General features: G+C 67.5%; 51 protein-coding genes, 1 tRNA gene and 4 pseudogenes (2 of these 56 only partly in view). 27 read left to right on the top strand and 29 right to left on the bottom strand.

The window, feature by feature from the left end:
* The 3 genes from sfnG to RVF83_RS13295 all read right to left on the bottom strand — a co-directional run.
* A protein-coding gene (sfnG, locus tag RVF83_RS13305) for a dimethylsulfone monooxygenase SfnG (RefSeq protein ID WP_005195597.1) crosses the window boundary here: on the bottom strand, positions 1-912 show its 5' portion. It extends 201 nt beyond the left edge of the window; 912 of the gene's 1,113 nt are visible here — the first part of the coding sequence; it begins with the start codon at positions 910-912; the stop codon falls past the left edge of the window.
* A 58-nt stretch (positions 913-970) separates the two neighbouring features.
* Positions 971-2,149 (bottom strand): LLM class flavin-dependent oxidoreductase, encoded by a 1,179-nt coding sequence (locus tag RVF83_RS13300; RefSeq protein WP_005195595.1) that lies wholly within the window; start codon positions 2,147-2,149, stop codon positions 971-973.
* Positions 2,150-2,482: 333 nt separating this feature from the next.
* On the bottom strand, positions 2,483-3,142 hold the full coding sequence (locus tag RVF83_RS13295) for a TetR family transcriptional regulator (RefSeq protein WP_039880079.1): 660 nt from the start codon (positions 3,140-3,142) through the stop codon (positions 2,483-2,485).
* A gap of 159 nt (positions 3,143-3,301) precedes the next feature.
* On the opposite strand from RVF83_RS13295, the gene RVF83_RS13290 reads away from it, so the two are divergent.
* The 4 genes from RVF83_RS13290 to RVF83_RS13275 all read left to right on the top strand — a co-directional run bounded on the left by RVF83_RS13290 (position 3,302) and on the right by RVF83_RS13275 (position 6,932).
* Positions 3,302-4,426: a ferredoxin reductase gene (locus tag RVF83_RS13290; protein ID WP_005195592.1), complete on the top strand. Its 1,125-nt coding sequence runs from the start codon at positions 3,302-3,304 to the stop codon at positions 4,424-4,426.
* Positions 4,427-4,484: 58 nt separating this feature from the next.
* Positions 4,485-5,699, top strand: a complete 1,215-nt coding sequence (locus RVF83_RS13285) for a fatty acid desaturase family protein (protein ID WP_005195591.1) — start codon at positions 4,485-4,487, stop codon at positions 5,697-5,699.
* Positions 5,700-5,828: 129 nt separating this feature from the next.
* A complete protein-coding gene (locus RVF83_RS13280) occupies positions 5,829-6,329 on the top strand; it encodes a hypothetical protein (protein WP_005195590.1) in 501 nt (166 codons plus the stop codon).
* A 105-nt stretch (positions 6,330-6,434) separates the two neighbouring features.
* Positions 6,435-6,932, top strand: a complete 498-nt coding sequence (locus RVF83_RS13275) for a DUF4395 domain-containing protein (protein WP_005195589.1) — start codon at positions 6,435-6,437, stop codon at positions 6,930-6,932.
* 82 nt (positions 6,933-7,014) lie between these two features.
* Here the strand turns inward: RVF83_RS13275 and RVF83_RS13270 are convergent, their stop codons facing one another.
* The 11 genes from RVF83_RS13270 to RVF83_RS13220 form a co-directional block, all read right to left on the bottom strand.
* Positions 7,015-7,185, bottom strand: a complete 171-nt coding sequence (locus RVF83_RS13270) for a hypothetical protein (protein WP_005195588.1) — start codon at positions 7,183-7,185, stop codon at positions 7,015-7,017.
* A 27-nt stretch (positions 7,186-7,212) separates the two neighbouring features.
* Positions 7,213-8,160, bottom strand: coding sequence for a Ppx/GppA phosphatase family protein (locus RVF83_RS13265; protein WP_005195587.1), 948 nt, complete (start codon positions 8,158-8,160; stop codon positions 7,213-7,215).
* Positions 8,157-8,687 (bottom strand): DUF501 domain-containing protein, encoded by a 531-nt coding sequence (locus tag RVF83_RS13260; protein ID WP_005195586.1) that lies wholly within the window; start codon positions 8,685-8,687, stop codon positions 8,157-8,159. Before RVF83_RS13260 ends, RVF83_RS13265 begins: the two co-directional genes overlap by 4 nt.
* A gap of 11 nt (positions 8,688-8,698) precedes the next feature.
* Complete coding sequence (locus RVF83_RS13255; protein ID WP_005195585.1) at positions 8,699-9,397, bottom strand: septum formation initiator family protein; 699 nt, start codon at positions 9,395-9,397, stop codon at positions 8,699-8,701.
* 12 nt (positions 9,398-9,409) lie between these two features.
* Complete coding sequence (eno, locus tag RVF83_RS13250; RefSeq protein WP_005195584.1) at positions 9,410-10,693, bottom strand: phosphopyruvate hydratase; 1,284 nt, start codon at positions 10,691-10,693, stop codon at positions 9,410-9,412.
* 126 nt (positions 10,694-10,819) lie between these two features.
* Positions 10,820-11,590 (bottom strand): lytic transglycosylase domain-containing protein, encoded by a 771-nt coding sequence (locus RVF83_RS13245; RefSeq protein ID WP_005195582.1) that lies wholly within the window; start codon positions 11,588-11,590, stop codon positions 10,820-10,822.
* Positions 11,591-11,746: 156 nt separating this feature from the next.
* Positions 11,747-12,550 (bottom strand): SUMF1/EgtB/PvdO family nonheme iron enzyme, encoded by an 804-nt coding sequence (locus RVF83_RS13240; RefSeq protein WP_039880041.1) that lies wholly within the window; start codon positions 12,548-12,550, stop codon positions 11,747-11,749.
* A gap of 122 nt (positions 12,551-12,672) precedes the next feature.
* Positions 12,673-14,607, bottom strand: coding sequence for an adenylyl-sulfate kinase (gene cysC / locus RVF83_RS13235; protein ID WP_005195578.1), 1,935 nt, complete (start codon positions 14,605-14,607; stop codon positions 12,673-12,675).
* The gene (cysD, locus tag RVF83_RS13230) at positions 14,607-15,569 is read right to left on the bottom strand and encodes a sulfate adenylyltransferase subunit CysD (RefSeq protein WP_005195576.1); all 963 of its coding nucleotides are present in this window, start codon (positions 15,567-15,569) and stop codon (positions 14,607-14,609) included. The genes cysC and cysD overlap by 1 nt, the downstream gene beginning before the upstream one ends.
* A complete protein-coding gene (gene stf0, locus RVF83_RS13225) occupies positions 15,566-16,375 on the bottom strand; it encodes a trehalose 2-sulfotransferase (RefSeq protein WP_005195574.1) in 810 nt (269 codons plus the stop codon). Before stf0 ends, cysD begins: the two co-directional genes overlap by 4 nt.
* A 121-nt stretch (positions 16,376-16,496) precedes the next feature.
* Positions 16,497-17,885, bottom strand: coding sequence for a sulfatase family protein (locus RVF83_RS13220; protein WP_174351873.1), 1,389 nt, complete (start codon positions 17,883-17,885; stop codon positions 16,497-16,499).
* 256 nt (positions 17,886-18,141) lie between these two features.
* Between RVF83_RS13220 and efeU the strand changes: the two genes are divergently transcribed.
* The 3 genes from efeU to efeB are packed head-to-tail and all read left to right on the top strand — an operon-like array spanning position 18,142 to position 21,625.
* On the top strand, positions 18,142-19,098 hold the full coding sequence (gene efeU, locus RVF83_RS13215) for an iron uptake transporter permease EfeU (RefSeq protein ID WP_039880039.1): 957 nt from the start codon (positions 18,142-18,144) through the stop codon (positions 19,096-19,098).
* The gene (efeO, locus tag RVF83_RS13210; RefSeq protein ID WP_005195570.1) at positions 19,095-20,303 is read left to right on the top strand and encodes an iron uptake system protein EfeO; all 1,209 of its coding nucleotides are present in this window, start codon (positions 19,095-19,097) and stop codon (positions 20,301-20,303) included. Before efeU ends, efeO begins: the two co-directional genes overlap by 4 nt.
* On the top strand, positions 20,300-21,625 hold the full coding sequence (gene efeB / locus RVF83_RS13205) for an iron uptake transporter deferrochelatase/peroxidase subunit (RefSeq protein WP_005195569.1): 1,326 nt from the start codon (positions 20,300-20,302) through the stop codon (positions 21,623-21,625). Before efeO ends, efeB begins: the two co-directional genes overlap by 4 nt.
* Before the next feature lie 79 nt (positions 21,626-21,704).
* Here the strand turns inward: efeB and RVF83_RS13200 are convergent.
* The 5 genes and pseudogenes from RVF83_RS13200 to RVF83_RS13180 all read right to left on the bottom strand — a co-directional run bounded on the left by RVF83_RS13200 (position 21,705) and on the right by RVF83_RS13180 (position 28,725).
* A pseudogene (locus RVF83_RS13200) lies at positions 21,705-22,611 on the bottom strand (MazG family protein).
* A gap of 84 nt (positions 22,612-22,695) precedes the next feature.
* Positions 22,696-26,271, bottom strand: coding sequence for a transcription-repair coupling factor (mfd, locus tag RVF83_RS13195; protein ID WP_005195567.1), 3,576 nt, complete (start codon positions 26,269-26,271; stop codon positions 22,696-22,698).
* A gap of 47 nt (positions 26,272-26,318) precedes the next feature.
* Positions 26,319-27,569, bottom strand: a complete 1,251-nt coding sequence (locus RVF83_RS13190; protein WP_005195565.1) for a Dyp-type peroxidase — start codon at positions 27,567-27,569, stop codon at positions 26,319-26,321.
* Entirely contained in the window at positions 27,562-28,107 is a 546-nt protein-coding gene (locus tag RVF83_RS13185; RefSeq protein WP_005195564.1) for a copper chaperone PCu(A)C, read from the bottom strand. The genes RVF83_RS13190 and RVF83_RS13185 overlap by 8 nt, the downstream gene beginning before the upstream one ends.
* Before the next feature lie 78 nt (positions 28,108-28,185).
* Positions 28,186-28,725, bottom strand: coding sequence for a hypothetical protein (locus tag RVF83_RS13180; RefSeq protein WP_005195562.1), 540 nt, complete (start codon positions 28,723-28,725; stop codon positions 28,186-28,188).
* A 73-nt stretch (positions 28,726-28,798) separates the two neighbouring features.
* Between RVF83_RS13180 and RVF83_RS13175 the strand changes: the two genes are divergently transcribed.
* Positions 28,799-29,347 carry a GNAT family N-acetyltransferase gene (locus RVF83_RS13175; RefSeq protein WP_005195560.1) on the top strand — a complete coding sequence of 183 codons (549 nt, stop codon included), beginning with the start codon at positions 28,799-28,801 and terminating at the stop codon, positions 29,345-29,347.
* A gap of 7 nt (positions 29,348-29,354) precedes the next feature.
* Here RVF83_RS13175 and RVF83_RS13170 read toward each other — a convergent pair whose 3' ends face one another.
* Positions 29,355-30,938, bottom strand: coding sequence for a cation:proton antiporter family protein (locus RVF83_RS13170; RefSeq protein ID WP_005195559.1), 1,584 nt, complete (start codon positions 30,936-30,938; stop codon positions 29,355-29,357).
* 165 nt (positions 30,939-31,103) lie between these two features.
* On the opposite strand from RVF83_RS13170, the gene RVF83_RS13165 reads away from it, so the two are divergent.
* The gene (locus RVF83_RS13165; protein WP_119031713.1) at positions 31,104-31,898 is read left to right on the top strand and encodes a dioxygenase; all 795 of its coding nucleotides are present in this window, start codon (positions 31,104-31,106) and stop codon (positions 31,896-31,898) included.
* Here RVF83_RS13165 and RVF83_RS13160 read toward each other — a convergent pair.
* Both RVF83_RS13160 and RVF83_RS13155 read right to left on the bottom strand, forming a co-directional pair.
* Positions 31,895-32,596 carry a TetR/AcrR family transcriptional regulator gene (locus RVF83_RS13160; RefSeq protein WP_005200943.1) on the bottom strand — a complete coding sequence of 234 codons (702 nt, stop codon included), beginning with the start codon at positions 32,594-32,596 and terminating at the stop codon, positions 31,895-31,897. The two genes, RVF83_RS13165 and RVF83_RS13160, sit on opposite strands and share 4 nt — an antisense overlap.
* Before the next feature lie 96 nt (positions 32,597-32,692).
* Entirely contained in the window at positions 32,693-33,352 is a 660-nt protein-coding gene (locus RVF83_RS13155) for a vitamin K epoxide reductase family protein (protein WP_005200944.1), read from the bottom strand.
* 194 nt (positions 33,353-33,546) lie between these two features.
* On the opposite strand from RVF83_RS13155, the gene RVF83_RS13150 reads away from it, so the two are divergent.
* The 4 genes from RVF83_RS13150 to RVF83_RS13135 are packed head-to-tail and all read left to right on the top strand — an operon-like array spanning position 33,547 to position 37,290.
* Positions 33,547-34,191: an ABC transporter permease gene (locus RVF83_RS13150; protein ID WP_005200945.1), complete on the top strand. Its 645-nt coding sequence runs from the start codon at positions 33,547-33,549 to the stop codon at positions 34,189-34,191.
* Positions 34,188-35,513, top strand: a complete 1,326-nt coding sequence (locus RVF83_RS13145; RefSeq protein WP_005200947.1) for an ATP-binding cassette domain-containing protein — start codon at positions 34,188-34,190, stop codon at positions 35,511-35,513. Before RVF83_RS13150 ends, RVF83_RS13145 begins: the two co-directional genes overlap by 4 nt.
* Positions 35,510-36,325, top strand: coding sequence for an ABC transporter permease (locus tag RVF83_RS13140; protein WP_005200948.1), 816 nt, complete (start codon positions 35,510-35,512; stop codon positions 36,323-36,325). Before RVF83_RS13145 ends, RVF83_RS13140 begins: the two co-directional genes overlap by 4 nt.
* A complete protein-coding gene (locus RVF83_RS13135; protein ID WP_005200951.1) occupies positions 36,322-37,290 on the top strand; it encodes a glycine betaine ABC transporter substrate-binding protein in 969 nt (322 codons plus the stop codon). Before RVF83_RS13140 ends, RVF83_RS13135 begins: the two co-directional genes overlap by 4 nt.
* 15 nt (positions 37,291-37,305) lie before the next feature.
* Here RVF83_RS13135 and RVF83_RS13130 read toward each other — a convergent pair whose 3' ends face one another.
* The 3 genes from RVF83_RS13130 to RVF83_RS13120 all read right to left on the bottom strand — a co-directional run bounded on the left by RVF83_RS13130 (position 37,306) and on the right by RVF83_RS13120 (position 38,777).
* Positions 37,306-37,668 carry a hypothetical protein gene (locus RVF83_RS13130; protein WP_005200954.1) on the bottom strand — a complete coding sequence of 121 codons (363 nt, stop codon included), beginning with the start codon at positions 37,666-37,668 and terminating at the stop codon, positions 37,306-37,308.
* Positions 37,669-37,828: 160 nt separating this feature from the next.
* Positions 37,829-37,900, bottom strand: a tRNA-Gln gene (locus tag RVF83_RS13125).
* Positions 37,901-38,021: 121 nt separating this feature from the next.
* Positions 38,022-38,777, bottom strand: coding sequence for an SDR family oxidoreductase (locus RVF83_RS13120; protein ID WP_005200957.1), 756 nt, complete (start codon positions 38,775-38,777; stop codon positions 38,022-38,024).
* A 278-nt stretch (positions 38,778-39,055) separates the two neighbouring features.
* Here RVF83_RS13120 and glmU point away from each other — a divergent pair, with 278 nt between their 5' ends.
* A complete protein-coding gene (gene glmU / locus RVF83_RS13115) occupies positions 39,056-40,519 on the top strand; it encodes a bifunctional UDP-N-acetylglucosamine diphosphorylase/glucosamine-1-phosphate N-acetyltransferase GlmU (RefSeq protein ID WP_005200958.1) in 1,464 nt (487 codons plus the stop codon).
* Positions 40,520-40,591: 72 nt separating this feature from the next.
* Positions 40,592-41,569, top strand: a complete 978-nt coding sequence (locus RVF83_RS13110) for a ribose-phosphate diphosphokinase (RefSeq protein ID WP_005200959.1) — start codon at positions 40,592-40,594, stop codon at positions 41,567-41,569.
* A 233-nt stretch (positions 41,570-41,802) separates the two neighbouring features.
* On the opposite strand, the gene RVF83_RS13105 is transcribed toward RVF83_RS13110, so the two are convergent.
* Positions 41,803-42,792 carry an AraC family transcriptional regulator gene (locus RVF83_RS13105; RefSeq protein ID WP_051989352.1) on the bottom strand — a complete coding sequence of 330 codons (990 nt, stop codon included), beginning with the start codon at positions 42,790-42,792 and terminating at the stop codon, positions 41,803-41,805.
* Positions 42,793-42,995: 203 nt separating this feature from the next.
* Between RVF83_RS13105 and RVF83_RS13100 the strand changes: the two genes are divergently transcribed.
* The 5 genes from RVF83_RS13100 to RVF83_RS13080 all read left to right on the top strand — a co-directional run bounded on the left by RVF83_RS13100 (position 42,996) and on the right by RVF83_RS13080 (position 47,076).
* Entirely contained in the window at positions 42,996-43,565 is a 570-nt protein-coding gene (locus RVF83_RS13100; RefSeq protein ID WP_005200961.1) for a flavin reductase family protein, read from the top strand.
* 56 nt (positions 43,566-43,621) lie between these two features.
* On the top strand, positions 43,622-45,247 hold the full coding sequence (locus tag RVF83_RS13095; protein ID WP_005200962.1) for a 4-hydroxyphenylacetate 3-hydroxylase family protein: 1,626 nt from the start codon (positions 43,622-43,624) through the stop codon (positions 45,245-45,247).
* A gap of 38 nt (positions 45,248-45,285) precedes the next feature.
* Complete coding sequence (catA, locus tag RVF83_RS13090; protein ID WP_005200963.1) at positions 45,286-46,164, top strand: catechol 1,2-dioxygenase; 879 nt, start codon at positions 45,286-45,288, stop codon at positions 46,162-46,164.
* Positions 46,165-46,251: 87 nt separating this feature from the next.
* Complete coding sequence (arsC, locus tag RVF83_RS13085) at positions 46,252-46,593, top strand: arsenate reductase (glutaredoxin) (protein WP_005200964.1); 342 nt, start codon at positions 46,252-46,254, stop codon at positions 46,591-46,593.
* Between the two features lie 132 nt (positions 46,594-46,725).
* The gene (locus tag RVF83_RS13080; protein ID WP_005200965.1) at positions 46,726-47,076 is read left to right on the top strand and encodes a VOC family protein; all 351 of its coding nucleotides are present in this window, start codon (positions 46,726-46,728) and stop codon (positions 47,074-47,076) included.
* Here the strand turns inward: RVF83_RS13080 and RVF83_RS13075 are convergent.
* Positions 47,073-47,511: pseudogene (locus tag RVF83_RS13075) on the bottom strand (limonene-1,2-epoxide hydrolase family protein). The gene RVF83_RS13080 and the pseudogene RVF83_RS13075 overlap by 4 nt on opposite strands.
* A 239-nt stretch (positions 47,512-47,750) precedes the next feature.
* Between RVF83_RS13075 and RVF83_RS13070 the strand changes: the two are divergent.
* From RVF83_RS13070 to RVF83_RS13060, 3 genes are all read left to right on the top strand, one after another.
* Complete coding sequence (locus tag RVF83_RS13070; protein WP_005200967.1) at positions 47,751-48,374, top strand: 50S ribosomal protein L25/general stress protein Ctc; 624 nt, start codon at positions 47,751-47,753, stop codon at positions 48,372-48,374.
* A gap of 28 nt (positions 48,375-48,402) precedes the next feature.
* Positions 48,403-48,969 (top strand): aminoacyl-tRNA hydrolase, encoded by a 567-nt coding sequence (gene pth / locus RVF83_RS13065; protein ID WP_039881223.1) that lies wholly within the window; start codon positions 48,403-48,405, stop codon positions 48,967-48,969.
* A 105-nt stretch (positions 48,970-49,074) separates the two neighbouring features.
* Entirely contained in the window at positions 49,075-50,091 is a 1,017-nt protein-coding gene (locus RVF83_RS13060) for a beta-ketoacyl-ACP synthase III (protein ID WP_005200969.1), read from the top strand.
* Positions 50,092-50,154: 63 nt separating this feature from the next.
* On the opposite strand, the pseudogene RVF83_RS13055 reads toward RVF83_RS13060, so the two are convergent.
* Positions 50,155-51,025, bottom strand: a pseudogene (locus RVF83_RS13055) (DUF559 domain-containing protein).
* 142 nt (positions 51,026-51,167) lie between these two features.
* Here RVF83_RS13055 and RVF83_RS13050 point away from each other — a divergent pair.
* Together RVF83_RS13050 and RVF83_RS13045 are read left to right on the top strand one after the other, a co-directional pair.
* On the top strand, positions 51,168-52,772 hold the full coding sequence (locus tag RVF83_RS13050; RefSeq protein WP_005200971.1) for a peptide chain release factor 3: 1,605 nt from the start codon (positions 51,168-51,170) through the stop codon (positions 52,770-52,772).
* Positions 52,773-52,791: 19 nt separating this feature from the next.
* A complete protein-coding gene (locus RVF83_RS13045; RefSeq protein ID WP_005200972.1) occupies positions 52,792-53,535 on the top strand; it encodes a hypothetical protein in 744 nt (247 codons plus the stop codon).
* Between the two features lie 54 nt (positions 53,536-53,589).
* On the opposite strand, the pseudogene RVF83_RS13040 reads toward RVF83_RS13045, so the two are convergent.
* Positions 53,590-54,592 (bottom strand): annotated as a pseudogene (locus RVF83_RS13040) (enoyl-CoA hydratase/isomerase family protein).
* A 198-nt stretch (positions 54,593-54,790) separates the two neighbouring features.
* On the opposite strand from RVF83_RS13040, the gene RVF83_RS13035 reads away from it, so the two are divergent.
* Together RVF83_RS13035 and RVF83_RS13030 are read left to right on the top strand one after the other, a co-directional pair.
* A complete protein-coding gene (locus RVF83_RS13035; protein ID WP_005200974.1) occupies positions 54,791-56,377 on the top strand; it encodes an ATP-binding cassette domain-containing protein in 1,587 nt (528 codons plus the stop codon).
* Positions 56,378-56,505: 128 nt separating this feature from the next.
* Positions 56,506-57,458, top strand: partial view of an MBL fold metallo-hydrolase gene (locus RVF83_RS13030; RefSeq protein WP_005200975.1) — the 5' portion only. 169 nt of this gene lie beyond the right edge of the window; 953 of the gene's 1,122 nt are visible here — the first part of the coding sequence; its start codon is at positions 56,506-56,508; its stop codon lies off the right edge, out of view.

The raw sequence follows: 57,458 nt of genomic DNA, 5'->3' as shown, positions 1-57,458 counted from the left end.
CTGGACGAGATCCTCGAACGTCGAGTCCGCCCACATGCCCTTCTTGTCGCCCGTCGAGTTGCCGGCCTGCTGCACAGCATCGCGGAATCCCTCCACCGCAGGACGATTCGCCTTCTCGACGATCTCGCGCAGGGTGTCGCGGGCTTCCTTCTCGGTGTCGCGGGCGATGATGAAGCCGTTCAGGCCGAACTTCACCGAACGGTTGTGCGCCTGGGCGACGGCACGCAGGTCGTCGATCTGCTCGGTGACGCCGTCGAAGTCCTTGCCGTTGGAGAAGTACCAGTCGGCGAAGCGGCCGCCGTTGTTGCGCGCCGCGGTCGAGTTGCCGCCCTGGAAGAGCTCCGGGTTCGGACGCTCGGGGGTGTTGAGCGGCTTCGGCTTCAGGGTGAAGTCGTGGATGCGGTAGAAGTCGCCGCGGTAGTCGACGTTGTCTTCGGTCCAGATCTTGCGGATGACCTCGAGGAACTCGCCGCTGCGGCGGTAGCGCTCGTCGTGCTCGAGCCACGGCTCACCGAGGTGGGTGAACTCGTCCTTGAACCAGCCGCTGACCACGTTGATGGCGAAACGACCCTTGGACAGGTGGTCGGCGGTGGCGCCGAGCTTGGCCAGGACGGCCGGGTGCCACAGGCCGGGGTGCACCGCGGCGATGACCTTCAGCCGCTGCGTCGCGAGGAGCAGCGCCAGGCTGAAACTCGTCGACTCGTGCTGGTATTCGGCGCCGTAGCTGGCCTCGTAACGCACCTGCGAGAGCGCGTATTCGAACCCGTTGTTCTCGGCGGTCTGGGCGAGCTTGATGTTGTAGTCGTAGCCCCAGTCGGTGCGCTGCTCGATGGTGCTGGTGACCAGGCCGCCGCTGACGTTGGGCACCCAGTAGGCGAACTTGATCTGGTCCGCGATGGAGTCGGTGGACATGGTGTTACCTCCGGAGATGAGCTTTCAGGTGGAGAGTGGATCGATCAGGACGGTGCGATCACGACGAGGCGGCTTGGAGTCGCGGCAGGAACGCGGTGCGGACCTCTTCGTTCGGACGCGCATCTGCCGCGTCGAGCAGGCCGCGTCGAGCGAGCGCCGGTCGGACTCCCTCACCGAAGTGGTAGGCCTCCTCGAGGTGCGGGTAGCCGGACAGGATGAAGTGATCGAGACCGAGGGCGGCGTACTCACCGATGAGCTCCGCGACCTCGTCGTAGGAACCGACGAGCGCGGTACCGGCACCGCCGCGCACCAGACCGACGCCGGACCAGACGCCCGGGTGGATCTCCAGCGAACGCGGGTCGGGCGAACCCTCGAAAGCGGCTCCGCGGCCGTGTAATTCGGACATACGACGCTGCCCCTCGGACTCCGACTGGGCGAGGTTCCGCTGGGCGGCGGCGACCTGCTCGGGATCGAGGTTGTCGAGGAGGCGCTCGGCCTCGGCCCAGGCCTGCTCGGAGGTCTCGCGGGCGATGACGTGGAACCGGATGCCGTGGTCGAGGGTGCGGCCCTGTGCGGCGGCGAGTCCGTTGATCCAGGCGATCTTCTGGGCGACCGCCTCGGGACGCTCACCCCAGGTGAGGTAGGTGTCGGCGTACTTCGCGGCCACGTCACCGGCGGCAGGCGACGATCCACCGAAGAAGACCGGCGGGGTCGGGGTGGGGCGACGGCCGAGGAGGGCGTTCTCCACGCGCAGATGCTTGCCGACGAAGTCGACGGGCTCGTCCTGGGTCCACAGACGGCGGATGATCTCCAGGTATTCGCCGCAGCGCTCGTAGCGGGCGTTCTTGGCCAGGAAGTCACCGAAGGCGCGCTGTTCGCTCGACTCGCCGCCGGTGACGACGTTGATCAGCAGGCGGCCCTCGGAATGCCACTGGAAGGTCGCCGACATCTGCGCTGCGAGAAGCGGCGAGATGAGGCCGGGGCGGAAGGCGATCAGGAATTTGAGGGTCTCGGTCGAGTCGATGAGCGCCGCGGTGGTCAGCCACGCGTCCTCACACCAGAGTCCGGCCGGGGTCAGGACGGCTTCGAAGCCGTTGACCTCGGCCGCACCCGCGAGCTGCTTGAGGTAACGAAGGTCGGCCGGCCGGTCCCCGTTCATCTGGCTGCCGTGCCCGCCCGCGATCAGATTGCGGGAGTCACCGTAGGTGGGCAGGAACCAGTGGAAATGCAGAGACACCGCGAGGGCACCTTTCGTCGTAGAGCGTCGGGGGTGGAGCGGCAGGCGTGACCGGCAGCACCGATTGGGATCGGCACTGCGCCACACATGTCGACCCCAAGTGTCGGGCACCGGTGAGACGCGAGGCCACCATTGAAATCGCCGTGACGCCAAGTGGACAACGGCCCGCACGGTTCGGTAGAGGCCGCGTTTCCGCAGGTCAGCGACACGTGAGAGACAAGGGTACGGCGGCCGACAACACCCGTCGCCGACGAAGTCGACAACCAGGTCCCGAATACGGGGAACACCGCCCGCTCTTCGGAGGGGTCCGGTCAGGACCAGCTCAGCGGGGCCTCAATCCGATGGTCGCCACTGCCCCATTCCGAGGAAGACCATCACCAGCTGCCGTTCGGTGCGCTCGACGATCTCCTTCTCGGCGCCGCGTCCGCGGTACTCGCCGTCGAGCAGATCGGCCACGGCGGTCAGCATGATCGTGACGATGAGCTCGGCGGCGATCTCGAGGTCTTCGGGCTGCCACGGGGCGAGGTCCGGAATCCGGGCGAGGTCGATCGTCAGTTCCTTGGCGAAGAGTCGTAGTTCGGTGTCGATGGCGCGGCGGATCTCGGCGATACCGCCGTGCTGCTCGCGGATGAGGAAGCGGAACTGCGATTCGTTCTCGCGGACGTGGCGCAAGAGGATGTCGAGAGAGTTCTTCGCGGTCGGCATCGCCTGACGCGCGGCGAGATCACGCCGACCTTCACGCAGTGCTCGACGCAGGACTCGCATCGAGTCCTCGACCACGGTGACCCCGAGATCCTCCATCGAGGCGAAGTGCCGGTAGAAGGCCGTGGGCACGATGCCTGCACCGCGGGCCACCTCGCGCAGGCTGATGCTGCCGAAACTGCGTTCGCCGACGAGGGATCTCGTGCTGTCGAGGAGCGCTTGCCGCGTCTGGTTCTTCTTGTCCGCACGCGTCTGCGCATCGCGCTGGTCCGAACTCCGCGTGCGTGTCACAGAGCCGAGTGTATTCGCCCCGACCTCCGACCCCGGCCCCGACCTCCCGACGATCGTGATGGCCGTCACACGACTCTCCGCTTGACTAGTACAGGCGTCAACATGTCACACTCGTTTGTGTACACCTGTACACCCAAATCATGTGAACGGAGCCCATCCATGAGCATCCGCACCTCCCATAACCCGACTCCGCGTAACGCCGCCGGCAGCCCCGGCCGCTGGAACCGCCTGGTCGGTTCGATCGTCGAGGCGGCATTGTCCCCGCATCCGGTCGACCGTTATCTCGAACTGCTCGACCCGATGCTCACCTGGCGCGACCTGCGCGGTGAGATCGTCCGGGTCGAGCATCCGACGCCTCGCACAGTGCGTCTCACCATCCGTCCGACGCGACAGTGGCGTGGCCACCGAGCAGGCCAGTTCGTGCAGCTCAGCGTCGTTATCGACGGCGTCCGGCACGCCCGGTGCTTCTCGCCGGCCAATGCTGCCGCCGGCCCGGACGGCGACATCGAGCTGACCATCACCGCCAACGACGACGGCCTCGTCTCCAAGTACCTGGCCGCCAAGGCCCGGACCGGCGATGTCGTCGGACTGTCCCAGGCCGACGGCGACTTCGCGTTGCCGGAGACCGACCCGACGTCAGCCGTCTTCATCAGCGGGGGCAGCGGCGTTACACCTGTGCTCTCAATGGTGCGGACACTCGTGTCCCGAGGGTACGCCGGACCGATCACCTTCGTGCACTACGCGCGCACGGCGTCCGAGGTCGCGTACCGCACCGAGCTCGCCGCACTGGCGGCCGAGCATCCCAACCTCGACCTTCGGATGCACCACACCCGCGAGGCCGACGACGGCCACTTCACCCCCGCGCATCTCGACGACATCCCCGGTCTCGCCGACGCCGATGTCTTCGTCTGCGGACCCCTGGCCCTGATGGATGCCGTCGCCGAGGCGCACGCCGAGCTCGGCATCTCGCAGCCGTTGCACAGCGAGGCGTTCACCCTGGCCGCACCGACGGTCGTCGACCCCGATTCGGTCGAGGGTGAACTGACGTTCTCACGGTCCGGGGCAACGGCGACCAACGACGGTCGTCCGATCCTCGACCAGGCCGAGGCCGCCGGGCTCACCCCTGAATCCGGTTGCCGGATGGGAATCTGCTTCTCCTGCACCGCCGTGAAGAAGTCGGGCTGCACCCGCAACGTGCTCACCGGCGAGACCGACACCGAGTCCGACACGCAGATCCAGCTGTGCATCAACGCCCCGGTCGGTTCCGTCGACATCGAGATCTGACGGTCGGCCACCGCGCCGACATCCACCCATTCCACTCCTACCCAGCAGGAGGCACACCATGACCATCGACATCGCCAAGGACACCCGTCCCGCACCCACCGAGAACCTGCCCGCCGTCGTCGAGGCCGAGAACATCACCTTCGAGAACAGCGACCCCAACACCGTCGTCCTGTCCTATGAACAGGTCGAGGCGCTGGGACGTGACCTGGACGAGCTGCGCTCCCGGATCGTCGACGATCTCGGTCAGAAGGACCGCGACTACCTGTACTCGGTCATCCGTGCCCAGCGCGGGTTCGAGATCGGCGGCCGCGCACTCATGTACCTCGGGTTCTTCCCGCCGGCCTGGATCGCCGCCGTGGGCGCACTCTCCGTGTCGAAGATCCTCGACAACATGGAGATCGGCCACAACGTGATGCACGGCCAATACGACTGGATGCGCGAGGACACCTACAACTCCCGGGAATTCGAGTGGGACACCGTGTGCCCGGCCGACCAGTGGAAGCACAGCCACAACTACCTGCACCACACGTTCACCAACATCCTCGGCGAGGACCGCGACATCGGTTACGGCATCCTGCGGATGGCGCGTGACCAGAAGTGGAATCCCTACTACCTGGGCAATCTCGGCTATGCAACCGCCCTCATGCTTCTGTTCGAGTGGGGTGTCATGCTCCACGACCTGGAGGCGGAGAACGTGATCCAGGGCAAGCGCAAGTGGCGTGACATCAAGGGCCTGGTGAAGGGCATGTGGCGCAAAGCCGGTCGACAGGTCCTCAAGGACTACGTCGTCTTCCCCGCGCTGACCGGCCCGCTGTTCGTCCCGACCCTCATCGGCAACGCCACCGCCAACCTGGTGCGCAACGTGTGGACGTACTCGATCATCTTCTGCGGCCACTTCCCCACCGGTGCACAGACCTTCACCCCGGAGGAGTGCCAGAACGAGACGCGCGGCCAGTGGTACCTGCGCCAGATGCTCGGCTCGGCCAACATCACCGGCAGCCCGCTGTTCCACATCATGAGCGGCAACCTGTCCCACCAGATCGAGCACCATCTGTTCCCGGACATCCCGGCGAGCCGCTACCCGGAGATGTCGGCGGAGGTGCAGGAGATCTGCGAGCGCTACGGCCTGCCCTACAACACCGGCTCGCTCAGTCACCAGCTGACGTCGACCTGGAAGAAGATCGCGAAGCTGTCGCTGCCGAACTGGATGACCCGCGACGACGACGACCTCACCGTCATCGTCGAACGCGAGAAGCCCGCTTCGGCGGCTTGAACAGCAGGTCTTTAAGACCGTTTGACCGACTGGTCCCGGGGGTAACCTCGGGACCAGTCGCGCTCTACCGGCGCGTCCGGACGCTTACACGCGGGGGACATCACCCTTTAAGAACCCAGGGGGTCACAGATGGTCGACAGCATCGAACGGAACAAGGATCTGATGCAAGAGCTGATCGAGTCCACGGCCACTCACGTGGGCCGCATCGCCACAATCATCACCGGCGCTGTCGCCGGGGTGACCCGCGAGATCGGGGAGATCGTCACCGACGGGTTCGAGATGCGGGAGGCCGCGCGCAAGGCGAAGGCCGACGAGCTCGCTCGCGATGGCGAGTGGGGCATCGTCGATGCCGAGTTCGCCTACGCCGAATCCATCCACGACGCCGATCTGTCGGAGCCGTTTTCCGAGTCCGAGCAGGCACGAGAAGTGACAGGAGTGGACATGGACGAGATCCCCGATCGCATCGACGTCGGTGAGCAGGCCGGCATCGACCAGGAAGGAGAGGTCTCCCGGGAGGCCCAACTCCCCAACGACGGCGGTGCGACCGATCAGGACGAGCCCGACGTGGATGACCCGCGGGAGATCGCCGCCGAGGAGCCCCGCATCGCACCTGACACCGATCACTTGTGAGACGGCGCTCACCCTCTTGAGATCTGGGGTGGATACAACCTTTGCAAAACGGCGGACTCGCCCGTAGCTTGGTCCTGGTTTTCCTAGTTCATGGAGGTTCTGTCGATGTCGGTGCGTGAGGTTCTCACCTTTCCCAACCCCGTGAACGACTACGCGGCCCGTACGACCGCAGGACTGGTCGTCGCCCTCGCGATCATCGCGGTCGCGGTCAACAGTCCGATCTTGTACGGCCTGCTGGCGCTCGGGTTCGCGTTGCGCGTGGCGTCGGGCCCGACCCTCTCCCCGTTCGGGCAGCTCTCGGTGAAGTTCATCGTCCCGAAGATCGTTCGCAAGGAGAAGCTGGTCCCGGGTCCGCCGAAGCGCTTCGCCCAGACCATCGGTCTGGTGGTCAGCGGTACGGCGTTCGTGCTCAGCCTCCTCGGTTTCGGCCTGGCCGCGCAGATCACCACCGGCGTCCTGATCTTCGCGGCGACGCTCGAGTCGGTCTTCGGATTCTGCCTCGGCTGCACCATCTTCGGCTTCCTGCAGCGCGCGGGCATCATCCCCGAGTCCGTGTGCGAGGCCTGCAACAACATCTCGCTGCGCAACCCCGCAGCCGTCTAGCTCCGCAAACCCACCCTTTATCCGTAAAGCCACCACCCGCGCGGGTGGTGGCTTTACGGATAATGGGTGGGTTTGCAGCGAGTCAGTCCTTCACCGCGCGGTCGGGCACGGTCATCGCCATCATCATGATCTCGGTCTCGCTGTAGTCCCGGCCGGGGTGTTCGGAGGCGAGGTGGGCCTGGACCTTGGGGACGAAGTCGTCTTCGAGGGCCGTGATGGACTCGCCACAGGGGCAACGCAGGTTGTATGCCATGCGTCACATCCTATCGGGACCGGTCCGTCAGTCCAGGATGCCGAGTGCGATCCCGTCGAGGATGTCGTGCTCGCTGACGACGAGTTCGGTGATACCAGCGCGTTCGGCCAGCACCTTTGCGAGTTCCAGCGTGACCAGCGATCCCCCGCCGATGACGTCGACGCGACCGGGGTGCATCGGCCCCAGGGCGGCGCGGTCGGCGCGGGTCATGTGGACGAGGCTCCAGCACACACGGTCCAGGTCGGCCAGCGAGATACGGGACAGGTGGATCTTCTCCGAGTCGTACTCGGTCAGCCCGGCGCCGAGCGCGGCGAGCGTCGTCATCGTCCCGGCGACGCCGACCCACGTCCGTGCAGGCTCGACGGGCACCCGCGCGAAGGCCTCGGCCAGTCGGTCGGCGGCAAACGCCTGGGCGGCGGCGATCTCCTCGGTGGTCGGCGGATCGGACGGCAGGGTGCGTTCGGTCAGGCGAACACATCCGATGTCCGCCGAGTACGCGGCGTGGACACCGTCGGTGTCGCCGAGCACCACCTCGGTCGAGCCGCCCCCGAGATCGGTGACCACGAAAGGTCCACTGCCAGGGTCCAATTCGCCGACGGCCCCACGGAAGGACAGACGGGCTTCCTCATCGCCCGAGATGACCTCGGCGATGGCGCCGTCGGAGACACAGCCCAACAGGTCGGCGGTCATCGCGAAGAACTCGTCGCGGTTCGACGCATCCCGTGTCGCCGAAGTCGCGACCATGCGGACCTTCTTGACGCCCAGCGATTCCATCGTCGTGACGTACTCGGCGAGCGCGACCCGGGTGCGTTCGATCGATTCCGGGGCGAACTGCCCCGTCGCGTCGACACCGTAACCCAGTCGTACGACGCGCATCTCGCGATGCAGGTCGACGAGGCGGCCGCCCTCACCGGCCCGGGCCACGAGGAGACGTATCGAGTTGGTTCCGCAGTCGACGGCGCCGACGATCGTCACGCGTCGTCCCCGGCGGTCTCCGTCGGCGGAAGAGTGTCCGGCCAATCGGCCGGGATCGCGGTGCCCCGCAAGCCGTTCGCGGCGGCGAGAGCCACCGCCTCGTCGCCGAACGGGTTGACGCCCGGCCCCTTGGCGAGCGAGTGCGCGATCAGCACATGCAGGCACTTCACCCGGTCGGGCATGCCGCCCCCGGTGAAGTCGGTGCCCAACGATTCGATGGCGTCGCGCTCGGCGAGGTACTCCTCGTGTGCACGACGATAGGCCGCCGCGAGCTCCGGGTCGGTCGACAACCGCGCGGTCATCCCCCGCATCACGCCCGCCGATTCCTGACGGCTGGCCTCGGCGGTGAGCCGCGGATCGGTCAGGTAGTACAGCGTCGGGAACGGCGTGCCGTCGGGCAGCCGCGGCGCGGTCTTGACGACGGCCGGCTGACCGTCCGGAGTGCGATAACTGATCTCGATGACGCCCCGCGGCTCGCGTCCCAGCTGCGCTGCGACGGTGGCGAGGTCTTCTTCTGACACGCTCACGGTCTGGAACCTCACTGCGCGGCGGGCGGAGTCGACAGGGTGTCCCAGAGGTTGCCGTACCAGGGTGCGCGGGCACGCTCCTCGGCACGTTCGGCAGCCTCGCGGCGGGCCTGGTCGGCGGGGAACAACATCACGAGCGGGATCTCTCCTGGTTTGACGAACTGCAGACGCGTCCGCGCCTGGGCCTCGATGTAGGCGGGATCGTTCTGCTCGTTGACCTTCTGCTGGTAGTCGGCGACCTCGCGCCGCAGCTGTTCGTTCGACGCGGTCAGCTGACGGAACTCCGATCGCTGACTGAAGTACGTCCGCAGCGGCATCGCCAGCGTCAGGGCGACGACGCAGACCACGACCACCGTGATGACGAGCGTCGCCACGGTGGCCGGGGTCATCTCGAAGCGGCGCAGACGAGCACTCAGACCGGACCGCATCCGGTTCCGGGGCGCGCTCGGCCGGGGGCGACGAACCCGCTCAGCGGACGGTTCGGCGGTGTCGGCCGCGACGTCCTGGACTTCGGCTGCGGTGTCCGCAGTCGCGTCGTCGATCAGCTCCTGCTCACCGGTCTCGGCGACCGAGACCGGTGAGACAGGCCGAGCCGGACGTCCGGAGCGATCATGCCGTCGCGTGCGACGGGCGTCGCGTACGCGCGGATCGGCCTTCCGATCACGCGCACGCTGACGCCCGTCACCGCGGTGACGTCGTTCCGAACCCATGAAGACAGCTAATCACGAACCAAACGAGAAACGCGGGAAGGCGAGGTCCCCCGCGTAGCGTGCCGCATCGCCGAGACCCTCTTCGATGCGCAGCAGCTGGTTGTACTTGGCGACACGCTCGGAACGAGCGGGCGCGCCGGTCTTGATCTGGCCGCAGCTGCAGGCGACGGCGAGGTCGGCGATGGTGGTGTCCTCGGTCTCACCGGACCGGTGGCTCATCATCGACTTGTAGCCGTTGTTGTGCGCGAGAGCGACGGCGTCGAGGGTCTCGGTCAGCGTGCCGATCTGGTTGACCTTGACCAGCAGCGCGTTGGCGATGCCCTTCGAGATGCCCTCTTCGAGGCGCTCGGGGTTGGTGACGAACAGGTCGTCGCCGACCAGCTGCACCCGGTCGCCGATCGACTCGGTCAGCTTGGCCCAACCGGTCCAATCGTCCTCGGACAGGCCGTCCTCGATCGACACGATCGGGTAGTCGCTGATGAGCTTCTCGTAGAACGACACCATGGCGTCGGCGTCGAACTCCTTGCCCTCGAGCTTGTAGACGCCGTTGGAGTAGAACTCGGTCGATGCGGCGTCGAGCGCGATGACGACGTCACGGCCGAAGTTGTAGCCGGCCTTTCCGACGGCCTCACCGATCACGGCGATGGCGGCCTCGGTGTTCGGCAGGTCGGGGGCGAAGCCGCCCTCGTCGCCGAGCGCGGTGTTCAGGCCCTGCTTGTGCAGCACCGACTTGAGCGCGTGGTAGACCTCGGCGCCGCAGCGGAGGGCTTCCTTGAAGGTGGGAGCGCCGACCGGAGCGATCATGAACTCCTGGAAGTCGATCCCGTTGTCCGCGTGCTCACCGCCGTTGATGATGTTCATCATCGGGACCGGCAGGATGTGGGCGTTGGGGCCGCCGATGTAGCGGAACAGGGGCAGACCGGCCGACTCGGCTGCACCCTTGGCCACCGCGAGCGACACACCGAGCAGCGCGTTGGCGCCGATGCGGCTCTTGTCGGGGGTTCCGTCGCAGTCCAGCAGTGCCTGGTCGACGAGACGCTGTTCCTCGGCCTCGATGCCGATCACCGCGGGTGCCAGCTCGCCGAGGACGCCCTCGACGGCCTTGGTGACGCCCTTGCCCAGGTACCGCTCGCCGCCGTCACGGAGCTCGACGGCCTCGTGTTCGCCGGTGGAAGCGCCCGACGGAACGGCGGCGCGGGTGAAGGTGCCGTCGTCCAGGACGACCTCGACCTCGACCGTCGGGTTTCCCCGCGAATCGAGAATCTCGCGCGCACCTACCTGCTCGATGATTGCCACGGCTGAACCCCAATCTCGGTGGACGTGCCGGCTGTGATGCCGGTCGGTAGGTCAAAGAGTAGTGGCTGCATCCGCGGTCCACGAGACAAGGTCTCGTGGTACGGCTGCAACCGTCCGGCTCCCGTGTCAGAAACGGACGTTGATCGAGTAGGCGTTGGCGTGATCGCGCACGTCGAGGACGTATGCCATCGAGTTGTTGTACGTGCGGACCGCCTTCTCCCAGCCCTCGGCGACGGTCATGTCGTTTCCCGAGGAGACGCACAGGTAGCGGGCGGCGGAGAGTGCCGCGTCGTCGATGTTGTCGGGGTCGGGGACGCCGTCGCCGCTGGCGTCCACGCCGTAGCGCTTCCACGTCTCGGGGATGAACTGGAACGGCCCCATGGCGCGGTCGTGGGTGGGGTCACCGTCGAGGCGGCCGCCGTCGGTGTCGCGGATCTCCATGTTGCCCTTGGTGCCGTCGAGCTGGACCCCACGGATCGGCGGGCTGACGTCGCCGTTGGCGGCGACGCTGGACCCCCGATAGCGCCCGTGCTTGCTCTCGACACCGGCGATGCCGGCCAGCGTCGTCCATGCGATGCCGCATTCGGGGTGCTGCTGCCGCTGGATCTCCGCGGCGTTGCCGTAGGCCTGCAGGGACACGATCGGGATACCGGTCGACTCCGAGATGGGTTCGGCCCATTCACGCATCTTGTCGGCGGTGCGCCCGGGCGCATTGATGTCGATGTAGGGCTGCGGCACACCCGCGCCGGGCGGGATGCCCTCGGGGATGTCGGGCCTGTTCAGCGACGGGAGATCGATGCATGCGGAGAGCAGCACCGTCGAGGCGATCGCCACACCGCCCGCCACCAGCCCGTTCCTCCACGAGCGACGGTTCCGCCCCCGGCCCAACACACGCATTCCCCGTTCCACTCCTGTCTGAAGATCCTGGGCGAGCCGCTGCCCGCCCGATCGACCACGATCGCACATGCCGCGGCGCGCTCGCCTCGGCAACACACAGCGACCCGGTCACAGGGGAACAACTGTCGGCGGCCGGTTTCGGTTCCCGACGGCCCGTCAGGACTCCGACGCGGCGTCGCCCACCGTGCGGAAGCCGATGTTGCTCGCCGTCGAGTTCGGGGTGTTCGACGATCTCGCCGCGACGCGGTAGCGGTTGCAGTACGAGTCGTGGCAGAGATGGCTGCCACCGCGGAGGACGCGCAGGGTGCCACGGGTCGGTCCGGTCGGGTCGACGGAGTCGGAGGTCCGGTAGTACCGCGCGCTGAACCGGTCGGCGCACCACTCCCACACGTTGCCCACGCACTGGTAGAGGCCGTAGCCGTTGGGTTCGAAGGCGCGCACGTCCACGGTGCCGACGTGCCCCTCCGGACGGTCGGGGAACACGCCGCGAAAGATGTTGCAGCGAGGCTCTTCCCGGCCGGGATGTCTGTCCCCCCAGGGGTACCGCGCACCGTGCAGCCCCCCGCGTGCGGCGTACTCCCACTGCGCCTCGGTGGGCAGCGACCGGCCGGCCCAGGAGCAGTATGCGAGTGCGTCGTCGTGGCTGACATGCACGACGGGGTGAGTGGTCTTGCCGGTCAGGTCGCTGTCCGATCCCCCGGGATGGCGCCACGACGCACCCGGTGTCGCGAGCCACCACGGGGTTTCGGGGACGGGTTCGCCGGGCGCGGTGGCATAACCGTGGAAGACCGCCGAGATGCCGGCCCGTTCGGCATCGGTGACGTACCCGGTCGCCTCGACGAAGGCGGCGAAGGCGGCGTTCGTCACCGACGTGACGTCCACCGAGAACGCACCGACTTCGACGTCGTGGACGGGGACCTCACCATCGGTGCGGTACCCCTCGTCGAGGGCGTCGCCCATCGCGAACCGCCCGGCGGGGACCTCGACGGTCTCGATCCCGTGCGCCCCCTCCCATGCCGACGCAGGATGGCGTTCGTCAGATCGGGACTCCGGCGACGCGGATCCGGGCGGGTGGCAGCAACTCACCCCTCGATCATGCCGTCCTCGACGATGCCCCGGTCCATCAGCGCGCCGAGGATCAGCGAGGCGAGCCGGTCGATGTCGGCGCCGGTGGTGTCGAATCTCAGATCGGGGTGTTCCGGACTCTCGTACGGCGCGTCGATGCCGGTCAGGCCACGCAATTCGCCGCGCCGGGCTCGTTCGTACAGTCCCTTCGGATCACGACGTTCGCACTCGGAGACCGGCGTCGAGATGTGCACCTCGATGAACTCCAGACCGGCGGCGCGGTGCAGTTCCCGGGCGATCTCCCGGTCCGACCGCAGCGGCGACACCATCGACGCGATCGCGATGACGCCGGCGTCGGCGAAGAGGCGCGCGACATGCCCCACGCGACGGATGTTCTCCGCCCGGTCGCCGGCCGAGAACCCGAGGTCGTCGGAGATGCCGTGCCGGATGTTGTCGCCGTCGAGGAGGTAGGCGACGCGGCCGCGGCTGACGATGGCACGTTCGAGCGCCACCGCGACGGTGGACTTGCCCGACGCCGGCAATCCGGTGAGCCACACCGTCGCTCCGCGCTGACCGGTGTGCGCCCAGCGTTCGGCGCGGGCGAGCGAACTCGGATGCCACTTGATGTCGTTTCGGGTGGCCTTGCCCGGGATGACCTCTCGCGCTTCGAGGATCGTGCCGGCGCCGACGGTGTCGTTGGACGCCTCGTCGATGAGGATGAAGGCGCCGGTGTCGCGGTTCTGCTCGTACGGATCCGCCGGCACCACCGACGCCGTACGCAGCGTGATCGTCCCGATGTCGTTGAGCGCCAGCTCGCTCGGCCCGACGTGCTCGATCAGGGTGTCGGGATCGAGGCGGCGTTCGAGAGACTGGACGGTGGCGCGCACCGTCGACGGCCCGTGCTTGAGCGCGACACGATCTCCGGCACGCAACGGCGACGTCGACAGCCAGCACACGTGGGCGTCGATCTCGCGGGCGAGCACCGGAACGTGCGCACCCTCGGCGCCGCTGACGACGATGTCGCCGCGGCCGATGTCGATGTCGTCGGCGATCTGGATAGCCACCGACAGCGGGGCGACCGCGACCTTTCTCGTCTCGTCGAGCGTGTCGACAGCGGTGACCGTCGACCGGCTGCGCGACGGCAGCACGACGATCTCGTCGCCGACCTGCAGGGTTCCCGACGCCAGGCGCCCGGTGTAGGTGCGACGATGGGACTCGCTCGGTCGCGACACCCACTGGATCGGCAGCCGCAATTCCTCGGCAACCGTTGCCGGCGCGTGCAATTCGACGTTCTCGAGGTACTCGAGGAGCGTCGGACCCTCGTACCAGGGTGTGCTGTCCGACCGGTGCACGACGTTGTCACCGTGCTTGGCGGCGACCGGGATCGCCGTGATCTCGTCGATGCCGAGTTGTACGGCGAGCTCGGCGAGGTCGGCGCGGATCTCGTCGAAGCGGTGTTGGGAAAAGTCCACCAGGTCGATCTTGTTGACCGCCGCGACCACATGCGGAACCCCGACGAGGGTCGCGATCCGGGCATGGCGCCGGGTCTGGCGGAGCAGGCCGTGCCGGGCGTCGACGAGCAGCACCGCCACATGTGCGTTCGACGCCCCGGTGAACATGTTGCGGGTGTAGCGCTCGTGTCCGGGAGTGTCGGCGAGCACGTAACTGCGTGTGGGCGTGGAGAAGAACCGGTATGCGACGTCGATCGTGATGCCCTGCTCCCGCTCGGCACGCAGGCCGTCGGAGAGCGCGGCGAGGTCGACGTCCCCGTCACCGTCGGTGACCGCGTCGAGGTGGTCGGTCGGCAGGCTGCCGGTGTCGTGCAGGATGCGGCCGATCAGCGTCGACTTGCCGTCGTCGACGCTGCCCGCGGTGGCGATGCGGAGGAACTGTCGGGTCGCGGTGGGAGTTCCGGTGCCGGCATCGGCCGTCTGCGCAGAGGTGATGGTCATCAGAAATACCCTTCGCGCTTGCGGTCTTCCATGGCGGCACTCGATGTCCGGTCGTCGGCGCGGGTCTCACCGCGTTCGGAGACCGTCGCCTCGCTGATCTCGGCGATGATCTCGGCGATCGTGGTCGCCTTAGAGCGGACCGCACCGGTGATCGTCAGATCCCCGACCGTGCGGTAGCGCACCCACTCGGTGGTGACCTCTTCGCCGTCCCGTGGCGGCGAGAACTCCGAGACCGCCAGCAGGATTCCGTCCCGTTCGAAGACCTCACGCTCACCGGCGAAATAGATCGACGGCAGTTCGAGGTTCTCGAGTTCGATGTAGCGCCAGATGTCGGTCTCGGTCCAGTTCGACAGCGGGAACACGCGCACCGACTCTCCGCGCCGTATTCGCCCGTTGTACAACGACCACGGTTCGGGGCGCTGCGCACGCGGGTCCCACTGGCCGAACTCGTCGCGGAAGCTGAAGATGCGTTCCTTCGCGCGGGCACGTTCCTCGTCGCGGCGGGCACCGCCGAAAGCGGCATCGAAGCCGCCCTTCTCGAGTGCGTCGAGCAGAGTGCGGGTCTGCAGCCGGTTGCGCGAGCCCGACGGGTCCGTCGACTCGGCGACGCGACCCGAGTCGATGGACTCCTGGACCGACGCCACGATCAGCTCGATGCCTTCCGGGTTGTGGGCGGTGGGTGCGACACGACGGTCACGGAACTCGATGACCTCGGAGAAGTTGTGCCCGGTGTCGACATGCATGATCGGGAATGGCAGCGGCGCCGGCCGAAAGGCCTTCTCCGCCAGGCGCAGCAGGACGATCGAGTCCTTTCCGCCGGAGAACAGCAGGACCGGACGCTCGAGCTCGGCCACCACCTCCCGGATGATGTGCACCGCCTCTGCCTCCAGGACCCGGATCGCGGTGACGTGATCGATGTCGTCGGCAGCCTGCGGATCTGCAGTCTGGGGAATTGTCGTCACAGCGGATATCCGTTCCGTTCGGCGTCTTCTCGGTATCGCTGAGCCCATTCCTTGGACCGCGAATTCGACTGCGGTTTCAGCGGTGGCGGCGGTGCCAGTGCGGGGTCCTGACCGATCTTCTCGAGTACCCGCGCGGCCGCCTTGGTGGGGTCGTTCACCAGGTCGCGGAACTCGATGTCGAGGGGTTCGATGCCCTCGGCGGCAAACCAGTTGCGCCACTGCCGTTCCTGCTCGCGGAGGAGGCCGGCCAGATGCGCGATCCCCGCGGCGTGGTACACCGCGCCGTCGTCCCCGTCATCGTCCGAGCCGTCGTTGCGCCATACCCGCGTCTGCACCGCGCGCCACATCGAAACCGCCTGCGGCACCACGTCATCGCGGTACACGTGTACGTACACCGGGTCGGCGCCGTCGAAGATCCACCGGATCGCTGTCCGCAACGATCCGGAACCCGCGCGGCTTCGCGCGATCAGCAGCGGCGTCTGATTCCACATGAGCTTGCCGCCCCACACCCCGTTGGCGCTGCGGCCGGCCGCCAGGATGTCGGCGCGCCAGATCTCGGAGTCACGGGTGTCGACGGTGCCGGGATCGACCGGGTCCAGGAGTTCCAGGATCGTCGGATCGGTGACACCGGCGAACCACTCACGTGGCTGAGGCGATTGCGACGAGGAGACGAAGTACTGGAAGAACTCCTCCGGCGTACCGGCGACCTCGGTTGCCGACAGCGACTCGACGAGCAGTGTGCTGCCGCTGCGCTGGCTCGCGCAGACCAGATAGTTCGACGGCCCCGCGGCGGGCGTTGCTGACATGAACGATGAGTCTAACGATCCGAAAACCCCTCGCAACCTGGACTTTTAGGCGCAGAGAGGCGGAAAACCTTGACACCGGCCAGCTGTCGTGAATGTCCCGATCTCCGGCGTGCCTCCCGGTTCAGCGGGTCCCTGACGTGATCTCCCCGGCCAACTCGCGCTTGGAACCCTGCGGACGACGGGACGGCAGCGCCTCCTCCTGGGCTGCGACCTGCGCCGCCTTCGCATGGAAGGCCTCCATGAATCGCTGGGCGACGGCGGTACCGGTCGCCTCGTCGGGGAGGTCGTCAGCGGTCTCGGCCCGCCACGCGGACAGCGTCGCGGCCAAGGTGGCACGCACCCCGGCATACGACGGGTCGTCGGCGACATTGTTGCGCTCATACGGATCGGAACGCAGGTCGTAGAGCTCGACCCGCGGCCGGTCCTGTTGGATCGCTTCGGAATCCAGCGATCGAGCGGACAGGCTGTCGGCGATGTCGAGCGGCAACAGGAGTGCCGGCCGCGCCGCGAGGTTCTCGATGTAGCTGTAGTCCTTGGTGCGCACGGCTCGGATCGGGTCGAAGGCATCGTGGTAGGTCTTCTCCGTGAAGACCTCGCTGCGTACGACCGGCGCGCCGGGTGATTCGACGAGTGCCGACGCATGGGAGTCGCCGTCCACGTCGTCCGGGATGTCGACCCCCAGCAGGTCCAGCAGGGTCGGGGTCAGGTCGACACCGGAGAACAGGTCGTCGTAGACCTGCGGCTCGACGTGCCGCTGCGTCGGCGGCCGCATGATGAGCGCGACGCCGGTGCCCTCTGCGTACAGGGTCGACTTCGCCCGCGGGAACGCCAGCCCGTGGTCGGTGATGAACACGATCCACGTGGAGGAGTCCAGCCCCAGCTCGGCGACGGTGCCGAGCAGACGACCGACCGCGGCGTCGGCCTTGGAGATCGAACCGTGCAGACCCGCGAGGTCGTCGCGGACGTCGTCGGTGTCGGGCAGAAACCCCGGTACTGCGATGTCACTGGTGTCGGACGGCTTGTACTCGTCCGCCGGGTACGGCCGATGGGTCTCGAAGAACCCCGCGGTCAGGAAGAAGGGCCGATCGTCGTCGGCGTGGCGCCGGAGCCAGTCCTGGGACTGCTCGACGACGTAGTCGCATCGCGAGTCGGAGACGTCGACCGAATCGAAGCCGAGTCGCTGCGGGTCCGCGCTCTCGTGTTGCATCCCGAACAGCGCCGACCGGTACCCGGCGTCGGCCAGCAGCGACGGCAGGGTTCGCACGTCGGAGTGGTACTCGAACCCGTGGTGCGCAAGCCCGACGAGGCCGTTGCGGTGGGGGTAGCGTCCGGTGAAGAGCGACCCGCGGGCCGGCGAGCACAGTGGCGCGGTGGCATGGGCGTCGGCGAAGCGGATGCCGTCCGCGGCCAGTTGATCGAGGGTCGGCGACTCGACTCCGTCGGCGCCGTAACACGTCAGATGACGTCCCAGGTCGTGCCAGTGGATCAGGATGACGTTCTCGCGTGCCATGGCCCCCATGATGACGCAGGCCGCCGGCCGAATCGTCGGCGGACGGACACCCGATTCCGACATACCGCGCACGGCACCGGCCGAGAGGTTGAAATCACTGTGCGCCAAATCCGCTGATCGGACTGCTGTGGGCGCCCTTGCCGGTCACGTGTAGGGCGATATGCCCTATGCGGCACCCCCATCCAGGTCTAACGTTCCTATGGCTAGCCTTACAGAACTAATGGCGCCGGCGGCGCTGAGAGACGGACGGACCCGGATGGATCACCTCACGGCACTCGCCTCGAGTGGCGTACATGTGCTGGCCGCCGCCGACGGACCGTCGGTCTGGACGCAGATGGTCGGAAGCGCGCTCATCGGTCTGCGCGAGGGCCTCGAAACCGGGATCGTGGTCATGGTCCTGATCGCCTTCGTCGTGAAAACCGACCGCCGGGACGCCCTCAAGTGGATCTGGGCGGGCGTCGGTGCGGCAGTCGCGATGACCCTCGTGGTGTTCCTCGTGATCCACTTCGGCACATCGACGATGACGCCGCTCGCGGCCGAGACCATCGCCGGGGTCGCGTCGCTGGTGGCGGTCGGGATCGTGACGTTCATGGTCCTGTGGATGAGCGAGGCCTCCTCCCACATCTCCGCCGACCTCAAGAGCGGGATGTCGAAGGCGCTGCTGACCGGCGGCGCATCGGTGCTGGGTCTGGCGTTCCTGGCCGTCGGCCGCGAGGGTTTCGAGACCGCATTGCTGATGGTCGGTTATGCCGAGAGCGTGTCCGGTGGATTGTGGCCGCTGCTCGGCCTCGTCGTCGGGATCGTCGGCGCGATCGTGCTGACCGTCCTGATCTACCGCGGTGCGATCCGCATGAACCTCTCGGTGTTCTTCACCTACACCGGCCTGTTCCTGATCGTCGTCGCCGCCGGGATTCTGACCTACGGCATCCGGGCGCTGCAGACGGTGGGCTGGCTGCCCGGACTCGGCAACACCGCCTTCGACGTCTCGGAGACCTACGACGCCTCGTCCTGGTACGGCACGATCCTGGGCGGCATCTTCAACGTGCGCCCGGATCCCACGGTCCTGCAGGTGATCGCGTGGATCGTCTACGTGGTCGTGGTGACCACGATCTTCTTCCGCCGTCAACGTGCCGGACATCGCGCAATCGTCGCCAGAACGTCCGACGAGAGCTCCGCGCCCGTGGAGCCCGCCCCCGAAAGGAATCCTCAGTGACTCGTAGACCCGTGGTGGCCGCAGCTGCGGCCGCGGTGGTGATCGCCCCCGTGCTCCTCGCCGGCTGTACCGAGAAGGGCAGCTCCGAGGGCGCGATCGCCGTCACGTCGACCGCCGACGCCTGTGATCTCGCGACCACCGACGCGACGACCGGCAACGTGGACTTCACGGTCACCAATTCCGGAGACAAGGTCACCGAGTTCTACGTCTACGGGAACAACAACCGCGTCCTCGGCGAGGTCGAGAACATCGGACCCGGCCTGTCCGGCAATCTGACGGTCGAGATCGTCGAACCCGGCACCTACACGGTGGCGTGCAAACCCGGCATGGTGGGCGCCGGCATCCGGACCGAACTCAACGTCGGCGGCGAGCGCAAGGAGAAGGCCGACGTCCCCGCCGACGTGACGGCCGCCAAGGCGCAGTATCTCGAGTACGTCCGCAACCAGCTGAACACCCTGCACGCCCAGACGACATCCTTCGTCGACAGCGTCAAGAAGGGCGATCTCGACGCGGCGCGTGCGCAATTCGGTCTCACGCGCACCCCGTACGAACGGATCGAGCCGGTCGCCGAGTCCTTCCCCGACCTCGACCCCGCCGTCGACATGCGGTGGGACGACACCGAGGACGGCACCCAGCCCTTCACCGGATTCCACCGCATCGAACGGTTCCTGTGGCCGCCGCAGGCCGCCGAGATCGGCGACGCACCGGGCCAGATCACGCGGTCTGATGCCGCGAACGCCAAGGAGACCGACAACCCGCAGGCCATCGCCGAGATCGCCGACGGTCTGCTCGCCAACGTGACCAAGCTGCGCGACGAGGTCAACAAGCCCGACTTCGAGTTCGAGACCTTGTCGTTCGTGAAGGGCCCGCAGGCGCTGATCGACGAGGTGGCCGCCACCAAGGTCGACGGCGAGGAAGACCGCTACTCCCACACCGACCTCTGGGACATCGCCGCGAACCTCGACGGTTCGGAGACCGCCATCGCGACCATGCAGCCGATCATCTCCGCCAAGAACCCGGCGCTCATGGACAAGATCACCGCCCAGTTCAAGACCGTGCGTGATTCGGTGAATGCCTACCGCGAGGGTGACGGCTACGTGTCCTACACCAAGGTGACCCCCGAACAGCGCAAGGAACTGTCGAATCAGATCGACGCGCTCTCGGCCACCCTGTCGCAGGTCCCGGGACTGGTGTTGCAGCAATGAGTGAGACGGCCCCCCGCCCCGGCGAGGCGCAACCTTCCGACCCCGCAGGCCGCACGAAGCGACGCGGCCTGTCGCGTCGTGCGATCCTCGGCGGCACCGGTGCCGGGTTGCTCGTCGCCGCGGGCGGGGTGGCCGTCGGCCGCGCCACCACGCCGGCACCGGCCGCCGACCACGTCGTCGAATTCCGCGGTCCACGCCAGGCCGGCATCATCACCGCCGCCCAGGATCGACTTCATTTCGCGAGTTTCGACGTCGTCACCGACAACCGGGACGAACTCATCGCCGTGCTACAGCGATGGACCGAAGCCGCCGAACGCATGACCCGCGGCGAGGAGACCGAGCCCGACGGCGCCACCGGACTCGGCGAGTACACCCCGCCGGCCGACACCGGAGAAGCGCTGGGGCTGAGCGCAGCTCACCTCACGCTGACGATCGGCTTCGGTCCGGGGTTGTTCGGGCCCAGTGCCTCCGCCCCCGACCGACCCGATCGCTTCGGTCTCGCCGACCGCCGCCCACCAGCACTCGTCGATCTGCCGATGTTCGCGGCGGAGAAGATCGATCCATCGAGGTCGTACGGCGACATCTGTGTGCAGGCCTGCGCCGACGACCCGCAGGTCGCCGTCCACGCCATCCGCAATCTCGCGCGGATGGCGGTGGGTGTCATGGCCGTCCGCTGGTCGCAGCTCGGGTTCGGCCGCACGTCGTCGACAACGCAGTCCCAGGACACACCCCGAAACCTGTTCGGGTTCAAGGACGGCACCGCGAACCTGCGCGCCGAGGACACCGACCTCCTCGACCGTTGGGTCTGGGTCGCCCCCGGGGACAATCCCCCGGCGGCGCAGTGGATGACCGGCGGCACCTACCTCGTCGCGCGTCGAATCCGGATGGACATCGAACCGTGGGACCGCGCCAACCTCTTCGAGCAGGAACAGATCGTCGGACGCACCAAGAGATCCGGCGCCCCGCTGGGCAAGTCCGGCGAGTTCGACGACCCGGACTTCGCGATCACCTCCGGCGGCACCCCGATCATCGCGCGCAACGCCCATGTCCGGCTGGCACATCCGGACAACCTCGGCGGAGTGCGAATTCTCCGGCGCGGCTACAACTTCACCGACGGCACCGACGGCTTCGGCCACCTCGACGCCGGCCTGTTCTTCATCGCCTTCAACCGCGACACCGGAAAACAGTTCGTGCCCATGCAGCAGGTTCTGTCCCGCCAGGACGCCATGACCGAGTACCTGATCCCCAACGGCTCGGCGAACTTCGCGATCCCGCCCGGCCTCGAGCCCGGCGAATGGTGGGGGCAGCGGCTTTTCGAGTGACCACGCCCGACGCTCACGAAATCCGTTCGCGCTCACCCCAATTTGAGTGATCGGGAACGGATTCGGTGAGCGAAAGCCATCAGCCCTCCAGCACGCTTTCCCAGGCCTCGCGCGAGTCGAGTTCGATGCCACGCTCTCTCGCGCGCGCCTCGGCGTCTCGGACCGACGCCATGAGCGCCAGGGCCTTGTCCCTTGCCTGCGCCTCGACGCTGTCGTCGCCGGCAGTGACGGTGACGGTCCACGTCGCGGCCGGGATGCTGTCCACCGGATACGACGCCGCGGTGAGCCGTTCGAGGATCTTCTGCAGCAGGGCCGGCGACGGCTGCGTGGTGGCGACGCCGTCGAGGACCGAGCCGCGCTTCTTCTCCGCGGCCTTGCGTTCCTCCCACTCGCGGATCTGGGTTTCGAGGTCGGCGTGGGCGCCGGACAGCACGCCGGGGGTGCGGCCCATCACCTTGGCGGTGAAGCTGCGGGCGACGTCGTCGATGTCGAACGGCGCCTCGGGATCGTCGGCGGCGATGCGCGCATGGAAGAGCACCTGCAGCAACAGATCCCCGAGCTCTTCCTTCAGCTCGGCCTGCTCACCGGCCTCGATGGCATCGAGCAGTTCGTAGACCTCCTCGAGGAGGTAGCGACGCAACGAGTGATGGGTCTGGGGTGCTCTCCCACGGACCGTTGCGGCGCAAGGTGTCCATCAGGGCGACGGAGTCGAGCAGGGCCATTCCCGACACCTTCGCCGCAGTGATGACCTGCTCCCCGCGGGCGAGGCGGGCGCGAACGAGTGGGTGATCGGCGTTGGTGCTCACCAGTACGGAGTCGACCGGTGTCTCATCGAGCACCTCGTCGAACACGGCGTCGACATGGTCGAACTCCCACAGGAGACTGGCGGGCACGTCCTCGGTGACCCTGACCGGGCCCGTGAGCCACGCGCGGGCCCGGATGGGGATCAGGTCGGGCCGTGCCGGGTCCAGCAGCACCACCGTCATTCGTACGCCCTTTCTCGACCCCCCTGATGTCCATCAACCTATCCCCCGAACCCGTCGGCACCGCCCGCCTCGCCGGAAACCGGTTCAGCCGTTGGGCTCCGGCTTCAGTTGCGTCAGGAACGTGGTGAGGTACTCGATGAGCTCGTCGTCGCGCAGGCGGGCCGACCCCACTCCCCCGGTGCGCGGGATCGGAAGCGTGACCACCGACGTCGTCGCGCGGTAGGTCGCCGAGGAGTACAGCCTGCGGAGACGCACCTGCTCGCTGTCGAGGAGCGGCAGCGGTGTGATCTTGACTCCCTGTCCGGCGAGGCCGATCTCGGTGATACCGCGTTCGCGGCACCGCAGACGCAGACGAGCGATCGACGCCAGACGCGTCGTCTCGACCGGCGGCGGCCCGTAGCGGTCGTTGAGCTCGACGAGCACCGCGTCGACCGCGGCGTCGTCGGTGGCCGAGGCCAGCTTGCGGTACGCCTCCAGACGGAGACGATCGGAGTCGACGTACTCGACCGGGATGTGCGCGTCCACCGGCAGGTCGATCCGCACCTCCCCGGTCTCCTGGGTCTCGACGGGCTTGCCGTCGGCCGCTGCGCGATACGCCTCGACGGCCTCGCCGACGAGCCGCACGTACAGGTCGAAACCGACGCCCGCGACGTGACCTGACTGCTCGGCGCCGAGAACGTTTCCCGCGCCGCGCAATTCGAGGTCCTTGAGCGCCACGGCCATACCCGCGCCGAGTTCGTTGTTCTGGGCGATCGTCGCGAGCCGGTCGTAGGCGGTCTCGGTCAGCGGCCGGTCCGGGCTGTAGAGCAGGTAGGCGTAACCGCGCTCGCGACTACGGCCCACGCGTCCGCGCAGCTGATGGAGCTGGGAGAGACCGAGGTTCTCGGCACGATCGACGATGAGCGTGTTGGCGTTGGAGATGTCGAGTCCGGTCTCGATGATGGTCGTACAGACCAGCACGTCGTACTCGCGGTTCCAGAACCCCGAGACCGTGCGCTCGAGCTGATCCTCGCCCATCTGGCCGTGGGCGACAACGACTCTCGCCTCGGGGACCATCGCGGCGATGTCCTTGGCGGTCTTGTCGATGGTCGAGACACGGTTGTGTACGTAGAACACCTGGCCGTCGCGGAGCAGCTCGCGGCGGATCGCCGCGGCGACCTGCTTCGGGGCGTAGGCGCCGACGTAGGTGAGCACCGGGTGGCGCTCCTCGGGCGGGGTGAGGATAGTCGACATCTCGCGGATGCCGGCCATCGACATCTCCAGGGTGCGCGGGATCGGTGTCGCCGACATCGTCAGCACGTCGACGTGGGTGCGCAGCGCCTTGATGTGTTCCTTGTGCTCGACGCCGAATCGCTGTTCCTCGTCGACGATCACGAGTCCGAGGTCTTTCCAGGTGATGCCGGTCTGCAGCAGCCGGTGGGTGCCGATGACGATGTCGACCTCGCCCTTGGCCATCGCCTCGGTGATCTCGCGCGACTCCTTGGGATCGGTGAAGCGCGACAGCCCGCGCACCCGCACCGGGAAACCGCTCATCCGCTCGGTGAACGTCTGCAGATGCTGTTGCGCGAGAATGGTCGTCGGCACCAGGACGGCCACCTGCTTGCCGTCCTGGACGGCCTTGAACGCGGCGCGCACGGCGATCTCGGTCTTGCCGTAGCCGACGTCGCCGACGATGACGCGGTCCATCGGGACCGGACGCTCCATGTCGGCCTTGACCTCGGCGATGACGGTCAGCTGATCGATCGTCTCGGTGAAGTCGAAGGCGTCTTCCATCTCCTGCTGCCACGGGGTGTCGGGCCCGAAGGCGTGTCCCGGGGCGGCATGACGCGCGGCGTAGAGCTGCACCAGCTCGCCGGCGATCTCGCGAACGGCCTTGCGCGCCTTACGCTTCGTGTTCTGCCAGTCCGATCCGCCGAGCTTCGACAGCGACGGCTGCTCGCCACCGACATACCGGGACAGCTGGTCGAGCGCATCCATCGGTACGTACAACCGGTCGGCCGGCTGACCGCGTTTGCTCGACGCGTATTCGAGGACCAGGTACTCGCGCCGCGCACCCGAGACGGTGCGTTCGATCATCTCGACGAACTTGCCGATGCCGTGCTGGTCGTGCACGACGAGGTCACCGGCGGTCAGCGCCAGCGGGTCGACCTGATTGCGGCGCTTGGCCGGGAGCTTGCGACCGTCGCGCACGTTCGCGACCCGGGTACCGGTGAGGTCCGCCTCGGTGACCACCACGAGTCCGGCGTCGGCACAGACGATTCCGCTGCGCAGCGTGGCACCGAAGACCGCGACCTCCCCCGGTTCGGGACGATGTCCCGGCTCCGCGATGACATACGGGACCTCGGCCTCGGACAGCCGTTCGCCGACGCGCTGGGCGGTGCCCTTGCCGGTGACGACGATGGCGGCGGTCTTGCCGTCGGACACGTGGGCGCGCAGTTGGGCGAACGTGGCCGCGATCTCGCGCTCGTCGCCGCGCGGCGCGGGGCCGGGGGCGAGGTCGAGTTCGAGTTCGTTCCCGCTGCCGGTGGACAGCGGTGACAGCGTCCACCACGGGCGCTTGGCCTGTAGTGTCGCTTCGCGCACGTCGCCGAGCGAACGGTAGGCGCTGGCCTGCAGGTCGACGCCGGTGCCCGATCGCGGGTCGATGGGGGCGTTCGCACCCATCGCCGCGGCCGTCCAGGACGCCTCGAGGAACTCCGCACCGGTCTTGGACAGGTCCGCGGCCCGGGTCCGGACCTTCTCGGGGTCGAGGATGAGCACGCGCGTCCCGGCCGGGACGACCTCGGTGAGGAGTTGCATCTCGCCGTCGACGAGCGCCGGGATGAGCGCTTCCATCCCCTCGACGGGAATGCCCTCGGCCAGTTTGCCGAGCATCTCGTTGAGGGCGGTGTCGTCGGGGTTCTCCGCCGCGAGATCGGCTGCGCGCGTGCGCACCTTCTCGGACAGGAGTAGTTCGCGACCCGGGTGGATGCGGACCTCGGAGGCGTCGACTTCGGGCTGGCTGCGCTGATCGGCGACCGAGAACGCCCGGATCTCGGTGATCTCGTCGCCCCAGAACTCGACGCGGACCGGGTGGTCGGCGGTCGTCGGGAACACGTCGAGGATGCCGCCGCGGACCGCGAACTCGCCGCGGCGTCCGACCATGTCCACACGTTCGTAGGCCATCTCGACGAGCTGGGCGAGCAGGCCGTCGAAGTCGACCTCGATGCCCTCGCGCAGGGTGACGGTGGCGACCTCGCCGAGGCCCGGCGCCATCGGCTGCACGAGGGAGCGGACCGTGGTGACCACGACCCGCAGCGGGTTGTCACCGGGATTGGCCAGACGGTGCAGTACCGCGAGGCGCTGGCCGACGGTGTCCGCGCTCGGCGAGAGCCGCTCGTGCGGGAGGGTCTCCCAGGAAGGGAACTGGGCCACCGCATCGGGGTCGTCGAGCAGTTCGGCCAGCTCGGCCGTCAGGTCGTCGGCCTCACGACCATTGGCCGAGACGACCAGCAGCGGGGCGTCGGCGCCGGCGGCCAGACAGGAGACGAGGAACGGCCGGGCCGCGTCGGGCGCGGTGATGTCGAGGCGACGTTCGGCACGGCGTTCGTGCACCTCGCGGAAGGATTTGTCCGCACACGCGAGCGCGGCCAGACCGGACAGGGCACGAGGCGTCGACACTCCGCCGATTGTATGTGCCGCTCCTCGCGCCCCCTCAGGCCGGTCGATCAGCCCAGCAGGCTCTGTCCCAGCACCTCCCCTCGACGAGCCCCGGGGAGGATGGCGTAGACCGCCGATCCGATGGGTGTCGTCCACTGGTTCAGCGCGTCGTGTTCGGCCAGCCGCGCCTGCACCGGCGCGTACTGGGCGTCGACGTCGCGCTGATAGGCGGCGAACAGGAGACCACTGTTGGAGAGGGCGATCCTGCCGGCGGCATCGGGTTCGGGCGGGTCGTCGTAGTTGTAACCGCGCCGCAGGAACCGTTCTCCGTCGGTCCGATGTCGCGCTCGCGCGATGTGCGACGACGCCGGGATGGCCGGCAACCCGTCGACGATCTTGCCGAAGTCCGGGTCGTCGTGCTCGGCTCCCCCGCTCAGCGGCGCGCCGTCGGCGAGGGTGCGGCCCACCGACAGTTCCTGGCTGCGGGGGTCGACCTCCTGCCAGCCGTCGAGGTCCATGGCGATCCGACGCAGCACCATCGACGTCCCGCCGGCGAACCACGGCTGCTCGGCGCCGTCGTCCCAGACCAGGGCGTCCGAATCGGCGGGTCCGAGGTTCTCGGTCCCGTCGACCTGCCCCATCAGGTTGCGCATGGTCACCTTCTCGTCCTGGCTGCCGCGGGAGTTGCGGAAGCCGCGCTGCACCCAGCGCAGGCGGACCCGTCCCGCCACGTTCGCCGTCAGAACCCGGGTCGCGTGCGCAACGGTGACCGGGTCGTCGGAGCAGATCTGCAGCAGCAGGTCCGTCTGTCCCCAGCGCCGCTCGTCGAGCCGGTCGATGGGGTACGCCGGAAGCGGATGCAGCCACCGGGGTCGTCGACCTTCGAGCCCCGTCGTCGCGAAGGCCCCGGGACCCAGCCCGACCGTGACGGTGAGCCGCGCCGGCAACCGGGCGAGCTGCGGTTCGCTGTCGGCGAGCGCCGGGGTGCCCCTCGTGAGTCGGGCGGCGTCCTCGGTCCAGACACGGAGAATCCCGGCGAGGGCTTCACGCGCCCGCCGCGGATCGGTCGAGAGATCGAGTCCGACGTAGTTGACGTGCGCGGTGGGCGGGGTCGCGACCCCGGCCTGGTGCACGCCGTAGAACTCGATGAGGTCCCCGCCGTGCGTGCGGTCCCCGGCACCGTCGGTGGACCGCGCCGCGATCGCCGTGGCGCCGACGCCGAGGCCGGCGGCTCCCGCGACGCCTGCGATCAGGCTGCGTCGTGAGAAGGCCGCGCGGCCCCGCTTCGTGTCGTCACCGTGGCCGGTGGCCTCAGCCATCGCTCTTGGCGTCCGACGAGCCGTGGCCCGGCGTGTACTCTTCGTTGGCTCCGCGGAAATCGCGTGCTTGCGCGACGAATTCGCGGGTCGAACCGTCGCCGAAGCGCAGGGCGACGGTGACGGTCTGCCCGGCCTCGATCGGTCCCTTCAGGCCCATCAGCATGATGTGGTTGCCACCGGGCTCGAGCGAGACCTTCTGACCACCGGCGATCTTCTGGCCGCCGTCGACCTGACGCATGGCCATGGTGCCGTCGGCGGCCGGGGCCATCTCGTGCACCTCGACGCGGGCGGCGACACCGGTATCACCGCCGGTGAGGGTCACCTCGTGATCGGAGGTGTTGGTCACCGTGCCGAATGCACCGGTCATGTCCTTGTCAGAGGCCTTCACCCACTGGTCGGTGATGGTCACCGAGTCGGCCTGGGTGGCGGAGGTGTCGCCGGAGGAGCATGCGGTCGCGACGGCCAGGGGAAGTGTCAGAACGGCGAGGATCGCCAGTGGACGACGAGCCCGATGGGTCGTGGAAGTGATTGTGAACATGGATGTTTCGCCTTCTCGGGTACGCGAGTCATCACCGGCGCTAGCGGGCGCCGGCGGGAGGGTGGGGAGGAATAGGGGTCAGGCAGGGAGCGCGGGCGGACCCCGGGGCCGGATACCCGTGCGGCCGAACAGCGGTCGTAGCGGATTCACCGTACCCACGACCACCAGCACATCGCCGACGGCGATCAGCGGACGCGTCGTCGATGCCAGAATGCGTGAACAGATACGGCGTGCGCACTCCCGCGCGCCGACGAGGAGAACCGCGGAGATCAGCAGCGCCGCAACGTGTGAACCGATCATCGTCGGACCGGGCAGCAGCGGCGTCGACGCGTGGTGGCCGCCGGTGTGCATCGCGAGATGCCCGAGGAGTTGCGCGACGGTGAGTGCCGCGCCGACGGAGACGATCTCGGCCGCACGGCCGCGTGTTCCGGCCACTGCCCCACTCGCCCAGCCGAGCCCGGCGCTGATCGCGACGAGGAGGACCATGTGCGACGAAGTCGGGAGCCCTCCCCCGGCGAGCGCGTGCGCCCCGAAACTCAGCGACCCGGACACCAGGGCAGCGACGACCGACCAGTGCACGCGCACAAGTCGTTCGGCCGGATCGGACGCCGCAGGCATGCTCCGAGCCTACGCTCGCTACTACCCGAAGTAGTAGACGAGTGGTTGCCCCCACACCACTATTGTCATCAGCATGCAGGGAGCCCAGACCGACGCCATGGGGGTGATGGTGCGCGACGCCGTCGAGACCGACCTCGCGGCCGTCGCGGACATCTACCGCCACTATGTGGAGAACACCGTCGCCACCTTCGACTACATGGTTCCCTCGCACACCGCATGGCTGGCGAAGTACCAGTCGATCCGCGAGGCGAATCGGCCCTTCGTCGTCGCGACGCTTCCGGCGGAGTCCGGCGAACACATCGTCGGATACGCCTACCTCGGTACGTTCCGAGCCATGCCGGCATACGACCGGTCGACCGAGGACTCCATCTACGTCCGTCCGGGCTACGGCGGTCGCGGCGTCGGATCTGCGCTGATGGCCGGGATGCTCGAGCGGGCGAACACCGAGAACGTGCGGCAGATCGTGGCGGTGATCGCTGCGACCGGCGGGGAGGGATCGATCGCCCTGCACTCGCGGTTCGGATTCACCGAGGTAGGCCGCCTGCGTTCCATCGGCCACAAGGCCGACCAGTGGATCGACTGCGTCTACATGCAGAAGGATCTCTGGGCGACGGCCCGCTAGCGAGGTCTCAACGGTCGAGGCCGGCGGCCTCGGCGGCGGCATCGGCCAGACCGACGCCGGTGCCCTCGTAGATGTGGAAGGCGACGTTGGCACCCCGGGCGAGCAGTTCGTCGCGTTCGTCGTCGTACTGGGCGACGACGGCGATGGTGCCGTCGAAGTCCCGTTCCTCCACCCGGTCGAGGGCCACCAGATTGGACCCGTGGAACGGCATGGCCATCACGAGGATGTCGAGGTCGGAGACCCCCTCACACCGATCCCAGAACCCCGTCTCGGTCGCGTCCGCCTCGATGACCCGGAATCCGCGGCCGCGGAGGTTCGCCACCTTCAGCGGATCGTTCTCGACGCCGACGACGTTCAGCCCGTACTCGTCGACGAGACGGTTGTAGACCGAACTGCCCACCCGCCCGAGACCGAAGACGACCGCACGCGCGGGTGCGAGGTCGATCGCCGCGTCGTCGGGATGGGCGCTCGCGGCCGCCGTCCTCGGGACATAGGCCGAGAGCCTGGCCACCAGATTGGAGCCGCGGCGGTTGACGAGGGTCGAGAAGACGAAGCTCGCCGCGACCGCGACCGAGGTGACCACCAGCCAGTCGTCGTCGAGCAGGTCGTTGCTCACACCGTTGGCGATGACGATGAGCCCGAACTCGGAGAAGTTCGCCAGTGCGAGCCCGGCCAGGATCGAGGTACGCCGCCGCAGGCCGAACATGGCGAGCACGAACGTGAAGAGCGCGGCCTCGAGCGGTAGGAGTACCACGAGGACCAGTCCGAGGATCACCGTGTCGAGGGTGGGCGTGACGTGGAGTCCGATCGAGACGAAGAAGCCCACCAGGAGCAGTTCACGGAGTCCGAACAGCGTGCGGGACAGCTCCCCGGCGCGCGGATGCGAGGCCAGCAGCACGCCGATCACCATCGCTCCGAAGTCGCCCTTGATCCCGACGGTCTCGAACAGCCAGTACCCCGGCACGAGCGCCATGGTGACACCGAAGAGCGTCTGGAGTTCGCCGTGCCCGAGCCGGTTCCAGAGTCGCCGGACGACGTACGCACCGGGGATCAGGAGAACCAGCGCCAGCGCCCACGGACTCGGCGGTTCCCCGCTCATCGCCGTGAGATAGCCGACCGCGACGACGTCCTGGAGCACCAGGATGCCGATGGCGATACGTCCGTAGAGGGAATGGGACTCCGAACGTTCATCGAGAACCTGGACGACGAAGACGGTGCTCGAGAACGACAACGCGAAACCGAGAAGAGCGAGCGTCTTCCAACTCTCGTCCATCAGCATCTGCACGCCCAGCGTCGACAGGAGTCCGAGGAAGCCGGTGGTGAGGCCGAGCAGCACCGCGAGGTTGAGCCCGGTCGTCAGGAAGACTTCACGTCGGTACAGCATCCGGAGGTCGAGCTTGAGCCCGATGGTGAACAGCAGGATCGTCACGCCCAGATCTGCGAGGGTGTCGATGATCGGCAGCTCGTCGATGCCGGGCGCGTGCAGGATGAACCCTGCCGCCAGGTACCCGACCAGGGTGGGCAGACGGATCAGACGCGCGAGGAACCCACATCCGAAGATGACGACGAGATAGATGCCGACTGTCTCCACGCGCCGGAAGTCCCTTCCTCTCTGGGCCGTGACGGCCGCCGGGGATGTCTGGAACGTTATCGCCGCACGCGGCACGAAGCGCGATGGCCCGCCGAGTACCGGGACACCGGGCGTCTCGACGGACCACGAGGAACAAACCGGACCGCAGTCCGGTTAGTATGGGTCATGCGCAGCTCGAACTCCCCCACCCGGCAGCCCGCACTGTTCCTGTCCCATGGCGCGCCGCCTCTCGTCGACAGCCCCACCTGGGTCCGGCAGCTGAAGACACTGTCGCAGGGGCTCGCGCGACCGACGGCGATCCTGATCGTCTCGGCTCACTGGGAAGCCGCGCCCCTCACCATCGGCTCCACCGATTCCCGCACGCCGCTGACCTACGACTTCGGCGGCTTCCCGGAGAAGTACTACCGTGTCCAATACCGGTCGCCGGGTGCCCCCGACCTGGCCCGACGCGTCGCCGCGATGATGCCCGACGGCGAACCGATCGCCCACGATGCCACCCGACGCCTCGACCACGGCGCGTACGTGCCGATGACCGTCATGTACCCCGAGGCCGACATCCCGGTCCTGCAGATCTCGCTGCCGACCCTCGACCCCGAGCGACTGCTCGACCTGGGCCGGCGCCTGCGGCCGTTACGCGACGAGGGTGTGCTGATCATCGGTTCCGGGTTCACCACCCACGGCCTGCCGTTTCTGCGGGACTGGCGGCCCGAGGCCACTCCGCCGAGCTGGTCGGCCGAGTTCGACGCGTGGGCGGCCGAATGCTTCACCGCCGGAGATGTGGAGTCGCTCATCAGATTCCGGCAGACCGCGCCCGGCATGCCGTACGCACACCCGACGGTTGAACACTTCGCGCCGTTGTTCGTCGCGCTCGGTGCGGGCGACGACGTCGAACAGCGCCCCGATCAGGTCATCGACGGGTTCTGGATGGGACTCTCCAAGCGGAGCCTAGTGTTGGTCTAACCGTCGTCGGCGGTGGTGCGCTTCAGTGATTCGACATAGTCGGGGCCGACAAGAGCCGGCGACGGGTCGAGGCGGGTGAGGCCGTTCCAGCAGAGGTTCACCAGGTGGGCGGCCACGACCTCCTTCGACGGCTCGCGGACGTCGAGCCACCACTGGGCGGTCGACGACACCATGCCCACGAGGGCCTGCGCGTAAAGCGGGGCGAGTGCTGGGTCGAAGCCGCGACGCTCGAAGTCGCCCGCCAGGATGTGCTCGACCTGGCTCACCGCGTCGTTGAGAAGGCTTGAGTAGGTGGCCGTTTCGCCGGTCGACGCGGTGCTGTCGCCGCGGACGAGGATGCGGAAGCCGTCCGTGCGTTCCTCCATGTAGGTGAGCAGCGCCAGCGCGACCTGTTGAATGCGGTACAGCGACCGGTTCTTCGACAGCGACGCGGTCACCATCTCGAGCAGCGTTTCCATCTCACGGTCGACGACGACCGCGTAGAGACCTTCCTTGCCGCCGAAGTGCTCGTACACGATCGGCTTGGAAACTCCTGCGCGCTGCGCGATCTCCTCGATCGAGGTGCCTTCGTAACCGCGTTCGGCGAACAGTCCCCGCGCCACCTCGATCAGCTGTAACCGACGCTGCGCACCGGTCATCCGCGCCCGGGGTGCGCGCTGCGCCTCCGAAGCACCATCTGCCGGACGTCCGATCGCCATGCGCCAAGCCTAGGACGAGACGCCGCGGAATCACGAATGTTGCGGCAACTATTGCTCCCTGAGGTGCGAGGAGCGTAAGCGACGAGCCGCCGACCCTCAGTACAGGCTCGACCAGTACGACCAGAACCTCACCGCGATGAGCACGATCACGAGCGCGACGACGAGGACCAGGATCAGAGCGTGGCTGCGGGCGACCGCGAGCGCCACCCCGGATCGCGAGGTCAAGCCGCTCGCGTGGAGGTTGCGCACGCTGACGAAGACGAAGATCGGCAGCGTCACCGCCCATACGACCATGCAGTACGGGCACAGCGCGCCGATCGAGTAGAGGCTCGAGTAGATCAGCCAGCAGATGAAGGCCATCGCCGCGGTCACGCCGACCTGCAAGCCCGCCCAGTACCAGCCCGCGAGACGTGCGCCCGCGAGGATCGCCACGCCGGTGGTGATCACCACCGCGAACCCGGCGATGCCCAGCAACGGATTCGGGAACCCGAACAGCGCGGCCTGCGGCTTGGCCATCACCGAACCGCAGCTCAGAACCGGGTTGAAGTTGCACGACGGCACGTAGTCGGGGTTCTTGAAGAGTTCGATTCGTTCGACCGTCAGCACGAACGACGCCACGAAGCCGATCGCACCTCCGACGCTCAGCACCCAGGCGACGATCCGCGTCCACGAGCGGACGGCCTCCGCCAGAAGTGCACGGTCGTCGGGATCGGGTTCGAAGGTGGTCGGTGCATCAACCGGGGCGCTCTCACTCACTCATCCAGGATGACACCGTCCGACGGGGTCGCCGTCTCCCGGCGTGCGCGGAATCGTGCCGAACTCGGCATCCGCAAACCAAGGAGGGTTATTTGCCCAACGTGAGGGTAAAGGCACGCTCGATCCGCCAAATGTCGGCACCGGCACACGACGATGCGTAATGTCGGATTCACCACTGGGGATGGGACACAACTGTGCAATTGTGGGATTACATCGGCGACAACGCTCGCTCCCTCACGTTTTTGACCTATCAACACGCGTCATTGTCGTTCCAGACCGTGCTGGTCGGCACGCTCGTCGCGATCGCGGTGGCCGCGCTGGTCTACCGGCTTCCGCTGGCCTCGGCACTCACCCTGACCTCTAGTCGTGTGGCGCTGACGATTCCGTCGCTGGCCCTGCTCGCGCTGCTGATCGTGCCGTTCGGACTCGGTGTGACACCGTCGTTCCTGATGCTGGCGTTCTTCGCGATGCTGCCCGTGATCGGCAATGCGGTGGTCGGACTGCGTTCGGTGCCGCCGTCGGTCGTCGAATCCGCCCGCGGCATCGGCCTATCGCGCTGGCGCATCCTGCTGACGGTTGAACTACCGATCGCATGGCCGGTGATCCTGACCGGAATCCGGGTGTCCACACAGATGATCGTCGGCGTCGCGGCGATCGTCGCCTACGTCCTCGGCCCCGGCCTGGGGTCACTGATCTTCAACGGTCTCGCACGACTCGGAGGCGCGAACGCCCTCGAATCAGCCCTGGCCGGAACACTTCTCATCGTCGTCGTCGCGCTCGTCTTCGACGCTCTCCTGGTTCTGCTCGGCCGACTCACCATCTCCAAGGGACTCTCATGACCGACTCCGCCACCGCCCCGTCGTCGAAATCCTTGACAGGCCAACCGTCGTCCGGTACCAATGGTCGCGTCGTCACCGGCGCATCGATCCGCCTCGAAGGCGTCGTCAAGCGCTACCGGGGCCAGACCAGGCCCGCGGTCGCACAACTCGACCTCGAGATCGACGCCGGTGACATCGTCGCCTTCGTCGGCCCGTCGGGCTGCGGCAAGACCACGACCCTCAAGATGATCAACCGGCTCATCGAGCCCACCGAGGGGCGCATCTACATCGGCGGACGCGATGTGACAGCGGAGAACCCGGACAGACTCCGCCAGTCCATCGGTTACGTCATCCAGTCCGGCGGGCTCTTCCCGCACTGGTCGGTGAGCAAGAACATCGGCACCATCCCGCGAATCCTGAAGTGGGACAGGAAACGCATCGCCGAGCGCACCGAATACCTCATGGACCTGGTCGGACTCGACGCCGCGACCTTCGCCGACCGCCTGCCCAAGGACATGTCCGGCGGCCAGCAGCAGCGTGTGGGCGTGGCCCGGGCCCTCGCCGCCGACCCGCCGGTCCTGCTGATGGACGAGCCGTTCGGTGCTGTCGACCCCATCACGCGTGCCCGGTTGCAGGACAAGCTGATCGCCATCCAGCACGAACTGGGCAAGACCATCGTCATCGTCACCCACGACTTCGAAGAGGCCACCAAACTCGGTGACAAGGTCCTGATCCTCTCCGAGGGCGGGCACATCGAGCAGTTCGCGCCGCCGGAGGAGATCCTCGCCAACCCGGCGAGCCCGTTCGTCGAGGAGTTCGTCGGTTCCGGTGCGACACTGGCCCATCTGACCCTCACCCGCGTCCGCGATGTCGAGATCCGCGATGTCGTCACCGCCCGCGTCGGCGAACCGTCCGGCAGTGTGGTCAATCGCACGAGGGCAGCCGGCGAGGACTGGCTGGTCGTCGTCGACGAGCACGGACGGCCACGGGCCTGGCCCAGTGTCGAGGAGGTCGCTGCCAAGCCCGAGGTGTCGGACTACCTCGACCCCCGACTGCCCGTCGTCGCCCGGTCGTCGACGCTCAACGACGCACTCGACTCGATGCTCGCGACCAGTCAGGGTGGGGTTCTCGTCACCGACGGCCGCGGCGCGGTCATCGGCGCGCTCAACATCGCGTCGGTGATGGAGGCGATCCGCGGGCAACTCGCGGATGTGCGGGACGAAGACCACGTCGGCTACCTCGACCACACCGAGGGATCGGCACCCGCCGACACACCGGTCGTCGCGGCCGATGAGGACGCGGCTGCCGAGAACGCGGCCGCCGAACAGAGCGCCGAACGATGACCGCGGTCGCCGACGAGTCCGCGCGGGTCACCGCGGCGGCAGAGGCACCGGGCCAACCACCTCGACGCGGATTCCGGCGCCGGTTGGCGAAGGTGCCCATCGACGTCTGGTTCGAACCGCTGGTCATCATCGTCATCGGCGTCGGATTCCTGATCTGGTACCAGCGCACCACCTTCACCGAGACCGAGTCCGCCTCGATGTCGTGGCCGGCCCTACGATCGACGATCCTCGACCACATCCAGCTCACACTCACCGCCACCGTGATCGTGGTGTGCATCGCGATCCCGCTCGGCATCGCACTCACCCGGCCATCCCTGAAGTGGCTCAACCCGATTGCGGTCAACGTCGCCAACATCGGACAGGCGGCCCCCGCCATCGGTCTGCTGGTGCTGTTCACGTTCTGGCTCGGCACCGGCTTCAACACCGCCGTCGTCGGTCTCGTCGTCTACGCCGTGCTCCCGATCCTGCAGAACACGATCGTCGGCCTGCGCCAGGTCGACCAACGGACGGTCGAGGCGTCCCGCGGCATCGGGTTGTCCGCAGCAAGAACGCTTTTCCAGGTCGAGCTGCCGCTCGCCGTGCCGGTGATCCTGAACGGCGTGCGCACGGCGCTGGTCATCCTGGTCGGTACCGCGACCCTGAGCACGTTCATCGGTGCGACGAGCCTCGGGACGCTCATCACCACCGGCATCACCCTGTTCCTGCCGAAACTGCTCGTCGCCGGCGCGATTTTGGTCGCGCTCCTGGCGATGACCATCGACTGGCTCGGACGGCTCGTCGAACTGGCCGCGACACCCCGGGGGATCTCATGAGAAAGCCCGTCCTGGCCGTCTTCACGGCGATGCTCATGGTGGTGCTCGCGGGCTGTGGGCTGGTCAGCTCGTCGGGCACCTTCCGCGAGGCCTTCCTGGTCGACGGGTCGACGCCCCTCGAGGGCACCACGATCCGGGTCACGTCGAAGAACTTCACCGAGTCCGTCCTGTTGGGCAAGATCACCGCGACTTACCTCGGTGCGGCGGGTGCGGCGGTCGAGGACCTCACCAACGCACCGGGTTCCATGTCCTCCCGGCAGGCTCTGCTCAACGGTGACGCCGACATCCTCTGGGAGTACACCGGCACCGCCTGGCAGACCTACCTGGGCGAGACGGAGACGATCTCCGACCCGAACGAGTTGTGGCAGCGGGTCCGCGATGCCGACCGCGCCAACGGCGCCGAGTGGTTGCCACCCGCGTCCTTCAACAACACATATGCCTTCGCGGCGTCCGCACCTACGGCCAAACGCCTGAACGTCACAACGATGTCCGACATCGCGAAGCTGCCAGTGTCGGAGCGGACGTTCTGCATCAACGACGAATTCCTCAGTCGCGCCGACGGGATGATCCCCATGTTGAAGGCCTACGGCATTCCTCTCGGCACCCCCAACGGTGTCCCGAAAGACAACGTGACCGTCATGGACTCAGGCGTCGTGTACACCTCGACGGCGAAGAGCGAGCCCTGCAACTTCGGCATGGTGTACTCGACCGACGGCCGGATCAAGAACCTGGATCTGACGGTGCTCGAGGACGACCGGAAGTTCTTCCTGCCGTACAGCGGATGCGTAGTCGTCAGCACCAAGCTCTATGAGCAGGCACCGGAGATCGCCGAACTGATGGCGCCGGTGTCGGCCAAGCTGACCGACGCGACGATGCAGGAACTCAACGGCCGCATCGACATCGACGGCGAGGACCCCGCCGACGTCGCCTACGACTGGTTGCAGGCCGAGGGGTTCATCGCCTAGGGCTCCGGCCGTACCTCAGAAGTAGTAGCTCTTCCACGCTTGCGCATTCGTGACACTGTCCTGCACCGTCACCCACTGGACCGCTTGCTTCAGCCGTACGTTCTGGCACTGAAGCTGTGCGGTGAGCGTGACTCTTCCACGGCTGGGTACGGCAATGCGCGCCCAGCGCTGGCCGTTCGCATTGACCCGGGTACCACCTGGCGTGGCCGCGACCTTGACGTGCTGGATCGCAAAGCCCTTCATCCCACAGTTGCGGTCCGCGTAGTTCGGGAAAATCGTCACCTTCCCGGCCGCGTTCGCGTCGGGCACCGGACCGATCACCGCCGCGGACAACAGGATCGAGACAGCGGCGAAGCCTGCGGAGAGTGCTTTCTTCACGGTGAAGCCCTTCGGTGGATCGGACGGTAGCCCGATCCTGCCGGAAGCAGTACCTCGAGCGGTGTCCCCCGATAGAGCGAATCCGTCATCCGTACTCAGCGCGCACGTGTCTCCTCGAGCTGCATCGGGGTCTGCGGAGCTTCCACACCGTCGAACTGAGCTCCCCCACCAGGACTCGAACCTGGAATGCCTGAACCAAAATCAGAAGTGTTGCCGATTACACCATGGGGGAATACTGCGCTGACGATTGTGCCACAGCGCTCCGGCGGCGAGGCGACGCCACCGGTCGACTTCCTCTCGACTCCCAGACGACGATCGAAGTCTGGGAGTCGAGAGGAAGTCTGTCAGTCGGGTCAGTCCTTCGGACCACCGGCGACGTAGACGACCTGACCGGACACGAAGCCCGCACCCTCGCTGATGAAGAACGACGCGGTGTGGGCGATGTCCTCGGGGACGCCCACGCGGTTCACCGGGATCTGACTCGCAGCGGCCTTCTTGAAGTCCTCGAAGGGAACGCCGACGCGCTCGGCGGTGGCGGCGGTCATCTCGGTCTCGATGAATCCGGGGGCGATGGCGTTGGCGGTGACGCCGAACTTGCCCAGCTCGATGGCCAGGGTCTTGGTGAAGCCCTGCATGCCGGCCTTGGCGGCCGAGTAGTTGACCTGGCCGCGGTTGCCGAGAGCCGAGGTACTCGACAGATTGACGACACGGCCCCAGCCGGCGTCGACCATGTACTTCTGCGCGGCCTTGGTGACGTTGAAGGCGCCGCGCAGATGGACGGCCATGACGGCGTCCCAGTCGTCGACGGTCATCTTGAACAGGAGGTTGTCGCGGGTGATGCCGGCGTTGTTGACGACGACGGTCGGCGCACCGAGCTCGGCGGCGACCTTCTCGACAGCGGCCTGCACCGAGGCCTCGTCGGCGACGTTCGCGCCCACGGCGATGGCCTTGCCACCCTTGTCGGTGATGGCCTTGACGGTGTCGGCGCAGGCATCGGCGTCGAGGTCCAGGACTGCCACGGCCAGGCCGTCGTCGGCGAGTCGCTTCGCCACGGCAGCACCGATGCCCCGTGCCGCACCGGTGACGATCGCGGTCTTCTGCGTGCTCATTTCTACCTCCGTTGGTCAGGTGAGCGGGCCGGTCGCCCGGCCCGCGCTGGTCCGCTCCCCGCCTGCGCGTCGACGTAGAACATCCATGGCGCACCGATCGAACGCTCGGGGTAACGCGGTCCCTTGTGTTCTATCAGGTGGAGTTCGATGACGTGTGTTCCATCACGTGACAGCGTCGCATTCAGCGAGAATCGGTGCGGCGCGTTATTGCCCCGTTCTACCGGTGCGTAGGATCGCACCCGACGTGAACACCGATGAAGGAAGAGGGTGGGCATTCGATGTCGGGAACGTCGCCATCTGTGGCCGTGATCGTGCTGGCCGCGGGTGCCGGTACCCGCATGAAGTCCAAGACCCCGAAAATCCTCCACACGATGGCCGGCCGGTCACTTCTGGGCCACGCCCTGCACGGCACGTCGGGCATCGACCCCGACCACCTGATCGTCGTGGTCAGCCACGAACGTGAACGGGTCTCGGCCGCCGTCGCCGACATCGCCGCCGAACTGGGCCGCGACATCGCGATCGCCGAACAGGACGAGCCCCGCGGCACCGGCGACGCCGCCCGCGTCGGACTCACCGGCCTGCCCGAAACGTTCCGCGGAACAGTCATCGTGACCGCCGCCGACGTCCCGCTCCTCGACGCCGACACCCTGCGCGGCCTCATCGACACCCACACCGCCGACGGTGGTGCCGCGGTGACGCTGACCAGTTTCGTCGCCGACGACCCGACCGGCTACGGACGCATCATCCGGGCCGACGACGACACGGTCCGCGCGATCGTCGAGCACAAGGACGCATCCGAAGTAGAGCGCGCGATCACCGAGGTCAACGCCGGTGTCTACGCCGTCGACGCCGACGCCCTGCGGGACGGGCTCTCGAAGCTGTCGACCGACAACGTCCAGGGCGAGTTCTATCTGACCGACATCGTCGAGATCGCCCGCGACGCCGGCCAGGCGGTCCGTGGCTTCACCGTCGCCGACCCCGTCCTCGTCGCCGGCTGCAACGACCGTGCCCAACTCGCCGACCTCGGTGCCGAGCTCAACCGCCGGATCATCCGCCGCCACCAGGTCGACGGCGTCACCGTCGTCGATCCGGCCACGACCTGGATCGACGTCGACGTGACGATCGAGCCGGATGTGCGGATCGAACCCGGCACGCAGCTCTACGGCCGCACCCACATCGCCGCCGACGCGGTCGTCGGGCCCGACACCACGCTCACCGACGTCACGATCGGCGAAGGCGCCCACGTCATCCGCACCCACGGCAGCGACGCCGTCATCGGCGGCAACGCCTCGGTCGGCCCGTTCGCCTACCTGCGACCGGGAACCGTGCTCGGCGTCGCCGGCAAGATCGGCACCTTCGTGGAGACCAAGAACGCAACGATCGGCGACGGATCCAAGGTCCCGCACCTCACCTACGTCGGCGACGCGACGATCGGCGAACACTCCAACATCGGGGCGTCGAGTGTCTTCGTCAACTACGACGGCGTGAACAAACACCGCACGGTGATCGGCGACCACTGCCGCACCGGCTCGGACAACATGTTCGTCGCCCCGGTGAGCATCGGCGACGGGGCATATACCGGCGCCGGAACCGTCGTGCGGCAAAATGTACCGCCGGGAGCCCTCGCGGTCTCGGCGGGGACACAACGTGTCATCGAGGACTGGGTCGTGCGCAAGCGGCCCGACACCGCGGCGGCACAAGCGGCCCTCACGGCACGCGACAAGGACCCCGGGTCCGCCTAGCGCACCCGAGAAGCCCTGCCGCCCGCGGCAGGCAGCCCAACTGATCGAACCGAAACGGACAGAAGAGTTTTCATGACCTGGACCACCGACAACCAGAAGAACCTGATGCTGTTCTCTGGTCGTGCCCACCCCGAACTGGCTGAAGCCGTCGCCGACGAACTGGGCATCAAGGTGACCCCCCAGACGGCACGCGACTTCGCCAACGGCGAGCTGTTCGTCCGTTTCGAGGAGTCCGTCCGCGGCTCGGACGCGTTCGTGCTGCAGAGCTGCCCCTACCCGCTGAACCAGTGGGTCATGGAAGCCCTGATCATGATCGACGCACTCAAGCGCGGTTCGGCCAAGCGCATCAGCGTGATCCTGCCGTTCTATCCCTACGCCCGCCAGGACAAGAAGCACCGCGGACGCGAGCCCATCTCGGCCCGCCTCATCGCCGACCTGCTGAAGACCGCGGGCGCCGACCGCATCATCACGGTCGACCTGCACACCGACCAGATTCAGGGCTTCTTCGACGGCCCGGTCGACCACATGCACGCCCTCGGCCAGCTCGCCGGTTACGTCTGCGACAACTACGGCACCGACAACATCACCGTCGTCTCGCCGGACTCCGGTCGGGTGCGCGTCGCCGAGAAGTGGGCCGACGCCCTCAGCGGCGCTCCCCTGGCGTTCATCCACAAGACCCGCGACCCGCTGGTCCCCAACCAGGTCAAGTCGAACCGCGTGGTCGGCGAGGTCGAGGGACGCACCTGCGTCCTGATCGACGACATGATCGACACCGGCGGCACCATCGCCGGCGCGGTCCGCGTCCTCAAGGAGGCCGGAGCCGGCGACGTCATCATCGCCACCACCCACGGCGTCTTCTCCGATCCGGCCGCCGAGCGTCTCGCCGGCTGCGGCGCCAAGGAGGTCATCGCGACCGACACGCTGCCCATCCCGGCCGAGAAGCGTTTCGAGAACCTGACCGTCCTGTCGATCGCCCCGCTGCTCGCGCAGACGATCCGCGAGGTCTTCGAAAACGGCTCGGTCACAAGCCTGTTCGACGGCATCGCCTAGTCTTTCATTTCCCTCTCACCACCGCGCCCGGATGTCCCCACGGACATCCGGGCGCGGTGTTTCGTGCTCCCGGAGGGGCGAGCGCAGCCACCCCGATCCCTGAGGTGCGAGCGCAGCGAGCCACGAAGGGCTCGCCGACCAGCCCACTGACCTCGCGCGCGACATCAATCCGTCGAGGCGACATCGGCCGAAGTCGCCCGACCGAAGCGATGTCGCACGCGACATCAATCCGGCTAAGCCCCCGCCATTCGCCGCGTCTCCGACGGCGCGACCCCGTACTTGCGGCGGTAGGCGGCGGCGAAGCGACCCGTGTGCATGACGCCCCAGCGGGTGGCCACGTCGGTGACGTTCGAGGTTCCGCCGCAGGTCAGCAGGTCGTTGTGGATGCATTCGAGCCGGACGTCGAGTACGTACTCCATGGGGCTCATCCCGACGCACTCGCGGAAGCCCTGTTGCAAGCGGCGGGCGCCGACCGCGCCGATCTCCGCCAGCTCGCCCACGGTCCACGGTCGTGCCGGGTCGGCGTGGATGGCGTCGATGACCCGCTTGACCGTGCGCGGACGGGTACCGGCCAGCGGGTCGTCGGTCTCCGGTAGTGCCGCGAGAACGAGTGCGGTGGTGAGCATCCCGCCGAGCTGTTCGGCCATGCGCGGGTTTCGCAGCAGGATGCCGTCGCACAGCGCGACCTGCTGTCGCGCCGACCGCAGCAAGCCCAGCCACTCGGCGCCGGCGCCGGTGCGCAGGTCGAGCTGGCGGGTCAGCGACCGTCCGGGACGACCGGCGATCCGGTCGATCTCGCGCTGCAGGTAGTCGCGCTCGATCTTGAATCCGATGATCTCGCAGGTCTTGCTCCAGTTGGTGATGACCGTCGGGGTGTCGGGCGGGTTGAGTGTCGCCTGACCGGGTTCGGAGACGATCTCCCGACCGTCGGTGACCGAGGCGATGCTGCCGGACAGCGGAACGTTGATGGCCCAGGCTCCGGGATGGTCGGTGTCGATCGAGACATCGGCGCCGAAACCGATCCGTGCGAGCACCGTCGAGGCGATGGGTGTCGACTCCAGGCGGTAGTGCGAGGCGTCGTCGTGGGACAGCGGCCGCAGTTCATGCGGGAAATACGCATCCGCGACCACCTCGTGGACCTCGTCCCAGTCTGCGATCCCCGATCCCACGACGCGACGAGGCGTCGACGTCTCCTGCGACACCGGCACCCCCGGTCTGTTCATCCCCGAAACGGGCGGATCTGCCCTCACGTCGTCCAGCCTAACTGTGACTGCTGTCACTTTCGGCGGCCGGCGGCGATCCAGATCGCAACGTTGCGCACATCGGATCGACTGTTCGCAATGCGGATCGACGGGATGTGACCGCGGTCATACGTTTGTCGCACCGACACACCAGGCACCGCCACAGCACGAAGGAGTTGATCCCCATGGACCAACGCACGATGCGCAACATCTTCGGACAGTTCGCCACCGGCGTCACCGTCATCACCTGCGCGAACAACGATGGCGCGGCGCACGGCGCGACGGTCACCGCGTTCACCCCGATCTCGATCGAACCCCGCCTCTGCCAGGTCACGCTGACCCGAAAGTCGAAGGCCTGCGGCTACCTCGACGACGCGCCGTTCGCCGTCAACATCCTCGCCGCCGACCAGCTCGACACCGCGATGCACTTCGCCGGCAAGCCGCAGGAGCACGGGCCCGAGTGGAGCTCGGACTGGCTCGTCCCCGCTCTCGCCGGCACCGCCGCCACCCTGATCTGCAACCCGTGGGCGTCCTATGACGGCGGGGACCACGTCATCTACATCGGCGAGATCGTCGACGCCCACGTCGACACCGAGGCCGAGCCGCTTCTGTTCTACCGCAGCAAGTTCCACGAGCTCGGCGACACCTCCGGCGCAGCGGCCTACTGCGGCAGCCTCGACGATCCGCACAGCCGGTGGTTCGACGCCACCGCGCGGTTCACCCCGAGCTGCGTACCGCTCTCTGCAGTCTCCTGACCGACCATCCGACCATCGACCACATCTTCTGTCGCACAACCCAAGTGAGGACCATCATGACCGCAACCGACATCGCCCCCGACACCGAGGCCACGGCCGTCGACCGCTCGAAGGTGAACGTGGCCGCCGACTCCGAGGCCAACCGCACCGAGAACTTCGCCTCCAAGCCGATGACCGGGGACGAGTACATCGAGTCGCTGCGCGACGACCGCGAGATCTGGCTCAACGGTGAGCGCGTCAAGGACGTGACGACCCACGAGGCCTTCCGCAACCCGATCAGGATGACCGCGCGCCTCTACGACGCGATGCACGACCCGGCGACGAAGGACAAGGTCACCGCGCCCACCGACACCGGCAACGGCGGCGTGACCATGCCGTTCTTCCGCGCACCGAAGTCGGCCGACGACCTGCGCGCCGACCGTGACGCCATCGCCACGTGGGCGCGGATGACCTACGGGTGGATGGGCCGCAGCCCCGATTACAAGGCCAGCTTCCTCGGCACCCTTCACGCCAACTCCGAGCTGTACGCACCGTTCCAGGCCAACGCCGAACGCTGGTACAAGGAGTCGCAGGAGAAGGTCCTGTACTGGAACCACGCGATCATCAACCCGCCGGTCGACCGCCAGCTGCCGCCGGACGAGGTCGGCGACGTGTTCATGAAGGTGGAGAAGGAGACCGACGCCGGCCTCATCGTCTCCGGCGCCAAGGTCGTCGCGACCGGCTCGGCGATCACCAACTACAACTTCATCTCCCACTACGGCCTGCCGATCAAGAAGAAGCAGTTCGCCCTGATCTGCACCGTCCCGATGGATGCCCCGGGCGTGAAGCTGATCTGCCGCTCGTCGTACACCCAGCAGGCCGCCGTGATGGGCACGCCGTTCGACTACCCACTGTCGAGCCGCATGGACGAGAACGACACCATCTTCGTCTTCGACAAGGTGCTCGTGCCGTGGGAGAACGTCTTCATGTACGGCGACGTCGACAAGATCAACGCCTTCTTCCCGCAGTCCGGTTTCCTCCCCCGCTTCACCCTGCAGGGTTGCACCCGCCTCGCGGTCAAGCTCGACTTCATCGCCGGCCTGCTCCTCAAGGCGCTCGACTGCACCGGTGCCGGCGGATTCCGCGGCGTGCAAACCCGGGTCGGCGAGGTCATCGGCTGGCGAAACCTGTTCTGGTCGTTGAGCGACGCCATGGTCAACAACCCCGAACCGTGGATCGGCGACACCGTCATCCCGAAGCTCGAGTACGGCCTGACCTACCGCATGTTCGCCCAGCAGGGCTACCCGCGCGTGAAAGAGATCATCGAGCAGGACGTCGCCTCCGGCCTGATCTACCTGCCCTCGAGCTCGGCGGACTTCAAGAGCCCCGACGTCCGTCCGTACCTGGACAAGTACGTCCGCGGCTCCGACGGCATCCTCGCCGTCGATCGAGTGAAAGTCATGAAGGCGCTGTGGGATTCGATCGGCAGCGAATTCGGTGGCCGACACGAGCTGTACGAGCGCAACTACGCCGGCAACCACGAGGGCGTGAAGGCCGAGCTGCTCATGTTCGCCGACGCCCGCGGCACCGTCGGGGAGATGAAGGGCCTCGCCGAGCAATGCCTGTCCGAGTACGACCTCGACGGCTGGACCGTGCCGGACCTCATCGGCAACGACGACGTCAGCTTCTTCCGGAACCGCTGACCGTCCCTCTCGCACAGCCCTTTCGAACAGGAGACATCATGACCACCATCGAGCGGCCCGCCCCGGTCGAATCAGCGACCACCGTCGACTCCCCGACCGCCGCCGGTTCCGGCAGCGCCGCCACCGCGGCCTTCGCCGGCCACCGGTTCACCGCCGACACCTCACCGGAACGCCTGTCGGCCATCGCATCCGAGGCCTTCGCCGGCTTCAGCGCCCTGATCGACAAATACGAGATCACCTACGACGAGTACCGGGTCCTCAAGCAGTGGCTCATCGAGGTCGGCGAGGGCGGTGAGTGGCCCCTGCTGCTCGACGTGTTCGTCGAACACGACATCGAGGAGGTCAACTCGCGGAAGTACCAGGGCACCAAGGGAAGCATCGAGGGCCCGTACTACCTGCCCGACGCCCCGCTGCTGCCTGCACGTTGCACCCTGCCCATGCGCAGCGTCGACGCCCGCGAGACCCCGTTCGTGATGCACGGTCAGGTGACCGATCTCGACGGCAACCCGATGGCCGGCGCGACGATCGAGATCTGGCACGCCGACGCCGAGGGTTACTACTCTGGGTTCGCACCGCACCTCCCGGACTGGAACCTGCGCGGCACCGTGGTCACCGACGGTGAGGGTCGCTACGAGATCACCACCATCCAGCCCGCGCCGTACCAGATCCCGACCGACGGACCGACCGGCAAGTTCATCGAAGCCGCCGGCTGGCACCCGTGGCGACCTGCGCATCTGCACCTTCGGGTCGCTGCCAAAGGCCGGCATCCGATCATCACCCAGCTGTACTTCGCAGGTGGTGAGTGGCTCGACGACGACGTCGCCTCGGCGACCAAGCCGGAACTGCTCCTCGACCCGAAGCCCGACGCCGACGGCCGGAACGTCGTGCAGTACGACTTCGCACTCGACCCCGAGTAGCGACCCCACCCGCAGAACGGGTACGCGAGCGGTCCGGGTTCTCCCCCTCTGGGGCCCGGGCCGCTTTGCGCTGGGTACGGTGGGCGCGTGGACGCGACGATCTATCACAACCCGAAGTGCTCGACCTCGCGCAAGGCGCTGCAGGCCCTCCGCGACGCCGGTATCGAGCCGGCCGTCGTCAAGTACCTGGACGAGCCCTACACCCGCGAGCAGCTGGTGCAGTTGTTCGCCGACGCCGGGCTCACCCCCGCACAGGCCGTGCGCAAACGCGAGGCCCTCTACAAAGAGCTCGACCTCGCATCGGCCACCGATGATCAGATCCTCGACGCGATGGTGGAGCACCCCATCCTCGTCGAGCGGCCGATCGTGGTGACCGACAAGGGGACCCGCATCCCTCGGCCTTTCGAGAAGCTCGACGAGATTCTCTGAAGGGGCGTCGGTCCCGGACACCCGGGACCTAGGTCGCTCCGGTGAGCGTGTCGGTGACCGCTGTGTACAGCTCTGTGCCAGAACGCGTTTCACACGCCCCGGTCACGGTCGATCGCGACTAGCATCGCCCACATGAGCTACGAAGCAAAGATGATCATCCTGTCCACCGAGAACCTGGACGAGTCGATCAAGTTCTACACCGAGACACTGGGCATGTCGCTGAAGTTCCGCGACGGTGCCCACTTCGCCGCCCTCGACGGCGGTCCGGTGACGATCGCGCTCGCCACCGCGGTCGACCACCCGATCCCCGGCAAGGTCGTCGTCGGCATCAAGACAACCGACGTCGACGCCGCCGCGAAGGCGATCGAGGCCGACGGTGGCGCCATCGTGAAGGGCCCGTACGACGACGCCCACGAGCGTCGTGCCGTGGTGTACGACAACCAGGGCAACGGACTCGTGTTCTACAGCCCGCTGAATCGCTAGGCCGGGATCGGCAGCGGCTTCTGCACCGATGGCAGGGCCAGCGCGGCGACACCGCGCAGCAGGCTCTTCGTCATGTCGAAGTAGTCGAAGTAGTCGCGCCACACCACGATCCGGCCCTCACGGATCTCGAAGCGGCCGCACACCCCAGAACTGCAGATGCAGCCGTCCGAAGCGCAGCTCGTCGACGCGTTCGGTGAGCACGACCCCCGCCTCGTCGGAACTGACGTTGATCATCCGGTAGTTGAAGCCCACCCACGACTTCTTCGCGACACCGCCGAGCACTCCGGCCACCTTGCGCTTGCCATGGATGGTCGGCAGCGAGACGTTCGTGTAGGCGATGTCGTCGTCGATGGTCTCGAGCGCACCGGCGATGTCCTCGCGCGCGAATGCGTCGAGCAGGGCCGTCACGATCTCGATCGGGGTCTGTGAGGTCATGGCAGCCAAGTATGCCGGGACCGTGCTCGAGGAGGGACGCGATGTGACATCTCGGCTGGTCATCGACTATCCTGGCCGACGTTGTCTCGGCGAGGGTGACCCAGTCACCGTGATCGGCGCGACCATCGCAGTCTCCTCGAGGCCCTCAAGCGGCCCGGTGGGTGCCCGCGGTCGGTATCCGTGCCCGTTGCTCGTCGCGACGGACGAACGACCGCAACCACTGATCAGAGGAGATCACCATGGCTACTCAGGCCTCGAAGCTGGCTGTCACCACCCGCACCGAGAAGGGCAAGGGCGCCGCTCGTCGCGCTCGCCGCGAGGGCAAGGTCCCCGCCGTGCTCTACGGCCACGGCACCGACCCGCAGCATCTGCACCTCCCGGCCCGCGACTTCGCCGCGATCCTGCGTAACAACGGCCTGAACGCCATCATCGATCTCGACATCGAGGGAACCAGCCAGCTCGCGCTGACAAAGCAGGTCGACGTTCACCCGATCCGCAACTACATCGAGCACGCCGACCTCCTCATCGTCCGCCGCGGCGAGAAGGTGACCGTCGAGGTCGCCATCGTCGTCGAGGGTGACGCCGCGCCGGGCACCCTGGTCGTCCAGGACGCCAGCGTCGTCGAGGTCGAGGCCGACGCCCTGTCGATCCCCGAGCAGATCGTCGTCAGCGTCGAGGGCGCCGAGGCCGGCACCGCCGTCCACGCCTCCGATCTGGACCTTCCGGAGGGCGTCACCCTGATCGCCGACCCGGAGACCCTGATCGTCGCCGTCAACGAGGCACAGGCCGCTGCCACCGAGTCCGACGCCGACGCCGAAGGCGCCGAGGACGAGGCTGCAGAGGCTCCCGCGGAGTCGGAGTGATCCGACCCCCGACTGCTCTGTCCGAGTGGTGAAAATTGTTGTCGGACTCGGCAATCCCGGGTCCAAGTACGAGAAGACGAGGCACAACGTCGGCGCGATGGTCGCCGACGGCCTCGTCGACTCGGCAGGCGAGCGCTGGAAGGTTCACAAGAAATCCGGTGCGGAGGTCGCCGAGGTTCGCCTCGGCGGCCAGTCTGTTCTCGTGGCCAAGCCACGCGTCTACATGAACGAGTCCGGCCGCCAGATCGGCCCGCTGGCCAAGTTCTATTCGGTCGCGCCGACCGATCTCATCGTCGTGCACGACGAACTCGACATCGACTTCGGTCTCGTGCGCCTCAAACGCGGCGGCGGCGAGGGCGGCCACAACGGTTTGCGTTCTATCAGCCAGGTCATGGGCACCCGCGACTACCTGCGTGTGCGGATGGGCATCGGCCGTCCGCCCGGGCGTCAGGATCCCGCCGACTTCGTGCTCAAGCCGTTCCCCTCGGCGGACCGGGCCGAGGTCGAGCTGATGATCCGCAACGGCTGCGACGCCGTCGAACTGCTCGTCTCCCAGGACCTGGAGAGCGCACAGAACACCGTGCACGCCTGGTAGAGAAAGCCCCAATCGGTAACGATGTGCGTCGGGGATGCGGTACTTCCCAGTAAGTGACCGGGTGAGTACCGTCATATGTCGGGTCACATATTCGGAAGGAAGACCATGGCAGTCATCGCGGACACCTCAGGGATCAACAACATCGGCATGCTCGGGATCGGCGCCTATCGCCCTGAGCGTGTGGTCACCAACGACGAGATCTGCGAGCACATCGATTCCTCCGACGAGTGGATCTACACCCGCACCGGCATCAAGACCCGTCGCTTCGCCCGCCGCGACGAGAGCGTCATGGAGATGTCGGTCAACGCCGGACGCAAGGCCATCGCCAACGCCCTGCTGCACGGCTCCGACATCGACGCGGTCATCCTCGCCACCAACACGCACCTGCTCCTGACCCCGGCCGGCGCGACCAAGGTGGCCACCGAACTCGGCTGCAACGGCGTCCCCGCCTTCGACGTCACCGTCGGCTGTGCCGGCTTCGGCTACGGCATGGCCCTCGCGTCGGACATGATCCGCGGCGGCAGCGCCACGAACGTGCTGGTCATCGGCGCCGAGCAGCTCTCGGTGGCCCTCGACATGACCGACCGCACCAACTGCTTCATCTTCGGCGACGGTGCCGGCGCCGTGGTCGTCGGACCCACCGAAGAACAGGAGCTCGGCCCGGTGGTCTGGGGTTCGGACGGCTCGCAGTTCAACGCCATCCGCCAGGACTTCGACTGGGTGACCTTCCTCGACGGTGACCGCGTCCAGCGCCCGTACCTCCGCATGGAGGGCACCGCGGTGTTCCGCTGGGCCGCCTTCGAGATGGGCAAGGTCGCGCTGCGCGCCCTCGAGGCCGCCAAGCTCGGCTCCGAGGACCTCGACGTCTTCGTTCCGCACCAGGCCAACGCGCGCATCAACGAGCTGCTCGCCAAGAACCTGAAGCTGCGCGAGGACGCCGTCGTCGCCAACGACATCGAGTACACCGGCAACACCTCCGCCGCCTCGATCCCGCTCGCCATGGAAGACCTGCTCTCCACCGGCAAGGCGCAGCCCGGCCAGACCGCACTCCTCCTCGGTTTCGGTGCAGGCCTCTCCTACGCCTCGCAGGTCGTCAAGCTCCCGCCGGTGCCGTTCGAGTAATTCACCGTTCCAGAGCTGGGGCAGTTTGATCCGGATAGCGGATCAAACTGCCCCGCCTGTTTTTCAGGCAGCGAGCGCCTGACGTACGCGCTCGACGACGTATTCCGGACGTCCCCTGAGATCCGCCCAGGTGAAGTTGAGTACCGTCCACCCGAGCGCGATCAGGTCGTTGCGACGACTCCGGTCACGCTGGAACGTCTCGGCGTCGCGATGGAAGGCCATTCCGTCGATCTCAACGGCCAGCTTCTCGGCCGGGAAGGCGACGTCCACGAAGTATCCGCCGACAGCGTGGTTGCAGACGAAATCGTCGAGGCCGCCGTCGCGCAGGACTTGCACAGCCAGACGCTCGGCGGCGGACCGTGCACCTTCCTCGACACCGGCGACAAGCGCCGCGACCCGTGCGGCGTCCTCCTTGTTGCGCCGACGCACCGCTGCGGCTCGCAGCTGCTCGATCGAGACCCGGCGCAGAAGCAGCGCATTGTCGAGGATCTTGCCGTCGTCCTCTACCGAGGCCTCCAGCACCGAGAGCGGCAGCGAGGTGACCAGCAGGTGATCGCGGGTGACCGTCTCGGCGTCTTCGAGCTGTCGGTATCGCACCCGTACACCTTCGACGGGCGAGCGATGCCGCGAGCGTGGTGCGGTGACAGTGAACCTCTTCGGCGGCTCGTCGACGATTCCGTGCCACCACGCGGCACCCCAGACCGCTGAGTGCCGCGCCACTTCCGACCGCCGCGACTGCCAGCCGAGCACGAGTCCGTGGCGTCACCGGGTGGTCGGCGAGCGTGAACACCCCTCGCGTCTGTGGAGTCCAGAGCCCGGATTCGACGCGGCGTCGGATCGCCGACCGCGTCATCCCGAATTCGAGGGCGTCGGCGATCGCGACGACGCCGTCCCGCGCGAGGGCATGGCGACGGAGTCGAGGCGGTGTGTGCACGTCACTTTCGACGCAGCCGACCTCCGTGCGGTTCCATCAAGTGAGATGGGGGCAGTTTCGTTCGCATGCCGGCTCAAACTGCCACAACGTGAGTCGGCCATCAGTTTGGAGCCCTCCGACCAGCCGAGTAGCCTCGAATCTCGTGAGTTCTGACGTCGCAACCGAGGTCAAGCGCCGACGTACCTTCGCGATCATCTCCCATCCGGACGCCGGTAAGTCGACGATGACCGAGGCCTTGGCACTGCATGCGCGCATGATCAGCGAGGCGGGTGCGATCCACGGCAAGGCGGGACGCAAGTCCACCGTCTCCGACTGGATGGAGATGGAGAAGGCCCGCGGCATCTCGGTCAGCTCCACCGCGCTGCAGTTCAACTATGCCGCCGAGCACAGCGACGACGGCATCCCGAGCGTGATCAACCTGGTGGACACCCCCGGTCACGCCGACTTCTCCGAGGACACCTATCGCGTGTTGACGGCGGTCGACGCGGCGGTGATGCTCATCGACGCCGCGAAGGGCCTCGAGCCGCAGACCCTGAAGCTGTTCCAGGTGTGTCGCCACCGCGGCATCCCGGTGATCACGGTCATCAACAAGTGGGACCGTCCCGGTCAGACGCCGCTCGAACTGATCGACGAGATCACCGAGCGGATCGGCCTCACCCCGACCCCGCTGTTCTTCCCGGTCGGTATCGCCGGCGACTTCCGCGGCCTCCTCGACCGCCGCACCGGCAAGTACGTGCACTTCACCCGCACCGCCGGCGGCGCCAAGATCGCCCCCGAGGAGATCATGAGCGCCGACGACGCGGCCACGCGTGAGGGCGACGAGTGGACGGCCGCGGTCGAGGAGAGCGAACTGCTCTCCGAGATGGGCCAGGATCACGACCAGGAGATGTTCCTCGCCGGCCAGACCTCGCCGATGATCTTCGCGTCGGCGATGCTGAACTTCGGTGTGCGGCAACTGCTCGAGGTGCTCGTCGAGCTCGCTCCGCCGCCCGCCGGGCGCGTCGACATCGAGGGCAGGGAACGTCCGGTCACCGACCCGTTCAGCGCCGTCGTGTTCAAGGTCCAGGCCGGCATGGACTCCAGCCATCGAGATCGCTTGGCGTACATGCGGATCGTGTCCGGTGAGTTCGAGCGCGGCATGGTCGTCACCCACGCGCAGACCGGGAAACCGTTCGCCACCAAGTACGCCCAGGCCGTCTTCGGCCGGGACCGTTCCACCGTCGACACCGCCTACCCGGGCGACGTCGTCGGCCTCGTGAACGCGACCGCGCTGGCCCCCGGCGACACCCTCTTCGACGGTCCGAAGGTGCAGTTCCCGCCGATCCCGTCGTTCGCGCCCGAGCACTTCTCGACGCTGCGTGCCACCACCGCCGACAAGTACAAGCAATTCCGCAAGGCGATGGACCAGCTCGACAGCGAGGGTGTGGTGCAGGTGCTGCGCAACGACACCCGCGGCGACATGTCGCCGGTGCTGGCGGCGGTCGGCCCGATGCAGTTCGAGGTCGTCACCGCCCGTATGAAGGCGGAGTTCAACGTCGACACCATCATCGAACCGCTCGGTTACACGCTCGCCCGACGCACCGACGCCGAGAGCGCACCCGAGCTCGACCGGCAGCGCGGCGTCGAGGTGTTCACCCGCACCGACGGCGCGGTCCTGGCGCTCTTCAGCGACAAGTGGCGCCTGCAGTACATCGAGAAGGAACACCCCGATCTGACGCTGCAACCCCTTGTCGCGGCGGCGGATTGAGCCGATGAGGCGTCCCCTCGTGCGCACCTCCGGTGTCGGCGCGCTGGCCGCGGTGTCTGCGGCGGCGCTCCTGATGTCGGGCTGCGCAAGCAATCCGGCACCCGCACCCACGTCGACGAGCACGGCCCCCACGCCCACCGCACACCCGATCGATCCGGCGAAATGCGCGGAGAAACCACCCCAGGGCAAGGTCGACCGCGGCGGGCACGGCCTCACCTTCCGTTCCGGCGACATCCGGATCGCGATCACCGAACCGGCCCCCACGACGAGCGGGCTCCCGGCCGCCGGAAGCGCTCCGAGCGCCGACAACGCGACCAGCTGCTACGAGTTCAAGCGCTGGGGACCCGAGCAGCCCGACGTCCCACCGGACTCATTGTTGTTCGTGTTCAAGGGAATCGGGACCGACGGCGCCCAGATCGAGTTTCCCGTCAGCGAATTGACCGGCGGCACGGTACCACCGGCCGGCGGCGGGCCGCGTCCCACCGCGGGACCGCTGACCAAGCCGATCAACGCACAGATCGGCATCTCGGTCGACGGTGTCTACCACCAGTCCTCGGCGTGCCAACTCAGCATCACCGGGATGACGGGCAAACTCGCGGCCGGGTCGTTCACCTGCCCGGAGGCATCCCGCGTCGACGCGAACCCGTTCGCACCGGACGACGATGTGGCCTACGACGCCGACGAGTCGTCGACGAGCCCTGAGCCCGACGCCGGCACGCCACCGACCGTCGTACTGTCCGGACGGTTCCAGCTCACGCCGTAGGGGTTTCGATACGACGGGGCGCAAGCTCCTCGCCTCTCAACCGGCAGACAACGCTCACGCACCCACGATCCGCCCGACGACCGCAGGATCGACGTCGTCGATCGCGGCGGGGTCGAAGATCGGGTTGCGGTCCTTGTCGACCAGCACCGCCCGCACTCCTTCACGGAAGTCGTGGGTGGCGGTGATCTGTTCTGCCGCATGCAATTCGCGGTCGAAGCACTCGTCGATCCCGGACTGCGCGCCGGCGTTGATCATCGCGGCCGTCACCCCAGAGGCTGGTGGGTGAGGCCTTCTCGAGCAGGCCGATCATCTCCTCGGCCCACTCGTCGCCGATCGCTCCGCGCAGACCGCCGACGATGGCGTTGATGTTGTCGTCGGCAAAGTACTCCCCGACCTTGCGGAGGGGGACGTCGCTGGTTTCCGTGGTCCCCGAAGTCGCCAGCGCATCGGCCAGCGGATCTCCGGAACGGATCGACTCGGCGACGCCGGCGATATCGGCCGATGCCACGAAATGCGTTGCCAGGCCGACGGCCACCGCGTCGATGCCACGGATGCGCGCACCGGTGAGACCGAGCCACATGCCGACGCCCTCGGGCAACCGCGGCAGGAAGTAGGTGGAACCGATGTCGGGGAAGAAGCCGATCGCGGTCTCGGGCATCGCGATCATCGCCTTCTCGGTGACCACGCGGATCTCGCCGTGCACGCTGATGCCGAGTCCGCCGCCCATGGCCGCGCCGTCGATGAGGCTCACGTACGGCTTGGGATAGTCGGCGACCATCTGATCCAGCCGGTACTCACTGCTGAAGTAACGGGTGATGGCCGCGGTGTCGCCGTCGAGCGAATGCTCGCGGATCGCCCGGATGTCGCCGCCCGCGCAGAAGGCGCGGTCGCTCGCGGAGGTGACGAGGACGGTCTCGATCGAGTCGTCGTCACCCCAGTCGCCGAGCGTGGCGTACATGTCGTCGATCATGGACTGGTCCAGCGCGTTCAGGGCTTTCGGCCGGTCGAGGACGATCTCGCCGACACCGTTGGACACCGAGGTGCGAATGAAGGACATGCCCCCAACCGTAGCGGTGAGGGAAGAAATGCCGGAGAAAACCCGTTGGCAGACCCGGACGCGTCCACTACCGTGGACCCCGCACACGCAGCCGACCCGAGGAGTGATCCCGCACGATGAAGAACTGAAGTGGCCCCGGCCGACGCGCGATGTCGTTGCGACACCCGTCGGTGAACCCGAACCACTTCAGGAGATCTCGTGTCTACTCCCCTGCCCCTTTCTTCCCAGCCGTCGGTGGTGCTGTCCGATGTCTCATTCGTCTGGCCCGACGGCACCGCGGTCTTCGATCGCCTCAATCTCGCGCTGGGAGCGTCCACCTATTCGCTGATCGGCGCCAACGGCGCAGGTAAGTCGACGTTGCTCGGCCTGATCTCGCAGCGTCTCCGCCCGGCGTCGGGCAGTGTCAGCATCTCCGGGGCCACGTCCGCGCCGGAGGTGGGGATCGTTCCGCAGGACCCGCAGTCGGATCCGGAGTCGACGGTGTCGGCAGCTCTCGGCATCGACGGCATCCGCAGTGCGATCGGTCGCATCGAGGGCGGCTCGGTCGACGCCGACGACTTCGATGCCGTTGGTGACGACTGGAATGTCGAGGAGCGGGCGATCGGACTCCTCGCCCAGATGGGTCTCCCCACCGACCTCGACCGTCGGGTCGGCGCCATGTCCGGCGGCGAGGCGACGCTGCTGTCGATCGTCGCCGCACTCATGCGCCGACCCTCGGTCCTGCTGCTCGACGAGCCGACGAACAACCTCGACACCAGCTCACGGGCAAGGCTTTTCGACGCCACCGACGCTTTCGCCGGCACGGTGATCGTCGTGAGTCACGATCTCGAACTTCTCGAACGCGTCGACGCGACGCTCGAGTTGTACCGGGGCCGGGTCCGGGTGTTCGGCGGCCCCTACTCGCATTACCGAGAGATCGTGGACGCCGAGCAGGAGGCGGCCGAGGCCGCGGTGGCGACCGCGGCCGGCGATCTCCGCAAGCAGCGTCGGGAGCTGGTCGACGCCCAGATCAAACTCGACCGGCGCGCCCGCACCGCGTCGACCGCCGAACGTGAGAAACGGGTGCCGAAGATCATCGCGCACTTGCGTCGCGGGGAGGCGCAGGTGTCGGCGGGGAAGCTGCGCAACGCCCATCAGGACGACGTGGCTGCGGCCGCCGCCCGCCTCGACGGGGCACGCGAGGAGGTTCGGAAAGATCGCACCGCCCGGATCGTGGTGCCGGAGGCCGACCTGGCCTCGCGGGCCCAGGTCGTCACCGACGACCGGCTGCGCATCAACGGCCCGGAACGGATCGCGCTGGTGGGGCCCAACGGTTCCGGCAAGTCGACGCTCATCGCCGACCTCGTCGCACGCGAGGCGATCGTGGTGCCGTATGCGTATGTGCCGCAACAGATCGTCTTCGACAACCCGTCGATGTCGATCGCCGGCCTGGTGTCGGCACATCATCCGGACATCAGCACGCAGGAGGTGCGTTCACATCTGGCCCGGTTCCTGTTCCGGGGCGCACGCGCCGACCGCGCACTCGAGGAGCTCTCCGGCGGCGAGCGTCTGCGTGTGGGTCTCGCAGACGCACTGCTCGGCGATCCCACCCCGAAGCTGCTGATCCTCGACGAGCCGACCAACAACCTGGATCTCGACACGGTCACCCAACTGGTCGCCGCGCTGGAGCTGTGGAGTGGCGCGCTGCTCGTCGTCTCCCACGACGCGGGATTCCTGGATCGGATCGGGATCGACCGTCGCGTCGAGGTGGGCGGGTCGTCACCAGAGCTGGCCCCCGACACATAGGCAGTTCCTCAGGGCGCCTGAGCCGCCCCCACTTTGAGCGTGACGGGGCTCGCATGATCGGATGACTGTTGCGCGTCGCAACTCTTCGTCCGATGCGCCGGGAACGATGACGGCTCAGGAGGTCAAGGATGGCCACGATCGAGGTGACCGGTCGGCGTCAGCAGCAGGCTTGGGCCGACAAGGTGCTCCCCCCTGTCGAGGAGGTGCGCCCGGGTCTGTGGTCGATCCCCGTGCCGATGGGCCCCAACCCGTTGCGCTACGTCCTGGTCTACGCCCTCGCGCTGCCCGACGGTGGCCTGGCGCTCATCGACGTCGGGTGGCCGTCGGACGAGTCCTGGCGAGCCCTTGTCGACGGCATCCGCAGCACCGGTCACGACGTCATCGACGTGCGGTCGGCGGCCATCACCCACTTCCATCCCGACCACTTCGGCTTGGTCCCGCGCCTGCTCGAACAGACCGACGTGGAGCTGTTGATGCACCGCGCCGACGCGTGTCACCTGCGCTATCACTCCGACGACGAGGTGGAGAGTCAGCTCGACGACGCCCGGTGGGAGTTGCGGGTGCTGGGTGCACCGGCCGACGTCGCCGGGCTCGGGCTCGTCGACTTCGTGCGGCTGCCCGACGGCCGGACCATCGACCGGGAGCTGACCGCCGACGCCCCGCTCGACATCCCCGGCTGGAATCTGCGCGCCATCTGGACGCCCGGTCACACACCCGGCCATCTGTGTTTCGCCGACGACGACGCGGGGATCATCTTCACCGGCGATCACCTGCTGCCGCGCATCAGCCCCAATGTCTCCACGAGTCCGATGCAGACGGAGAGCCCGCTCGCGGACTATCTGGTGTCGCTGGCCAACACCGAGAAGATGCGGGACCACGAGGCCCTGCCATCGCATGAATACCGCTTCCGTGGTCTGGGCGCCCGGGTGACCGGACTCCTGTCGCATCACGAGGAGCGTCTCACCGAGATCACCGAGGCGGTCGCGGCCCGGCCCGAGTCCACGGCGTGGGAGATCACCCAGGCCGTGAGCTGGTCCCGGCCGTTCAGCGACCTCAACCTCACGATGAAGCGGCTCGCGCT

It is taken from the genome of Gordonia rubripertincta (assembly GCF_038024875.1).
GTDB classification, from domain to species: domain Bacteria; phylum Actinomycetota; class Actinomycetes; order Mycobacteriales; family Mycobacteriaceae; genus Gordonia; species Gordonia rubripertincta.
This window is presented reverse-complemented; position numbering and strand designations above follow the sequence as displayed.

What these genes read in the sequence shown, in the direction of transcription:
- RVF83_RS13290 (WP_005195592.1), top strand. Translation starts at nt 3,302, where the DNA reads ATGAGCATCCGCACCTCCCATAACCCGACTCCGCGTAACGCCGCCGGC.
- RVF83_RS13285 (WP_005195591.1), top strand. Translation starts at nt 4,485, where the DNA reads ATGACCATCGACATCGCCAAGGACACCCGTCCCGCACCCACCGAGAAC.
- RVF83_RS13280 (WP_005195590.1), top strand. Translation starts at nt 5,829, where the DNA reads ATGGTCGACAGCATCGAACGGAACAAGGATCTGATGCAAGAGCTGATC.
- RVF83_RS13275 (WP_005195589.1), top strand. Translation starts at nt 6,435, where the DNA reads ATGTCGGTGCGTGAGGTTCTCACCTTTCCCAACCCCGTGAACGACTAC.
- RVF83_RS13270 (WP_005195588.1), bottom strand. Translation starts at nt 7,185, where the DNA reads ATGGCATACAACCTGCGTTGCCCCTGTGGCGAGTCCATCACGGCCCTC.
- RVF83_RS13255 (WP_005195585.1), bottom strand. Translation starts at nt 9,397, where the DNA reads ATGGGTTCGGAACGACGTCACCGCGGTGACGGGCGTCAGCGTGCGCGT.
- RVF83_RS13245 (WP_005195582.1), bottom strand. Translation starts at nt 11,590, where the DNA reads ATGCGTGTGTTGGGCCGGGGGCGGAACCGTCGCTCGTGGAGGAACGGG.
- RVF83_RS13240 (WP_039880041.1), bottom strand. Translation starts at nt 12,550, where the DNA reads ATGGGCGACGCCCTCGACGAGGGGTACCGCACCGATGGTGAGGTCCCC.
- cysC (WP_005195578.1), bottom strand. Translation starts at nt 14,607, where the DNA reads ATGACCATCACCTCTGCGCAGACGGCCGATGCCGGCACCGGAACTCCC.
- stf0 (WP_005195574.1), bottom strand. Translation starts at nt 16,375, where the DNA reads ATGTCAGCAACGCCCGCCGCGGGGCCGTCGAACTATCTGGTCTGCGCG.
- RVF83_RS13220 (WP_174351873.1), bottom strand. Translation starts at nt 17,885, where the DNA reads ATGGCACGCGAGAACGTCATCCTGATCCACTGGCACGACCTGGGACGT.
- efeU (WP_039880039.1), top strand. Translation starts at nt 18,142, where the DNA reads ATGGATCACCTCACGGCACTCGCCTCGAGTGGCGTACATGTGCTGGCC.
- efeB (WP_005195569.1), top strand. Translation starts at nt 20,300, where the DNA reads ATGAGTGAGACGGCCCCCCGCCCCGGCGAGGCGCAACCTTCCGACCCC.
- RVF83_RS13190 (WP_005195565.1), bottom strand. Translation starts at nt 27,569, where the DNA reads ATGGCTGAGGCCACCGGCCACGGTGACGACACGAAGCGGGGCCGCGCG.
- RVF83_RS13185 (WP_005195564.1), bottom strand. Translation starts at nt 28,107, where the DNA reads ATGTTCACAATCACTTCCACGACCCATCGGGCTCGTCGTCCACTGGCG.
- RVF83_RS13180 (WP_005195562.1), bottom strand. Translation starts at nt 28,725, where the DNA reads ATGCCTGCGGCGTCCGATCCGGCCGAACGACTTGTGCGCGTGCACTGG.
- RVF83_RS13175 (WP_005195560.1), top strand. Translation starts at nt 28,799, where the DNA reads ATGCAGGGAGCCCAGACCGACGCCATGGGGGTGATGGTGCGCGACGCC.
- RVF83_RS13165 (WP_119031713.1), top strand. Translation starts at nt 31,104, where the DNA reads ATGCGCAGCTCGAACTCCCCCACCCGGCAGCCCGCACTGTTCCTGTCC.
- RVF83_RS13160 (WP_005200943.1), bottom strand. Translation starts at nt 32,596, where the DNA reads ATGGCGATCGGACGTCCGGCAGATGGTGCTTCGGAGGCGCAGCGCGCA.
- RVF83_RS13145 (WP_005200947.1), top strand. Translation starts at nt 34,188, where the DNA reads ATGACCGACTCCGCCACCGCCCCGTCGTCGAAATCCTTGACAGGCCAA.
- RVF83_RS13140 (WP_005200948.1), top strand. Translation starts at nt 35,510, where the DNA reads ATGACCGCGGTCGCCGACGAGTCCGCGCGGGTCACCGCGGCGGCAGAG.
- RVF83_RS13135 (WP_005200951.1), top strand. Translation starts at nt 36,322, where the DNA reads ATGAGAAAGCCCGTCCTGGCCGTCTTCACGGCGATGCTCATGGTGGTG.
- RVF83_RS13120 (WP_005200957.1), bottom strand. Translation starts at nt 38,777, where the DNA reads ATGAGCACGCAGAAGACCGCGATCGTCACCGGTGCGGCACGGGGCATC.
- glmU (WP_005200958.1), top strand. Translation starts at nt 39,056, where the DNA reads ATGTCGGGAACGTCGCCATCTGTGGCCGTGATCGTGCTGGCCGCGGGT.
- RVF83_RS13110 (WP_005200959.1), top strand. Translation starts at nt 40,592, where the DNA reads ATGACCTGGACCACCGACAACCAGAAGAACCTGATGCTGTTCTCTGGT.
- RVF83_RS13105 (WP_051989352.1), bottom strand. Translation starts at nt 42,792, where the DNA reads ATGAACAGACCGGGGGTGCCGGTGTCGCAGGAGACGTCGACGCCTCGT.
- RVF83_RS13100 (WP_005200961.1), top strand. Translation starts at nt 42,996, where the DNA reads ATGGACCAACGCACGATGCGCAACATCTTCGGACAGTTCGCCACCGGC.
- RVF83_RS13095 (WP_005200962.1), top strand. Translation starts at nt 43,622, where the DNA reads ATGACCGCAACCGACATCGCCCCCGACACCGAGGCCACGGCCGTCGAC.
- catA (WP_005200963.1), top strand. Translation starts at nt 45,286, where the DNA reads ATGACCACCATCGAGCGGCCCGCCCCGGTCGAATCAGCGACCACCGTC.
- RVF83_RS13080 (WP_005200965.1), top strand. Translation starts at nt 46,726, where the DNA reads ATGAGCTACGAAGCAAAGATGATCATCCTGTCCACCGAGAACCTGGAC.
- RVF83_RS13070 (WP_005200967.1), top strand. Translation starts at nt 47,751, where the DNA reads ATGGCTACTCAGGCCTCGAAGCTGGCTGTCACCACCCGCACCGAGAAG.
- RVF83_RS13060 (WP_005200969.1), top strand. Translation starts at nt 49,075, where the DNA reads ATGGCAGTCATCGCGGACACCTCAGGGATCAACAACATCGGCATGCTC.